At 66.7% G+C, this 41,537-nt stretch carries 37 protein-coding genes and 1 pseudogene; 34 read left to right on the top strand and 4 right to left on the bottom strand.

Going from position 1 to position 41,537, the window contains the following annotated elements; all coding sequences use genetic code 11:
• The 9 genes from ACPUER_RS26060 to ACPUER_RS26020 form a co-directional block, all read left to right on the top strand.
• A partial coding sequence (locus tag ACPUER_RS26060) for a DNA polymerase III subunit gamma/tau C-terminal domain-containing protein (protein ID WP_425132502.1) occupies positions 1 to 789 on the top strand: 789 nt, incomplete at its 5' end.
• Between the two features lie 98 nt (positions 790 to 887).
• The gene (locus ACPUER_RS26055) at positions 888 to 1,214 is read left to right on the top strand and encodes a YbaB/EbfC family nucleoid-associated protein (RefSeq protein WP_006482124.1); all 327 of its coding nucleotides are present in this window, start codon (positions 888 to 890) and stop codon (positions 1,212 to 1,214) included.
• A gap of 31 nt (positions 1,215 to 1,245) precedes the next feature.
• Positions 1,246 to 1,842 carry a recombination mediator RecR gene (recR, locus tag ACPUER_RS26050; protein WP_034181272.1) on the top strand — a complete coding sequence of 199 codons (597 nt, stop codon included), beginning with the start codon at positions 1,246 to 1,248 and terminating at the stop codon, positions 1,840 to 1,842.
• Positions 1,843 to 1,890: 48 nt separating this feature from the next.
• Positions 1,891 to 3,096, top strand: coding sequence for a CaiB/BaiF CoA transferase family protein (locus ACPUER_RS26045; protein WP_072437225.1), 1,206 nt, complete (start codon positions 1,891 to 1,893; stop codon positions 3,094 to 3,096).
• 106 nt (positions 3,097 to 3,202) lie between these two features.
• Positions 3,203 to 3,964, top strand: a complete 762-nt coding sequence (gene surE, locus ACPUER_RS26040; RefSeq protein ID WP_072437226.1) for a 5'/3'-nucleotidase SurE — start codon at positions 3,203 to 3,205, stop codon at positions 3,962 to 3,964.
• Entirely contained in the window at positions 3,961 to 4,893 is a 933-nt protein-coding gene (locus tag ACPUER_RS26035) for a protein-L-isoaspartate(D-aspartate) O-methyltransferase (RefSeq protein ID WP_175960909.1), read from the top strand. Before surE ends, ACPUER_RS26035 begins: the two co-directional genes overlap by 4 nt.
• 5 nt (positions 4,894 to 4,898) lie before the next feature.
• The gene (locus ACPUER_RS26030; protein ID WP_175960907.1) at positions 4,899 to 5,807 is read left to right on the top strand and encodes a peptidoglycan DD-metalloendopeptidase family protein; all 909 of its coding nucleotides are present in this window, start codon (positions 4,899 to 4,901) and stop codon (positions 5,805 to 5,807) included.
• A gap of 11 nt (positions 5,808 to 5,818) precedes the next feature.
• Positions 5,819 to 6,907 (top strand): RNA polymerase sigma factor RpoS, encoded by a 1,089-nt coding sequence (rpoS, locus tag ACPUER_RS26025; protein WP_034181276.1) that lies wholly within the window; start codon positions 5,819 to 5,821, stop codon positions 6,905 to 6,907.
• 3 nt (positions 6,908 to 6,910) lie between these two features.
• On the top strand, positions 6,911 to 7,687 hold the full coding sequence (locus tag ACPUER_RS26020) for a 3'-5' exonuclease (protein WP_034181277.1): 777 nt from the start codon (positions 6,911 to 6,913) through the stop codon (positions 7,685 to 7,687).
• A 15-nt stretch (positions 7,688 to 7,702) separates the two neighbouring features.
• Here ACPUER_RS26020 and ACPUER_RS26015 read toward each other — a convergent pair whose 3' ends face one another.
• Positions 7,703 to 8,557: an endonuclease/exonuclease/phosphatase family protein gene (locus ACPUER_RS26015; protein WP_425132501.1), complete on the bottom strand. Its 855-nt coding sequence runs from the start codon at positions 8,555 to 8,557 to the stop codon at positions 7,703 to 7,705.
• A gap of 218 nt (positions 8,558 to 8,775) precedes the next feature.
• On the opposite strand from ACPUER_RS26015, the gene rlmD reads away from it, so the two are divergent.
• The gene (gene rlmD, locus ACPUER_RS26010; RefSeq protein ID WP_175960905.1) at positions 8,776 to 10,173 is read left to right on the top strand and encodes a 23S rRNA (uracil(1939)-C(5))-methyltransferase RlmD; all 1,398 of its coding nucleotides are present in this window, start codon (positions 8,776 to 8,778) and stop codon (positions 10,171 to 10,173) included.
• Between the two features lie 63 nt (positions 10,174 to 10,236).
• On the opposite strand, the gene ACPUER_RS26005 is transcribed toward rlmD, so the two are convergent.
• Positions 10,237 to 10,935, bottom strand: coding sequence for a Bax inhibitor-1/YccA family protein (locus ACPUER_RS26005; RefSeq protein WP_006761414.1), 699 nt, complete (start codon positions 10,933 to 10,935; stop codon positions 10,237 to 10,239).
• Between the two features lie 249 nt (positions 10,936 to 11,184).
• Here ACPUER_RS26005 and ndk point away from each other — a divergent pair, with 249 nt between their 5' ends.
• From ndk to ACPUER_RS25920, 17 genes are all read left to right on the top strand, one after another.
• Positions 11,185 to 11,610, top strand: a complete 426-nt coding sequence (gene ndk / locus ACPUER_RS26000) for a nucleoside-diphosphate kinase (RefSeq protein WP_006478674.1) — start codon at positions 11,185 to 11,187, stop codon at positions 11,608 to 11,610.
• A 55-nt stretch (positions 11,611 to 11,665) separates the two neighbouring features.
• A complete protein-coding gene (gene rlmN, locus ACPUER_RS25995; protein ID WP_034181281.1) occupies positions 11,666 to 12,805 on the top strand; it encodes a 23S rRNA (adenine(2503)-C(2))-methyltransferase RlmN in 1,140 nt (379 codons plus the stop codon).
• A 193-nt stretch (positions 12,806 to 12,998) separates the two neighbouring features.
• Positions 12,999 to 14,015 carry a helix-turn-helix domain-containing protein gene (locus ACPUER_RS25990; protein WP_310141402.1) on the top strand — a complete coding sequence of 339 codons (1,017 nt, stop codon included), beginning with the start codon at positions 12,999 to 13,001 and terminating at the stop codon, positions 14,013 to 14,015.
• Positions 14,016 to 14,127: 112 nt separating this feature from the next.
• Complete coding sequence (gene ispG / locus ACPUER_RS25985) at positions 14,128 to 15,435, top strand: flavodoxin-dependent (E)-4-hydroxy-3-methylbut-2-enyl-diphosphate synthase (protein ID WP_425132500.1); 1,308 nt, start codon at positions 14,128 to 14,130, stop codon at positions 15,433 to 15,435.
• A gap of 16 nt (positions 15,436 to 15,451) precedes the next feature.
• Positions 15,452 to 16,792: a histidine--tRNA ligase gene (gene hisS / locus ACPUER_RS25980; protein ID WP_425132499.1), complete on the top strand. Its 1,341-nt coding sequence runs from the start codon at positions 15,452 to 15,454 to the stop codon at positions 16,790 to 16,792.
• A 55-nt stretch (positions 16,793 to 16,847) separates the two neighbouring features.
• Entirely contained in the window at positions 16,848 to 17,477 is a 630-nt protein-coding gene (locus ACPUER_RS25975) for a tetratricopeptide repeat protein (protein WP_152857461.1), read from the top strand.
• Positions 17,478 to 17,518: 41 nt separating this feature from the next.
• Complete coding sequence (gene bamB / locus ACPUER_RS25970) at positions 17,519 to 18,664, top strand: outer membrane protein assembly factor BamB (RefSeq protein ID WP_175960903.1); 1,146 nt, start codon at positions 17,519 to 17,521, stop codon at positions 18,662 to 18,664.
• Between the two features lie 247 nt (positions 18,665 to 18,911).
• Positions 18,912 to 20,249: a ribosome biogenesis GTPase Der gene (der, locus tag ACPUER_RS25965; protein ID WP_051983718.1), complete on the top strand. Its 1,338-nt coding sequence runs from the start codon at positions 18,912 to 18,914 to the stop codon at positions 20,247 to 20,249.
• Positions 20,250 to 20,391: 142 nt separating this feature from the next.
• Positions 20,392 to 20,631, top strand: a complete 240-nt coding sequence (hfq, locus tag ACPUER_RS25960) for an RNA chaperone Hfq (RefSeq protein ID WP_006399927.1) — start codon at positions 20,392 to 20,394, stop codon at positions 20,629 to 20,631.
• A 72-nt stretch (positions 20,632 to 20,703) separates the two neighbouring features.
• The gene (hflX, locus tag ACPUER_RS25955) at positions 20,704 to 21,879 is read left to right on the top strand and encodes a GTPase HflX (protein WP_175961293.1); all 1,176 of its coding nucleotides are present in this window, start codon (positions 20,704 to 20,706) and stop codon (positions 21,877 to 21,879) included.
• 47 nt (positions 21,880 to 21,926) lie between these two features.
• Positions 21,927 to 23,267, top strand: a complete 1,341-nt coding sequence (gene hflK, locus ACPUER_RS25950; RefSeq protein WP_425132498.1) for an FtsH protease activity modulator HflK — start codon at positions 21,927 to 21,929, stop codon at positions 23,265 to 23,267.
• Between the two features lie 14 nt (positions 23,268 to 23,281).
• Entirely contained in the window at positions 23,282 to 24,181 is a 900-nt protein-coding gene (hflC, locus tag ACPUER_RS25945) for a protease modulator HflC (protein WP_425132497.1), read from the top strand.
• 36 nt (positions 24,182 to 24,217) lie between these two features.
• A complete protein-coding gene (locus tag ACPUER_RS25940) occupies positions 24,218 to 24,409 on the top strand; it encodes a DUF2065 domain-containing protein (RefSeq protein ID WP_006478685.1) in 192 nt (63 codons plus the stop codon).
• A gap of 113 nt (positions 24,410 to 24,522) precedes the next feature.
• Entirely contained in the window at positions 24,523 to 25,671 is a 1,149-nt protein-coding gene (locus ACPUER_RS25935; RefSeq protein WP_175960900.1) for an ATP phosphoribosyltransferase regulatory subunit, read from the top strand.
• Between the two features lie 113 nt (positions 25,672 to 25,784).
• The gene (locus ACPUER_RS25930) at positions 25,785 to 27,131 is read left to right on the top strand and encodes an adenylosuccinate synthase (protein WP_072437237.1); all 1,347 of its coding nucleotides are present in this window, start codon (positions 25,785 to 25,787) and stop codon (positions 27,129 to 27,131) included.
• A gap of 6 nt (positions 27,132 to 27,137) precedes the next feature.
• Complete coding sequence (locus tag ACPUER_RS25925) at positions 27,138 to 27,734, top strand: phosphoribosyltransferase (RefSeq protein WP_175960899.1); 597 nt, start codon at positions 27,138 to 27,140, stop codon at positions 27,732 to 27,734.
• A 274-nt stretch (positions 27,735 to 28,008) separates the two neighbouring features.
• On the top strand, positions 28,009 to 29,925 hold the full coding sequence (locus ACPUER_RS25920) for a potassium transporter Kup (RefSeq protein ID WP_034181293.1): 1,917 nt from the start codon (positions 28,009 to 28,011) through the stop codon (positions 29,923 to 29,925).
• A 265-nt stretch (positions 29,926 to 30,190) separates the two neighbouring features.
• On the opposite strand, the gene ACPUER_RS25915 is transcribed toward ACPUER_RS25920, so the two are convergent.
• Positions 30,191 to 32,515, bottom strand: a complete 2,325-nt coding sequence (locus tag ACPUER_RS25915) for a Tex family protein (RefSeq protein WP_072437239.1) — start codon at positions 32,513 to 32,515, stop codon at positions 30,191 to 30,193.
• 160 nt (positions 32,516 to 32,675) lie between these two features.
• Here ACPUER_RS25915 and ACPUER_RS25910 point away from each other — a divergent pair, with 160 nt between their 5' ends.
• The 3 genes from ACPUER_RS25910 to ACPUER_RS25900 all read left to right on the top strand — a co-directional run bounded on the left by ACPUER_RS25910 (position 32,676) and on the right by ACPUER_RS25900 (position 36,025).
• Positions 32,676 to 33,428, top strand: coding sequence for a hypothetical protein (locus ACPUER_RS25910; protein ID WP_175960896.1), 753 nt, complete (start codon positions 32,676 to 32,678; stop codon positions 33,426 to 33,428).
• 76 nt (positions 33,429 to 33,504) lie between these two features.
• A complete protein-coding gene (locus ACPUER_RS25905; RefSeq protein ID WP_034181296.1) occupies positions 33,505 to 33,720 on the top strand; it encodes a YdcH family protein in 216 nt (71 codons plus the stop codon).
• A gap of 55 nt (positions 33,721 to 33,775) precedes the next feature.
• On the top strand, positions 33,776 to 36,025 hold the full coding sequence (locus ACPUER_RS25900) for an ATP-dependent DNA helicase (RefSeq protein ID WP_425132496.1): 2,250 nt from the start codon (positions 33,776 to 33,778) through the stop codon (positions 36,023 to 36,025).
• Between the two features lie 121 nt (positions 36,026 to 36,146).
• Here ACPUER_RS25900 and ACPUER_RS25895 read toward each other — a convergent pair whose 3' ends face one another.
• Positions 36,147 to 36,971: an outer membrane protein assembly factor BamD gene (locus tag ACPUER_RS25895; protein WP_021163132.1), complete on the bottom strand. Its 825-nt coding sequence runs from the start codon at positions 36,969 to 36,971 to the stop codon at positions 36,147 to 36,149.
• Positions 36,972 to 37,012: 41 nt separating this feature from the next.
• Between ACPUER_RS25895 and ACPUER_RS25890 the strand changes: the two genes are divergently transcribed.
• The 4 genes and pseudogenes from ACPUER_RS25890 to ACPUER_RS25875 form a co-directional block, all read left to right on the top strand.
• Complete coding sequence (locus ACPUER_RS25890) at positions 37,013 to 38,221, top strand: RluA family pseudouridine synthase (protein WP_425132495.1); 1,209 nt, start codon at positions 37,013 to 37,015, stop codon at positions 38,219 to 38,221.
• 6 nt (positions 38,222 to 38,227) lie between these two features.
• A complete protein-coding gene (gene pgeF / locus ACPUER_RS25885) occupies positions 38,228 to 39,067 on the top strand; it encodes a peptidoglycan editing factor PgeF (RefSeq protein WP_425132494.1) in 840 nt (279 codons plus the stop codon).
• A 359-nt stretch (positions 39,068 to 39,426) separates the two neighbouring features.
• Complete coding sequence (phaC, locus tag ACPUER_RS25880) at positions 39,427 to 41,292, top strand: class I poly(R)-hydroxyalkanoic acid synthase (RefSeq protein WP_425132493.1); 1,866 nt, start codon at positions 39,427 to 39,429, stop codon at positions 41,290 to 41,292.
• Positions 41,293 to 41,392: 100 nt separating this feature from the next.
• Positions 41,393 to 41,537, top strand: a pseudogene (locus tag ACPUER_RS25875) (acetyl-CoA C-acetyltransferase); the annotation flags it as partial.

Raw genomic sequence — 41,537 nt, 5'->3', positions numbered from 1 at the left:
GTGCTGCGCAACGCGGGGATGCGTGTGTCGTCCGACCGTGCGCGGGCGGGCGCCGCCCCGAAGCCGGCGGTCCAGCCGGCCGCCGAGAAGCCGGCCGCGCCGCGTCCTGCCGTGCAGGTGCCGACGCCGCGCGCTGCCGCCCGTGCGCCGCAGGCGGCCGATTCGCGCCAGGCTTCGCCGCCGTGGGAGGACATCCCGCCGGACGACTACGTGCCGCTCAGCGCCGACGAGATGTTCGGCGGGCCCGACGATGGCTTCGTCCCCGTGTTCGACAGCGGTCCCGACGATGTGCGCGTGGCGCCGCAACTGGCGGAAGCGCGTCCGGCCGCGCCGGTCGACACGCGTCCGTTGCCGCCCGCGATCGCGCTCGATCCGGTCGGTTTCGACGGCGAATGGCCGGCGCTGGCCGCGCGGCTGCCGCTCAAGGGCGTCGCATACCAACTCGCGTTCAACAGCGAACTGACGGCCGTCGATGCGACGACATTGAAACTTTCCGTGCCGGTGCCGCAGTACGCGGACGCCGCGCAGGTCGCGAAGCTGAAGGCCGCGCTGGCCGATGCGCTCGGCAAGCCGGTCGAAGTGGCGGTCGAGGTCGGGCCTGCACGACGCACGGCGGCGGCGCTCGACGCGGCCGCGCGCGCGGCTCGCCAGCGCGAGGCCGAGCAGGAGATTCATGGCGACCCGTTCGTCCAGCAGCTCGTGCGCGACTTCGGTGCGCGCATCGTCGAGGGCTCGGTGCGTCCGCTCGCCGATTCGGCGCCGGACGGCCCGCCGCCGACGCTGCATTGAACCGACCGCACCGCGACAGGCACAATCACGCCCGCACACACTGGCCGGCACGCTCGGCGTGCCGGTTTTCACACGATCAAGAAAGAAGGAGTATTCCCATGTTGAAAGGCAACCTCGCCGGACTGATGAAGCAAGCGCAGCAAATGCAGGAAAACATGAAGAAGATGCAGGAGCAGCTTGCGCTGATCGAAGTCGAAGGGCAGTCGGGGGCGGGCCTCGTCAAGGTGACGATGACGTGCCGCAACGAAGTGCGTCGCGTGTCGATCGACCCGAGCCTGCTCGCGGACGACAAGGACATGCTCGAGGATCTCGTCGCGGCTGCGTTCAACGACGCCGTGCGCAAGGCCGAAGCGACGTCGCAGGAAAAGATGAGCGGCATGACGTCGGGCCTGCCGCTGCCCCCGGGCTTCAAGCTGCCGTTCTGAGCGCGGCGTCCTTGCCATTGTTTGCCGCCGTATGAAACAGCCGTCCGCCCTGTCCGCTCTCGTCGAAGCACTACGCGTGCTGCCCGGCGTCGGGCCGAAATCCGCGCAGCGCATGGCGGTCCACCTGATGCAGCACGACCGCGAGGGCGCGGAGCGGCTCGGCCGGTCGCTGCTGTTCGCGACCGAGCACCTGCAGCACTGCGAGAAGTGCAACACGTTCACCGAAGCGCAGATCTGCGAGGTCTGCAGCGACGAAGAGCGTGATCCGACGCTGCTGTGTGTCGTCGAGACGCCTGCCGACCAGATCATGCTCGAGCAGACGATGACTTACCGCGGGCTGTATTTCGTGCTGATGGGGCGACTGAGCCCGCTCGACGGGATCGGTCCGAAGGAAATCCATTTCGACCGCCTCGTGCGGCGCGCGTCCGACGGAATCGTGAAGGAAGTCGTGCTCGCGACCAACTTCACGAACGAGGGCGAAGCTACCGCACACTACCTCGGCCAGACGCTGAAGGCGCGCGGCCTGGCGGTCACGCGCCTCGCGCGCGGCGTGCCGGTGGGTGGCGAGCTCGAATACGTCGACGCGGGCACCATCGCCCGCGCGATGCTCGACCGCCGCACGATGTAAGCCGGGCGCCGCCTGCCGGCGGCGCCGTTCCTCATGCCAGGGAGACACATGAGCACCAGCCAGGGCCCGCTCGCGGGCGTCAAAGTGCTCGAATTCGGAACGCTGATCGCGGGGCCGTTCGCGTCGCGGCTGTTCGCCGAATTCGGCGCGGAAGTGATCAAGATCGAGGATCCGAACGGCGGCGACCCGCTGCGCAAGTGGCGCAAGCTCCATCCGGAGCAGGGCGGCACGTCGCTGTGGTGGTCCGTCCAGGCGCGCAACAAGAAATCGGTCACGCTCAACCTGAAATCCGATGCCGGCAAGGCGATCGCGCGGCAGCTCGCGAGCGAGGCCGACATCGTGATCGAGAACTTCCGTCCGGGCCTGCTCGAAAAGCTCGGGCTCGGTTACGACGTGCTGTCGGCCGACAACCCGGGCCTCGTGATGGTGCGCCTGTCCGGCTACGGGCAGACGGGCCCGTACCGCGACCGGCCCGGCTTCGGCGCGATCGCCGAATCGATGGGCGGGCTGCGCCACATCACCGGCTATCCCGACCTGCCGCCGCCGCGCATCGGCATCTCGATCGGCGATTCGATCGCCGCGCTGCACGGCGTGATCGGAGCGCTGATGGCGCTCCATCACCGCAAGGTCAACGGCGGCGCGGGGCAGGTGGTCGACGTTGCACTGTATGAAGCCGTATTCAACATGATGGAAAGCGTCGTGCCCGAATACGGCGTGTACGGGATGGTGCGCGAGCGCACCGGCGCGTCGCTGCCGGGCATCGTTCCGTCTAATACCTATGCGTGCCGCGACGGCAGCATCGTGATCGGCGGCAACAGCGACCCGATCTTCAAGCGGCTGATGAAGGCGATCGAGCGCGACGACCTCGCCGACGATCCCGCGCTCGCGCGCAACGACGGGCGCGTGCCGCGCACGCAGGAAATCGACGACGCGATTGCCGAGTGGCTCGCGCCGCGCACGATCGACGATGCGCTCGTCGTGCTCAACGCGGCCGACGTGCCGGCCGGGCGCATCTACAGTGCCGCGGACATGTTCACCGATCCGCAGTTCGTCGCGCGGCAGATGATCCAGCGCTTCAAGCTCGCCGACGGCACCGATATTCCGCTGCCGAACATCACGCCGAAGCTGTCGGACACGCCGGGCGAAACGCGCTGGCTCGGGCCCGAGCTCGGCGAGCATACGGACGAGGTGCTGCGCGGTCTCGGCTACGACGCGCAGGCGATTGCCGCACTGCGCGACGCGGGCGCGATCTGAGCGCAGAACGCCGCCGCTCGATGCGGCGGCGCACCGTGCGCAATCGCCCGTCCGCGGCCGCCGGACTGTCGCTCTCGCGCCATCTTTCCTCGGTTACAATCGCCGGATGCGAATCCTACTCAGCAACGACGACGGCTATCTCGCCCCCGGTCTCGCCGCGCTCAGCGAAGCGCTGCAGCCGCTGGCCGAACTCACGGTGATCGCGCCCGAGCAGAACTGCAGCGGCGCATCGAATTCCCTCACGTTGTGGCGGCCGCTGTCGGTGCAGCGCGCGACGGGTACGGGTTTCTTCTACGTGAACGGCACGCCGACCGATTCGGTGCACGTCGCGTTGACGGGGATGGCCGACGCGAAGCCGGACCTCGTCGTGTCGGGGATCAACAATGGCCAGAACATGGGCGAAGACACGCTCTATTCGGGGACAGTTGCAGCGGCCACCGAAGGCATCATGTTCGGCGTTCCCGCCATCGCATTCTCGCTGGCCGACAAGGGCTGGACCCATCTGGCGGACGCCGCGCGTGTCGCCGCGGAAATCGTCGAGCACTTCCTCGCGAATCCGCTGCCGGGCCAGCCGCTGCTGAACGTCAATATTCCGAACCTGCCTTACGACGAACTGAAGGGCTGGAAGGTCACGCGCCTCGGCAAGCGTCATCCGTCGCAGCCGGTGATTCGCCAGACCGACCCGCGCGGCGAGCCGGTCTACTGGATCGGGGCGGCGGGCGCGGCGCTGGACGCGAGCGAGGGCACCGATTTCCACGCCGTCGCAAACGGTTTCGTTTCGATCACGCCGCTGCAGCTCGACCTCACGCATACGCAGATGCTGCCCGCGACGCGCGAATGGGCGCGCGCCGGAGGGCGGGCTTCATGAGCGGCGAGCGCGCGAAGCGGTTCCCGCTCGCGCTCGAAGATCTCAAGCGAGCGCCACGCAAATCGGAAGGTCGGGCCGGTGAACGCCATGCGGCGGTCGCGGCGCCGAAGGCCACCGACAAGCCCGCGGCCGTGCTGAAACCGGTTGCGGTAAAGCCGGCTGCCGGCCGGGCGCCGCTGTCCGGTTCCGCCGCCGCGAAGCCTGCGACCGCGCCGAAGCCGACCGCGTTGAAGCCCGCGCTGCCGAAGCCGGCCGCGCCGAGCGTCGCGCCGGCCGGCGCGTTCGCGCTCACGTCGGAACGTGTGCGCGAGCGGATGGTCGAACGGCTGCGCGCGAACGGCGTGACCGACGCGCGCGTGCTGGAAGCGATGGCCGCGGTGCCGCGCCACATGTTCGTGGATCCTGGGCTTGCGACGCAGGCCTATGAAGATTCGGCGTTGCCGATCGGCCATCAGCAAACAATTTCAAAGCCGTCGGTCGTCGCGCGCATGATCGAGCTCGCGATGGCCGGCCGCACGCTCGAGCGCGTCCTCGAGATCGGCACGGGCTGCGGCTACCAGGCAGCCGTGCTGAGCCACGTGGCACGCGACGTGTATTCGATTGAACGCATCAAGCCGCTCTACGAGCGCGCGAAGCTGAACCTGCGCCCGCTGCGCGTGCCGAACATCCGTCTGCACTACGGCGACGGGCGTGTCGGCCTGCCGTCCGCGGCCCCGTTCGACGCGATCGTGATCGCGGCGGCGGGGCTCGACGTGCCGCAGGCGCTGCTCGAGCAGCTTGCGATCGGCGGGCGGCTCGTCGCGCCGGTCGGCGCGCAGAGCGGGCAGCACCAGGTGCTCACGCTCGTCGAGCGCGTCGCGCACGCGCAATGGCGAGAGTCCCGGCTTGATCGCGTTTTCTTTGTCCCTTTAAAATCCGGAGTGATTTGAAACCGATGAGTATGTTGCGCGCGATGCAAAACAACCGATCCAGGGAACCGCTCACGTTCGCCCAGCGCGCGATCTGTGTGGCTGCGTTCTCCACGCTACTGGCCGCCTGTGCGACGCGGCTCGACAACGCGCCCGTCGTCGACCGCTCCGGGTCGCTCGGCACGACGGCCGCCGCGCAGCCCGCGGTGCCGCTCGGGCCGCCGCCGCCTGGTTACTACCGGGTGAAGCCGGGCGACACGCTGTACCGGATCGCGCTCGAGAACGGGCAGAACTATCGCGACATCGCGTCGTGGAACAACCTGACGAACCCGAACCAGATCGAAGTCGACCAGTTACTGCGCGTTGCGCCGCCGGGCGGCGCTGGCGCTGTGGGTGCGGGCGTACCGGCTGCGGGCGCACCGGCCGCCGCTCCGATCGCGGGCGCCGCCGTTGCGACTGCGCCGCTCAGCAGCGGTCCCGCGACGCCGGCCGCCGGCACGTCGTCCACGCTCGCAACGCCGCCGGCTGCGGCCACCGGGTCGAGCGACACGGCGGCGGCCCCGAGCGGCCCCGTGACGTTCGCGTGGCCCGCGCGCGGCCCGGTGCTGAACGGGTTCGACGACGCGAAGAACAAGGGTGTCAACATCGGCGGCACGGCCGGCGAGGCCGTGAAGGCGGCGGCCGACGGCCGCGTCGTCTATTCGGGCAACGGCCTGCGTGGCTACGGCAACCTCATTATCATCAAACACGATGCAACTTACCTCACGGCGTATGCACACAATCGCGCTTTGATGGTAAAAGAGGGGGACGCGGTAACGAAGGGGCAGAAGATCGCCGAGATGGGTAACAGCGATGCCGACCGCGTGATGCTGCATTTCGAGGTTCGCCGGCAGGGTAAGCCTGTCGATCCGCTGAAGTATTTGCCGCCTCAATAACCGAGACGACCATGCCGAAATCGAAGCGCCACGAGCCGCAAGCCGAGTCTGAGAAGATCAGTCGTGCCACGCAAGCATCGGCGGGGCGAGCTGGCGCTTCGACGGACGATGACGACGACGTCGCGGAAAACGAACGAGATCTCGAGGCACGCGACGCCGAGGCGGACGGTGGCGACGACGAGCGCGAAGGCCGCGCGGAAGCCGCGCCCGACGTCGACGATTTCCGCACGCTGCTGCAGGCCGAGCTCACGGCCGACACGATCCAGCATTACCTGAACCGCATCAGCGTGAAGCCGCTGCTGACCGTCGAGGAAGAGCAGCGCTATTCCCGGCTCGCCAAGGCTGGCGAATTCGAGGCGCGGCAGGTGATGATCGAGCGCAACCTGCGTCTCGTCGTCAGCATCGCCAAGGGGTATCTGAACCGCGGCGTGCCGCTGCTCGACCTGATCGAGGAGGGCAACCTCGGCCTGATGCACGCGATCGAGAAATTCGACCCGACGCGCGGTTTCCGCTTCTCGACCTATGCGACCTGGTGGATCCGGCAGAGCATCGAGCGGGCGATCATGAACCAGGCCCGCACGGTGCGCCTGCCCGTGCACGTGATCCGCGAACTGAACCAGGTGCTGCGCGCGAAGCGCCACCTCGAAAAGAATTCGATGTCGACGGGCGAGGCGGCCGAGCGCCGCGAAGCCAGCATCGACGACATCGCCTATCTCACTGGCAAGACCGCCGAGGAAGTCACCGACATCCTCGCGCTCAACGAGCACACGGCGTCGCTCGACGCACCGCTCGACCTCGATCCCGCGAGCAGCCTGCTCGACCTGCTGCCCGACGACCAGAGCCAGTCGCCCGACGCCGAGGTGCAGCACCGCGAGCTCGAGACGCTGACGCGCGCGTGGCTGTCGCGGCTGTCCGACAAGCATCGGCACGTGATCGAGCGCCGCTTCGGCCTGAACCACATCGAACCGGCGACGCTCGAAGAGCTCGCCGACGAGATGGGGCTCACGCGCGAGCGCGTGCGGCAGATCCAGCAGGAAGCGCTGGTGCGCCTCAAGCGGTTTTTCGCCTCCAACGGCGTGCGCAAGGACGCCGTTCTGTAACCGATGACTCCGATTCTTGTTTTTGACATCGAGACGATTCCCGATGTCGACGGCATTCGCCGTCTGGAAGACCTGCCCGCGACGCTCGACGACGCCGCGGTGGCCGAACATGCGTTCGCCGCACGGCGCGAGAAGACCGGCGGCGATTTCCTGCCGCATCACCTGCAGCGTATCGCGGCGATCTCGTGCGTGTTCCGCGACAACAACGGCTTTCGCGTCCGCTCGCTCGGCACGCCGCAGGACAACGAAGCGACGCTGATCCAGTCGTTTTACCGCGTGATCGAGAAATACACGCCGCAGCTCGTGTCGTGGAACGGCGGCGGCTTCGATCTTCCGGTGCTCCATTACCGCGCGCTCGTGCACGGTATCCCCGCGACCCGCTATTGGGATCTCGGCGAGGACGACCGCGAGTTCAAGTGGAACAACTACATCTCGCGCTATCACTCGCGGCATACCGACCTGATGGATGTGCTCGCGATGTATCAGGCGCGCGCGAACGCGCCGCTCGACGCGCTCGCGAAGATGTGCGGCTTTCCGGGCAAGCTCGGGATGGACGGCAGCCAGGTGTGGCCGGCGTTCCAGGACGGGCGGATCGAGGAAATTCGTAATTATTGCGAGACCGACGTCGTCAATACGTACCTGCTGTATTGCCGGTTCCAGTTGATGCGCGGCGGCCTGACGCAGAGCGAGTATGCGGACGAGATCCTGCTCGTGAAGAACGCGCTCGCGCAGGAACCGGCGTCGCACTGGGCCGAATACCTGGCCGGCTTCGCCGCGTAGCGCGGGCGGGCGCGATCAAGCGAGTTCGAGCAGCACCGGCTGGTGATCCGACGCGCGCACGTCGCCGTCGATCTCGCAGCGCATGACGCGCGGCAGCAGCGTATCCGTCACGAACACGAAGTCGCACGCGAGCGGCCCCTCCGACCATTGCACCGTATCGTAGACGCCGGCTGTCGGCGGCGGCGTGCTGCCGGGATGCCGCGCGACCCATGCGTCGACGAAGCGCGGGGCGTCGGCGATCGGCTCCAGGAAGCGCCGGTACGCATCGCTGCCGAACGCGCTGTTGAAATCGCCGCAGACGATCGCATTGCGCGGCTGGCCGGTCGCGCTGAACGGTCCCTCGGCAGTTTCGGCGGGCGCGGGCTGTTCCGCGTGCGCGCAGGCCTCGCGATGCCGGGCGCGCAGCGCGTCGACCTGCGCAAGCCGCTGGCGCGCCGAATAGTATTCGAGGTGCGTGGTAACCACGCGCAGCGGGCCGAACGGCGCGTGCAGCTCGACGTCGAGCGCGATGCGCGGCATCGACGGCGCGCCGGCGTCGGCCGGCCACGGCAGTAACTGGCGCAGCACGCGCCCGACCGGCAGCCGGGTCGCGATCGCATTGCCGAACTGGCGGCGCGGTACGCCCGGTTCGAGGGCCGGCAGGTCCGCGCCGATGGCTTCGACGATCGTATAGCCGGGCAGCAGTGCCGCGAGTTCGACGAACTGGTCGGGGCCGGGCCGGCCGGGCAGTGCGCCGAAGCCGCGCGTGACCTCCTGCAGGCACAGCACGTCGAAATCGCCGAGCCGGCGGATCGTCGCGACGGTGCGCGAAAGGTCGACAACGCCGTTGGCGTCCCGACCCCATTGGATGTTCCAGTCGATCAGTTGCATGGTCGAATCTCCTGTCGGGCGGATCTCTGGTTCCCGGCCTCTCCTGACTGGTTCGCATCCCGCCGGCTGCGGGCGTTCCCGAGCTATTCGCCTGGCCGTCCCGGCGCAATGCGTGGCCGTCTATGCTTAAGTGTCGGCGCTTGCCCGATGCAAAGCGGCCGATGCGGGCCTTCGTCGTCTACAATCTCGCCTTCTTCAACGTTTGTCAGGAAAAGCTGGTGTCCGAAGCCGTCCCCACTTCTGCGCGCAAATCGAAAAATGCGCCCGTCGCGCCCGGGATCGCCCCGGTTCTCGAGATCGAATCGCTCGACATGGAAGCGCGCGGTGTCGGCCGCACGATGACCGAGGGCGGCGAGCCGGGCAAGGTCATCTTCGTCGAGGGCGCGCTGCCCGGCGAGCGCGTGACCTATTCGAGCTACCGCCGCAAGCCGAGCTACGAGCAGGCGACGGTTGTCGATATTCTGCGCCCGAGCGTGATGCGCACGCAGCCGAAATGCAAGTTCTTCGGCACCTGCGGCGGTTGCTCGATGCAGCATCTCGACATGCGCGCGCAGGTGGCGGTCAAGCAGCGCGTGCTCGAAGACAACCTGTGGCACCTGGCGAAGCTGCGTGCGGAAACGATGTTCGCGCCGATCCACGGCCCGTCGTGGGGTTATCGCTACCGGGCGCGCCTGACCGTGCGCAACGTGGCGAAGAAGGGCGGCGTGCTGGTCGGGTTCCACGAGAAGAAGAGCAGCTATGTCGCCGACATGACGAGCTGCGAGGTGCTGCCGCCGCACGTGTCGGCGATGCTCGTGCCGCTGCGCCGGCTCGTCGAGGGGCTGTCGATCCGCGATCGGATGCCGCAGATCGAGCTCGCGGTCGGCTCGGAGGTCACGGCGCTCGTGCTGCGCGTGCTGGAGCCGATCAACGCGGACGACGAAGCGTTGCTGCGTGCGTTCGCGGACGAGCACAAGGTGCAGTTCTGGCTGCAGCCGAAGGGCCCCGACACGGTGACGCCGTTCTATCCGCTCGACGTGTCGCTCGACTACACGCTGCCGGAGTTCGGCATCCGCATGCCGTTCAAGCCGACCGACTTCACGCAGGTCAACCATCAGATCAACCGCGTGCTGGTGGGCCGCGCGCTGCGCCTGCTCGCGCCGTCGCGCGACGACCGCGTGCTCGATCTGTTCTGCGGGATCGGCAACTTCACGCTGCCGCTCGCGCGCCTGTCGCGCGAGGTGATGGGCATCGAGGGCAGCGAAACGCTGACGACGCGCGCGCTCGCGAATGCGCGCGAGAACGGTGTCGACGGCCATACGACGTTCGCGTGCCGGAACCTGTTCGAAGTGACGGGCGACGACATCCGCGCGCTCGGCGCATTCGACAAGTTCCTGATCGATCCGCCGCGCGAAGGCGCGCTCGCGGTGTCGAAGGCGCTGGCCGAGATTGCGCAAAGCGGCGAAGGCCCGCTGCCGAAGCGGATCGTCTACGTGTCGTGCAACCCGTCGACGCTTGCGCGCGACGCGGGCCTGCTCGTGCACGAGGCCGGCTACCGGCTGAAGGGCGCCGGTGTCGTGAACATGTTCCCGAATACGTCGCACGTCGAATCGATCGCGCTGTTCGAGCGCGACTGAGCCGGGCGGTGGACGTAAAAAAACCGGCCCTCGGGCCGGTTTTTTCATGGTGCGTGGCGAACGTCAGTTGCGGTTGCCGCCGAAGATGCCGAGCAGCGCGAGCAGATTCGTGAACACGTTGTACAGGTCGAGGTAGATCGCGAGCGTCGCCGAGATGTAGTTCGTCTCGCCGCCGTTCACGACGCGCTGGACGTCGAACAGCATGTACGCCGAGAAGATCGCGATCGCGAGCACCGACACGGTGAGCATCAGTGCCGGCAACTGCAGGAAGATGTTCGCGACCGACGCGAGCAGGATCACGATCACGCCCATGAACAGCCATTTGCCGAGCCCCGAGAAATCGCGCTTGCTGACGGTGGCGATCGTCGCCATCGCGGCGAAGATGATGCCGGTGCCGCCGAACGCAAGCATGATCAGCGACGGGCCGTTCGAGAAACCGAGGATGAAGCTCAACAGCCGCGACAGCATCAGGCCCATGAAGAACGTGAAGCCGAGCAGCACGAACACGCCGGCCGCGCTGTTCTTCGTCCGCTCGATCGCGAACATGAAGCCGAACGCGATCGCGAAGAACGCGAGCAGGCTCATCATCGGGCTCGTGGCCGCGAACAGCGAGAAGCCCGTCGCGACGCCGACCCAGGCGCCCAGCACGGTCGGCACCATCGATAGCGCGAGCAGCCAGTACGTGTTCCGCAGCACGCGGTTGCGAACCTCGGCGGTGCTGACGGAACCGCCGCGACCGAAATTGTACGGATAGTCGTTCATGGTTTCTCCTAACATGGAACGCGTGGGCGTCCGGGGCCGGTTCGGCGCGCGCGGTGTGCGGCGCAGCAAACCGGAGCAGCTATGGCTAAGATACGTTCCGCGCCGCGAGGTTTCAATGGCTGCGCGGCGCAAAACATATGGATTCGGAACCTTTCACGTGTGTAAGGGTTCAATCGCAATGATACACGGGATCGTGCTACAATAGCGGATTCATTTGAACCTGTAACTTCTTAATTTCTTGGAGTTTTTATGGCAATCGAGCGCACCCTGTCGATCATCAAGCCGGATGCGGTGGCAAAGAACGTGATCGGCCAGATCTACAGCCGTTTCGAAGGCGCCGGCCTGAAGATCGTCGCATCGCGCATGGCGCACCTGTCGCGTGCTGACGCAGAGAAGTTCTACGCGGTTCACGCAGCGCGTCCGTTCTTCAAGGATCTCGTCGATTTCATGATCTCGGGCCCGGTGATGATCCAGGTTCTGGAAGGTGAAGGCGCGATCCTGAAGAACCGCGACCTGATGGGCGCAACGGATCCGAAGAAGGCGGAAAAGGGCACGATCCGCGCCGACTTCGCCGACAGCATCGACGCGAACGCCGTGCACGGCTCGGACGCAGCTGAAACGGCTGCTGTCGAAATCGCGTTCTTCTTCCCGGAAATGAACGTTTACTCGCGTTAAGCTCTGGCTGGCAGCAGGTAGGCAGGATTCAGCGCACGCGGCAAGGCAGCACATCATGACGAGCGAAACTTCCGTCAATCTTCTCGACTTCGATGCCGAGGGTCTTGTCGCGTACTGCGGCAGCCTCGGCGAGAAGCCGTTCCGCGCCAAGCAGTTGCAGCGCTGGATCCATCAGTACAACGCCGGCGATTTCGACGGCATGACCGATCTCGCGAAGTCCCTGAGGGAGAAACTCAAGGGCCGCGCGTCGATCGTGATGCCGGATATCGCCAGCGATCACGTTTCCACCGACGGCACGCGCAAGTGGCTGATCGACGTCGGAAACGGCAATGCGGTCGAAACCGTGTTCATCCCGGAAGAGACGCGCGGCACGCTGTGCGTGTCGTCGCAGGCCGGGTGCGCGGTCAACTGCCGCTTCTGTTCGACGGGCAAGCAGGGCTTTTCCCGCAACCTGTCGACAGCCGAAATCATTGGCCAGCTGCGGATGGCCGAATTTGCATTGCGAGCGTCGCTGGGCCGCGCGCCCGGCCCGAACGGCAAGGCCGAACGGGTCGTCACCAACGTGGTGATGATGGGCATGGGCGAGCCGCTCCTGAATTACAGCGCGGTCGTGCCCGCGATGCGGCTGATGCTCGACGACAACGCGTACGGCCTGTCGCGCCGCCGCGTCACGCTGTCGACGTCCGGCGTGGTGCCGATGATGGACCGCCTCGGCGCCGAGCTGCCGGTCGCGCTGGCCGTTTCGCTGCACGCGCCGAACGATGCGCTGCGCGACGAGCTGGTGCCGCTCAACAAGAAGTATCCGCTTCGCGAGCTGATGGCCGCGTGCCAGCGTTATCTGAAAGTCGCGCCGCGCGATTTCATTACGTTCGAATACTGCATGCTCGACGGCGTCAACGACACCGAAGCGCATGCGCGCGAACTGCTGGCCGTCACGCGTGACGTGCCGTGCAAGTTCAATCTGATCCCGTTCAATCCGTTTCCGGAATCGGGCCTCATCCGCTCGAAGCCGGAGCAGATCAAGCGTTTTGCACAGGTCCTCATCGACGCGGGTGTCGTCACGACCGTGCGAAAGACGCGCGGCGACGATATCGATGCCGCGTGCGGCCAGCTGGCCGGCGCGGTGAAGGACCGCACGCGCCTCGCGGAACGAACGGGCGCAGCAGCAAAAATCATCGAAGTTCGGGCGGTTTGACGGGGGCGCCTAGCTGGGGGCGCCCAGCTGGGGGTGCCTAGCCGAGGATGCCCGAACCTCTTGGCGGTACAACACGCGAATAGCGATCGGTCGCGGCGCCACGGCGCCGCGCATGGTATGGACAGTTGCGGGTGCCGGCCGGCGGGGAGCCGGCGGCGGCCGCCAGTGAAGAAGAATCGACGCGAGGACAAGGATGAGTGAGCCGCAGCCGACTAACGGCGCAGAGACGAATGCCGCAAGACCGGCACCGGCGGGACTGGAATCGCTGTCGGCGGTCGGCAGCCGGCTGGCGCAGCTTCGGGAGACGAAGGGCTGGACGGTCGACGACGTATCGGCGCGGCTCAAGGTCGCACCGCAGAAGCTTCGGGCGCTCGAGGCCGGCGATATCAGTCATTTGCCTGGCGTGACGTTCGCGCTCGGTGTCGTGCGCAGCTACGCGAAGATGCTCGGCGTCGATCCGGAACCGTTCGCGCAGGCGCTGCGCCGCGAGCGCGGGGTGCCGGAAGTCGATCTGTCGATGCCCGCATCGTCGGGGACGGATCTGCCGCGCGGCCGAGTGTCGATTCCGCTGGGCGGCTCGTCGCACCACCACCCGTGGCTGTGGGGAACGGCGATTGTCGTCGTCGCAGTGGTTGCCGTACTGATGTGGCACACTGGCGGCGATTCGTCGAGCCTGCTCGCGCGCTTCAAGGGCGGCGACGCGGAACATGCGTCGGCTGCGAGCGCGTCGGCGGCATCGTCGTCTTCCGTTGAAGAGGCGGCTGCGAGCGGCGCGTCGGCCGTAGCCGCTAATGAGGTTCCGGCCCCGGCCGCTGCATCTGCCGCCCCGGCACAGGCGATTGCGTCTGCTGTCCCGGCGCCCGTGGCCCCGGTCGCGGCGGCTGCATCGCAGCCCGTCGTGGCAACGACGGCCGCGAGTGCCGCTACGCCGGCCGAGCCGGCGAGCGTCGTGATTGCGGCTGGCCAGTCGATGGTGGAACTGAAGGTCAAGCAGGATTGCTGGTTCAGCGTGCGCGACAAGAACGGCAAGGAGCTGTTCTCGGCACTGGTGCGGGCCGGCGAGACGAAGCAGGTCGCCGGCGACGGGCCGTTCAAGGTCACGATCGGCAACAAGGCAGGCCTCGACGCGGTTGCGTTCGACGGAAAACCTGTCGATCCGGCAAAATATTCGGCAGCGCGGGGTAATGTGGCGCGGTTCACGTTGCCCTGACGTCAAGCGCCGTGGCGAAGGCCTGTCGTCGATATCGGCAGGCCGTGAGGACACGGCGCTTTTTCAATTCATGCGCCGCGTTGCGGCGCATTCCGCGTAAATGGATCTATCGATGCAATCCGAAGCTCAATCCCCACGCAGCAGTCAGATTTGTTCAACCGAGCCGGTGTTCGGCGGGCATCAGCCGCGCCGCGTGTCGCATGCGGTGGATGTCCGCTGGGGCGGGCAGCTCGTGACGATCGGCGGCGCCGCGCCGGTGCGCGTGCAGTCGATGACGAATACCGACACGGCCGACGCGATCGGCACCGCGATCCAGATCAAGGAACTCGCGAACGCGGGCTCCGAGCTGGTGCGCATCACGGTGAACACGCCGGAGGCCGCGGCCGCCGTGCCGGCGATCCGCGAGCAGCTCGACCGGATGGGCGTGACCGTGCCGCTCGTCGGCGATTTCCACTACAACGGCCACCTGCTGCTGCGCGACTACCCGGGCTGCGCGGAGTCGCTGTCGAAGTACCGGATCAACCCCGGCAACGTCGGTCAGGGCGCGAAGCGCGATACGCAGTTCGCGCAGATGATCGAGGCTGCGGCCAAGTACGACAAGCCGGTGCGGATCGGCGTGAACTGGGGCAGTCTCGACCAGGACCTGCTCGCGCGCATGATGGACGAGAACGGCGCGCGTTCGCAGCCGTGGGACGCGCAAAGCGTGATGTACGAGGCGCTGATCCAGTCGGCGATCGGCTCGGCCGAGCGCGCAGCCGAGCTGGGTCTCGGCCGCGATCGCATCGTGCTGTCGTGCAAGGTCAGCGGCGTGCAGGATCTGATTGCCGTGTACCGCGAACTCGGCCGCCGCTGCGGCTTCGCGCTGCATCTCGGGCTGACCGAGGCAGGCATGGGCTCGAAGGGCATCGTCGCATCGACGGCCGCGCTCGGCGTGCTGCTGCAGGAAGGGATCGGCGACACGATCCGCATCTCGCTGACGCCGGAACCGGGCGCGTCGCGCACGGGCGAGGTGATCGTCGGCCAGGAAATCCTCCAGACGATGGGCCTGCGCTCGTTCGCGCCGATGGTGATCGCGTGCCCGGGCTGCGGCCGTACGACGAGCACGCTGTTCCAGGAACTCGCGATGCAGATCCAGACCTACCTGCGCGAGCAGATGCCGGTCTGGCGCAAGGAGTACCCGGGCGTCGAGAAGATGAACGTCGCGGTGATGGGCTGCATCGTCAACGGCCCGGGCGAATCGAAGCACGCGAACATCGGCATCAGCCTGCCGGGTTCGGGCGAAAACCCGGCCGCGCCCGTCTTCATCGACGGCGAGAAGGTCAAGACGCTGCGCGGCGAGCGGATCGCCGAGGAATTTCAGCAGATCGTCAGCGACTACGTCGCACGCAACTATGGCCGCGCCGACGCGGCAGTGAACTAATTCGTCAACACACACGATGACTGAACAGAAACGCAAGATCGAGAAACTCACCGGCGTCAAGGGCATGAACGACATCCTTCCGCAGGATGCCGGCCTGTGGGAATTCTTCGAAGCCACCGTGAAATCGCTGCTGCGCGCATACGGCTACCAGAACATCCGCACGCCGATCGTCGAACACACGCAGCTCTTCACGCGCGGCATCGGCGAAGTCACCGACATCGTCGAGAAGGAGATGTACAGCTTCACCGACGCGCTGAACGGCGAGAACCTGACGATGCGCCCGGAAAACACCGCGGCCGTCGTGCGCGCGTCGATCGAGCACAACATGCTGTACGACGGCCCGAAGCGCCTGTGGTACATCGGCCCGATGTTCCGTCACGAGCGTCCGCAGCGCGGCCGCTACCGCCAGTTCCACCAGGTCGGCGTCGAGGCGCTCGGCTTCGCGGGGCCCGATGCGGATGCCGAGATCATCATGATGTGCCAGCGCCTGTGGGACGACCTCGGCCTGACCGGCATCAAGCTCGAGATCAACTCGCTCGGCCTCGCCGAAGAGCGCGCCGCGCACCGCGTCGAACTGATCAAGTACCTCGAGCAGTTCGCCGACGTGCTCGACGAGGACGCGAAGCGCCGCCTGTATACGAACCCGCTGCGCGTGCTCGACACGAAGAATCCCGCGCTGCAGGAGATCGCGCAGAACGCGCCGAAGCTGATCGATTTTCTCGGCGACGAATCGCGCGCGCACTTCGAGGGGCTGCAGCGCCTGCTGCTCGCGAACAACATTCCGTTCAAGATCAACCCGCGTCTCGTGCGCGGCCTCGACTACTACAACCTGACCGTGTTCGAGTGGGTGACGGACAAGCTCGGCGCGCAGGGCACGGTCGCGGCCGGCGGCCGCTACGATCCGCTGATCGAGCAGCTCGGCGGCAAGCCGGCCGCCGCGTGCGGCTGGGCGATGGGCATCGAGCGCATCCTCGAACTGCTGAAGGAAGAGGATCTGGCGCCCGAGCAGGAAGGCGTCGACGTGTACGTCGTGCACCAGGGCGAGACCGCCCGCGAACAGGCGTTCATCGCGGCCGAGCGCCTGCGCGACACGGGCCTCGACGTGATCTTCCACTGCAGCGCCGACGGCGCGCCGGCGAGCTTCAAGTCGCAGATGAAGCGGGCCGATGCAAGCGGCGCGGCATTCGCGGTGATCTTCGGCGAAGAAGAGGTCGCGAACGGCACGGTGGGCGTGAAAGCGCTGCGCGGTGCAGGCGAAGACGGGGAAAAGAACGTTCAGCAGACCGTACCGGTCGAAAGCTTGACCGAATTCCTAATCAATGCGATGGTTGCATCCGCCGAAGACGGCGACGACTGATCGCGCTGGCAATCGCTCGACAAGAAAGGCCTGAACAGGAAGGAATCGCTCGCCGATGAGTTATCACGACGAACAAGAATCGATTGAAAGTGTCAAGGCGTGGTGGGCCCGCTGGGGCAACCTCACCACGTGGATCGTGCTGGCGGCGCTCGTCGTCGCGGCCGGTTTCAACGGCTGGAACTACTGGCAGCGCCGTCAGGCTGCCGAGGCGTCCGGGCTGTACGAGCAGGTCCAGAAGGCCGCCGCCGCGAACGACAAGGCGACGATGGCTCGCGCGGCCGCCGACATGGAAGACAAGTTCGGCAGCACGCCGTATGCGCAGATGACGGCGCTGGCGGCCGCGAAGGTGCTGTACGCGGCCGGCGACTCCGCAGGCGCGAAGACGCAGCTGCAATGGGCCGTCGATCACGCCAAGGACGACGAGTACAAGCAGATCGCGAAGCTGCGTCTCGCGTCGCTGCTGCTCGACGAGAAGGCGTACGACGCGGGCCTCGCGCTGCTGTCGGGTACGCCGCTCGATGCATTCAAGGGCCTCGTGGCCGATCGCCGCGGCGATCTGCTTGCCGCGCAAGGCAAGACCGACGATGCGCGCGCCGCTTACAAGCTGGCGCTCGACGGCCTGTCGAAGGACGACCAGTCCGCGCGCCAGCTCGTGCAGTTCAAGCTGGACGCGCTCGGCGGCTGAACTCCGGTCCCCTCAACCTCTTAACTCTGCTTCGCTAACCGATGAATTTGCTGAAACGTTACGCTGTGCCCGTTGCCTGCGCGGCGGCTGTCCTGGCATTGGCGGCCTGCTCGTCGTCGAAGGATGCGCGCCGCGTGCCGACGCCGCTCACCGAGTTCAAGCCCGTGATGGACGTGCAACAGGTCTGGAAGGCGAGCGTCGGCAAGGGCGGACGCTACCTGTTCTCGCCGGTGGCCGTGGGCGACGCCGTCTACGCGGCGGGCGAAAACGGTTCGGTCGAGAAGATCGACGCGAAGACGGGCCAGACGATCTGGCGCTCGAAGGTCGATTCGGACCTGTCGGCCGGCGTCGGCAGCGACGGCAACCTGACCGCGGTCGGTGCGCTGAAGGGCGGCGTGTTCGTGCTGGGCCCGGACGGCAAGCAACTGTGGAAGACCAGCGTGCAGGGCGAGATCTTCTCGCCGCCGCTCGTCGGCAATGGCCTCGTGGTCGTCCGCACGATCGACGGGCAGGTGATCGCCTTCAACGCGCAGACGGGCGAACAGAAGTGGAACTACCGCAACCGTGCGGTGCCGCTGAACCTGCGCGTGTCGGCCGGCATGACGTTCGCGGGCGACGCGGCGGTGCTGGCGGGCTTCCCCGGCGGCGGTCTCGTCGCGATCAACCTGCAGACGGGCGAGCCGTTCTGGCAGACGCCCGTGTCGTTCCCGAAGGGCGTGACCGAGGTCGAGCGCATCAACGACGTCAGCGGTCCGCCGACGCTCGTGGGTGCCGAAGCCTGCGCGGTGACGTTCCAGGGTCAGCTCGGCTGCTTCGATGCGAATTCGGGCCGCCCGCTGTGGGAAAAGCCGTTCTCGAGCCGCAGCGGCCTCGCACAGGACGATTCGGTGGTCGCCGGCGGCGACGACTGGTCGGTCGTGACGGCGTACGATGCGGCGTCGGGCAATCAGCTCTGGCGCAACGACAAGCTCAAGAGTCGCGACGTCGGTGTGCCGTACCTGCTCGGGCATGCGGTCGTGATGGGCGACTACCAGGGCGTCGTGCACTTCCTGTCGCGCGAAGACGGCAGCTTCATCGCGCGGATGAAGACCGATGGCAGCGCGATTACGGCCGCACCGGTCCTCGCGGGCAATACGCTCGTCGTGCAGACGAAGGACGGCGGCCTGTACGGGTTCCGTCCGCGCTGACGCGCAGGAAACATGCGCGGCCGCGGTGCGACGGGCTTGTCCCGCGCGCCTTGGCCGCGCGACATGAAGGCGGCCGGTGTTCCCGGCCGCTCGGTATTTGAAAGGCAGTTCGAGACGAAAGACGACGGCGCGCAACGCGCGCCTGGCGCGCGCATCGGGCGCGGCGCGAATTCGTGATATTTTCATTCAGCGCAGCCGCCCGCAGCAGCGGGCCTCCCGCTGCTGCGCTTCACCGTAGAAAACACAGATGAAACCGGTCATTGCCCTCGTTGGGCGCCCCAATGTGGGGAAATCCACGCTGTTCAACCGGCTCACGCGCTCGCGCGATGCGCTGGTTGCCGACCTGCCGGGCCTGACGCGCGATCGCCATTACGGCGAAGGGCGCGTCGGCGAACGGCCGTACCTGGTCGTCGATACGGGCGGCTTCGAGCCCGTCGCGAAGGACGGCATCCTGCACGAGATGGCGCGCCAGACGCGGCAGGCGGTTGAAGAGGCCGACGTCGTCGTGTTCATCGTCGACGGCCGCAACGGGCTCGCGCCGCAGGACAAGTCGATCGCCGACTACCTGCGCAAGACCGGCCGGCCGATCTTCCTCGTCGTCAACAAGGCCGAGGGGATGAAGTACACGGCGGTCGCGACCGACTTCTACGAGCTCGGGCTCGGCGACCCGCGCGCGATCTCGGCCGCGCACGGCGACGGCGTGACCGACATGATCAACGAGGCGCTGGAAGTCGCATACAGGGACCAGCCCGAAGAGGAAGACGAGAACGACCCGTCGCGCGGCATCAAGATCGCGATCGTCGGCCGGCCGAACGTCGGCAAGTCGACGCTCGTGAACGCGCTGATCGGCGAGGACCGCGTGATCGCGTTCGACATGCCGGGCACCACGCGCGATTCGATCTACGTCGACTTCGAGCGCAACGGCAAGAAATACACGCTGATCGACACGGCCGGCCTGCGGCGCCGCGGCAAGGTGTTCGAGGCGATCGAAAAGTTCTCGGTCGTGAAGACGCTGCAGTCGATTTCCGACGCAAATGTCGTCATTCTTCTGCTGGATGCGCAGCAGGACATTTCCGACCAGGACGCGCACATCGCCGGCTTCGTCGTCGAGCAGGGCCGCGCGCTCGTGATCGGCGTCAACAAGTGGGACGGGCTCGACGAGCACGCGCGCGATCGCGCGAAAGCGGATTTGACCCGCAAGCTGAAATTCCTCGACTTCGCGAAATCGCACTTCATTTCGGCCGCGAAGAAGACGGGCATCGGCACGCTGATGCGCTCGGTAGACGACGCATACGCGGCGGCGATGGCGAAGCTGCCGACGCCGAAGCTCACGCGCGCGCTGATCGAGGCCGTCGAGTTCCAGCAGCCGCGCCGTCGCGGTCCGGTGCGTCCGAAGCTGCGCTACGCGCACCAGGGCGGCCAGAATCCGCCGATCATCGTGATCCACGGCAACGCGCTCGACGCCGTGACGGAAACGTACAAGCGCTACCTGGAAAACCGGTTCCGCGAAACTTTCTCGCTGACCGGGACTCCATTGCGCATAGAGTTCCGTTCGTCGAACAATCCGTACGCGGACAAGGGCTGAAGCACGCCCCGCAAGGGATAGGCTGCAAGGCCTATGCCCCGGGCGGGGCAGGCAAAATCGGCTATAGTGTAGCGATTGGCGCCGGATCTCTTTTTCTTCCCCGCCAATCCAGATCAACCTGCAAAAAAAGATGGAGTACGCCATGAGCAACAAAGGGCAATTGTTACAAGACCCGTTTTTGAACGCACTGCGCAAAGAGCACGTTCCCGTTTCGATCTACCTCGTCAACGGCATCAAGCTCCAAGGGAACATTGAATCGTTCGACCAGTACGTCGTGTTGCTCCGTAATACGGTGACCCAGATGGTCTACAAGCACGCCATCTCGACGGTCGTGCCGGCGCGCCCGGTGAATTTCCACCCGGACGCGGAAGCTTCGTCCTAACCTATCGCAGCGGCCGGCATCCGGTCGCCGCGAGCGACCGATGCCAGCCGCCTTATCTTGACACCCGATAATTTGATCAACGCAGCGCTCGTCGGCATCGATTTCGGCAAGACCGATTTCGAAGCCAGTCTCGAAGAACTCAGTCTTCTCGCCTCCAGCGCGGGGGCCCGTCCCGCCGTCACCCTCACAGGTCGTCGCGCCAGTCCCGATGCCGCGATGTTCATCGGCAGCGGCAAAGCCGATGAACTGCGGCTTGCCTGCGACACGCACAACGTCGAAATCGTCATCTTCAACCACGCACTGGCGCCGGCCCAGCAACGCAATCTGGAGCGGGCACTTAACAGGCGGGTCGTCGATCGCACGAGCCTCATCCTCGATATCTTCGCGCAGCGCGCCCGCAGCCATGAAGGCAAGCTGCAGGTCGAGCTCGCGCAGCTTCAATACCTGTCGACGCGGCTCATTCGCGCATGGACCCACCTCGAACGGCAAAAGGGTGGTATCGGCCTGCGCGGCCCCGGCGAAACCCAGCTCGAAACCGACCGCCGGCTGATCGGCGAGCGCATCAAGATGCTGAAGTCGCGGCTCGACCGGCTGCGCCGGCAACACAGCACGCAACGCCGGCAGCGCGCGCGCAGCGGCACGATGTCGGTGTCGCTGGTCGGCTATACGAACGCGGGCAAGTCGACGCTGTTCAATGCGCTGACGAAGGCGCAGGCCTACGCGGCCGACCAGCTGTTCGCGACGCTCGATACGACGTCGCGGCGCGTGTACCTCGGCGACGAGGTCGGCCAGATCGTCGTGTCGGATACGGTCGGGTTCATCCGGGAGCTGCCTCACCAGCTCGTCGCGGCATTCCGCGCGACCCTCGAGGAAACGATCCACGCGGATCTGCTGCTGCACGTGGTCGATGCATCGAGTGCGGTCAGGCTCGAGCAGATCGAGCAGGTCAACGGCGTGCTGCACGAGATCGGCGCGGACACGATCCGGCAGGTGCTGGTGTTCAACAAGATCGACGCGGTGCCCGAACTGGCGGCCCGCGGCGACGCGGTCGAGCGGGACGAGTATGGTAATATTTCGCGCGTCTTTTTGAGCGCACGCACCGGTCAGGGGCTTGACGCGTTGCGTGCCGCCATCGCCGAGATTGCCTCCGCGGAACACCTTCCCAGCGCGATGTTACCCAACGGCGCACTCGACGGCGCGTCCGCTGAATCACACGAAGACCGCACGATTTCCGAACACGGGCGCTAACCGGTCCCGGCCGGTTCGCCGGCGTCTAATCTGGTGAACAAACTCTGGTGAACGAATACAACGAGCGGAGTACCTGGCGGCGGATGCGCGCCTTGCTGTCGATCAACGATCCCCGCTGGGGACGCGGCGAAGGCAATGGCAAAGACGGATCCCGTCCCCGTGCGAACGAATCGAAGCGTCCGCAAGGCGGCGACGGTGAAGGTCCGCCCGATCTCGACGAGATGTGGCGCAACTTCAACCGCCGCTTGAGCGGCCTTTTCGGCGGCAAGGGCGGCAACGGCTTCCGTCCCGACAACGGACGGGCCGCGCGGGTCGGCGTCGGCATCGTGATCGGCGTGCTGGTCGCGGTCTACGCGGGCAGCGGGCTGTTCGTCGTGCAGGACGGCCAGACGGGCGTCGTACTGCAGCTCGGCAAGCTGTCGGGCACGGTCGGCCAGGGCGTGCACTGGCGCGCGCCGTATCCGTTCGCGTCGCACGAGATCGTCGATACGTCGCAGGTCCGCTCGATCGAGATCGGCCGCAACAACGTCGTGCATCTCGCGAACGTGAAGGAAGCGGCGATGCTGACGCGCGATGCCGACATCGTCGACGTGCGCTTCATCGTCCAGTACCGGATTCGTTCGGCAACCGACTACCTGTTCCGCAGCGTCGATCCCGAGCGCAGCGTGTCGCAGGCCGCGCAGGCCGCGGTGCGTGCGATCGTCGGTACGCGCAGCGCGGCCGACGTGCTGAACCAGGACCGCGACGCGCTGCGCGAGCAGCTTTCCGCCGCGATCCAGCGCGACCTCGACCGCTACCAGTCGGGGCTCGAGGTGACGGCCGTCACGATGCAGAGCGTCGCCGCGCCCGAGCAGACGCAGGCCGCCTATGGTGAAGTCGCGAAGGCGCGCGACGAGCGCGAGGCCGCGAAGCGCGCCGCGCAGGCGTACGCAAACGACCTGCTGCCGAAGGCGCAGGGCGATGCCGCGAAGCTCGTCGACGAAGCGAAGGCGTATTCCGATCGCGTGGTCACGGAAGCCGAAGGCGATGCCGATCGCTTCAAGCAGGTCTACGCGCAGTACTCGAAGGCGCCGGCGGTGATCCGCGAGCGGATGTACCTCGAGACGATGCAGGAAATCTATTCGAACGCGACGAAGGTGTTCGTCGGCAACAAGGGCGGCAACAGCGTCGTGTATCTGCCGCTCGACAAGCTCGTCGAGCAGGGGCGGCAAAACGCCGCGACGTCCACCGGCGCAACCGCACCCGATGCGGCGTCTGCGCCGGCGGCTGTCGCGCCGTCGGCAGCCGTACCCGCGAGCGCGGCATCGGCCGCCGTGGCGTCGGGCGGCGACGTGCTGCGATCGCGCGAAGGTTTCCGCAGCCGGTCGCGTGAAGACGATCTGAAGTAACGGGAGCGCAGAACATGAACCGAATCATTGCGCTCGTCGTCGCAATCGTGATCGTTGCCTTCGCGGCCTCCTCGACGGTCCTGACCGTCGATCCGCGCCATACGGCCGTGCTGTCGGGCCGCGACGGCGCACAGCCCGAACTCGCCGGCCCCGGTATCCATTTCAAGCTGCCGCCGCCACTGCAGACGGCCACGCTGATCGACACGCGCCTGCAATCGCTCGAGTCGTCCGATCCGCTGCAACTGGCAACGGAAGACAAGCACGACCTGCTCGTCGCGTATGCAGTGAAGTACCGGATCAGCGATCCGCTGAAATATTTCACGGTGACGGGCGGCGATCCGGCGGCGGCTACCGAACGCCTGGCCGGTGTGCTGAAGAGCGCGCTCGGCGACGCGTTCGGCAAGCGTGCGCTCGACGACGCCCTCGGCGGCCAGCGCGCGATCGCCGACGCAGCCCGCGACGCGGCGAAGGCGAAAGCGTCCGGTTTCGGCGTCGACGTGGTCGACGTCCAGTTGACGCGCGTCGACTTGCCGGCTGCGCAGACGGATGCCGTCTATCAGCGGATGATCGGCGCGCTGCGCGATCAGGCGGCACAGGTGCGTGCGGAGGGCGCGTCCGACGTCGAGCAGATCAAGGCCGACGCTGAACGCGAACAGCAGGCCGTGCTCGCGAACGCGTACAAATCCGCACAGACGATCAAGGGCGAGGGCGACGCGAAGGCCGCGACGATTGCCGCCGATGCGTTCGGCCGCGATCCGCAGTTCTATCAGTTCTACGCGAGCCTGCAGGCCTACCGGAAGACGTTCAAGCGCAACGACATCATCGTCGTCGATCCCGACAGCGAGTTCTTCCGCTTCATGCGCAGCCCGACGGGCGGTGCCGCACCGTCGGCGCCTGCTCCCCGCAAACACTGACCTTGGGGCGCCGCGTCGAGCGGCGCCGTCGCTCGCATGGACCTGGCTGGCTCGTTGTTGCTCGCAGTAGCGCTGATGCTGATCATCGAGGGGGCGTTTCCCTTCGTGTTTCCCGTCGCCTGGCGCGACACGTTTCGTAGAATAGCTGAGCGGCCGCCGCATCATATCCGGATCGGCGGGCTGATCGTGATGGTGCTCGGGCTCGTGCTGCTGCTACTCGCCACCTGACCGGAGACCTGATCCGGACGGCGCATCCGCCGTTCGTTCCGCCCGATTCCGGATTTTCGATTCATATTGCGGCGCGCGTGTCGCGCGCTGTTTCCCGTCGTAGGACCGTACCGATGTCGACCTGGTTACTTCCCGAGAATATCGCCGACGTACTGCCGTCGGAAGCGCGCAAGATCGAGGAGCTGCGCCGCAGGCTGCTCGACCGTTTCCGTTCGTACGGCTACGAAATGGTGATGCCGCCGCTGCTCGAGTATCTCGAGTCGCTGCTGACGAGCGGCGGCGCCGATCTGCGCCTGCGCACCTTCAAGCTGGTCGACCAGCTGTCGGGCCGCACGCTCGGCCTGCGCGCGGACATCACGCCGCAGGTCGCGCGGATCGACGCGCACCTGTTGAACCGTCAGGGCGTGACGCGCCTCTGCTATGCGGGCCACGTGATGCATACGCGTCCGCGCGGCCTGCATGCGACGCGCGAGCAGATCCAGATCGGCGCCGAAATCTACGGGCATGCCGGGCTGGAAGCCGATCTCGAGATCCAGCAACTGATGCTCGACGCACTGCATCTCGCGGGCCTGTCGCGCATCCGTCTCGACCTCGGCCACGCGGGCGTGCTCGCGGCGCTGCTGGCGCGCGATGCGCAGGCCGCCGAGCGCGGCGAGTCCCTGTACGACGCGCTGTCGGGCAAGGACGTGCCGCTGCTGAACGAGCTCACCGACGATCTCGGTGCCGATACGCGGGCAGCGCTGCGCGCGCTGCCGAACCTTTACGGCGACGCGAACGTACTCGCCGAGGCGCGCGCACGGCTGCCGGTGCTGCCCGAAATCACGCGGGCGCTCGACGATCTGGCGCAGCTCGCCGCGCAGGCGAAGGGCGCCGAAGTGGCGATCGACCTCGCCGACCTGCGCGGCTACGCATACCACAGCGGCGCGATGTTCAGCGCGTACATCGACGGCGTGCCGAACGCGATCGCGCGCGGCGGCCGCTACGACCACGTGGGCCAGGCATATGGCCGTGCCCGTCCGGCCACGGGCTTCTCGCTCGACCTGCGCGAGCTCGCGCGGATTTCGCCGGTCGAGGCGCGCGGCACCGCGATTCTCGCGCCGTGGGCGCAGGACGACGCGCTGGGCGCGGCCGTCGCGGCGCTGCGCGATGCGGGCGAGGTCGTGATCCAGGCACTGCCGGGCCACGACCACGTGCTCGACGAGTTCGCCTGCGACCGTTCGCTCGTCGAGCGCAACGGCGCATGGGTGGTCGAACCCCGATAAACAGGCGTTCGCGGGCCGTGCTTCGGCGTGCATATCGTTGAAGCGAAACGGAAAAATTCGGAAACGCCCGCGAACATAGGTAGAATACGTTTTTAACCAGCTAACGAATCAACATGTCTGCCAGCGCAGTGAACGTGACTCCCGGGCGCAATGTCGTCGTTGTGGGAACTCAATGGGGTGATGAAGGCAAGGGCAAGATCGTCGACTGGCTGACGGACCACGCTCAGGGCGTCGTGCGTTTCCAGGGCGGCCACAACGCCGGCCACACCCTCATCATCGGCGGCAAGAAAACGATCTTGCGCCTCATTCCGTCGGGCATCATGCGTGAAGGCGTCGCCTGCTACATCGGCAACGGCGTCGTCCTGTCCCCCGAAGCACTGTTCAAGGAAATCGGCGAGCTCGAAGAAGCCGGCGTGAACGTGCGCGACCGTCTGTTCATTTCCGAAGCCACGACGCTGATCCTGCCGTACCACATCGCGATCGACCAGGCGCGCGAGGCGCGCAAGGGCGCGGGCAAGATCGGCACGACGGGCCGCGGCATCGGCCCCGCGTACGAAGACAAGGTCGGCCGTCGCGCGCTGCGCGTGCAGGACCTGTTCGACGCGAAGACTTTCGCCGACCGCCTGCGCGAAAACCTCGATTTCCACAACTTCGTGCTGACCCAGTACCTGGGTGGCGCGGCCGTCGACTTCCAGGCCACGCTCGACACGATGCTCGGCTATGCCGACCGCCTGAAGCCGATGGTGGCCGACGTGTCGCGCCGCCTGTACGACGCGAACAACGCGGGCCAGAACCTGCTGTTCGAAGGCGCGCAAGGCACGCTGCTCGACATCGATCACGGCACCTATCCGTTCGTCACGTCGAGCAACTGCGTCGCGGGTGCGGCGTCGGCCGGCGCGGGCGTCGGTCCGCAGAAGCTCAACTACATCCTCGGCATCACGAAGGCGTATTGCACGCGCGTCGGTTCGGGCCCGTTCCCGAGCGAACTGTACGATGCGGACAACCCGCAGCGCCAGGACCAGGTCGGCGTCACGCTCGCGAACGTCGGCAAGGAATTCGGTTCCGTCACCGGCCGTCCGCGCCGCACGGGCTGGCTCGATGCGGCCGCGCTGCGCCGCTCGATCCAGATCAACGGCGTGTCGGGCCTGTGCATGACGAAGCTCGATGTGCTCGACGGCCTCGACGAAGTCAAGCTGTGCGTCGGCTACAAGATCGACGGCAAGGATGTGGACATCCTGCCGCGCGGCGCGGCCGATGTGGCCCGTTGCGAGCCCGTGTACGAAACCTTCTCCGGCTGGAAGGAAAGCACGGTCGGCATCAAGACGTGGGAAGCACTGCCGGCGAACGCGCAGGCCTACCTGACCCGCGTCCAGGAAGTGGCTGGCGTGCCGGTCGACATGGTGTCGACGGGCCCGGACCGCGACGAAACGATCCTGCTCCGCCATCCGTTCAAGGTGTAACCTCAGATGACGCAGCAAATCACGATGACGGCGGCAGACTTGATGACCGATCCGCGCAACGACGACAAGAACCTGTGGGTAGGCTGGGACGAATATCATCGTTTGATCGAGTTGCTCGCGCTCGAGGTGCACGCATCGGGCTGGAAGTTCGACCAGATCCTGTGTCTCGCGCGCGGCGGCCTGCGCGTCGGCGATCAGCTGTCGCGCATCTACGACGTGCCGCTCGCGATCCTTGCGACGAGTTCGTACCGGGAAGCAGCCGGCACCGAGCAGGGCGACCTCGACATCGCGCAGTACATCACGATGACGCGCGGCAACCTCGCGGGCAACGTGCTGCTGGTCGACGATCTCGTCGATTCGGGCGTCACGCTCGCGCGCGTGCAGGAGCACCTGAAGGAGCGCTATCCGGCCGTGACGGCCGTGCGTTCGGCCGTGCTCTGGTACAAGGGTTGCTCGAAGGTCAAGCCCGACTATCACACGCAATATCTGCCGACGAATCCGTGGATTCATCAGCCGTTCGAGGAGTGGGACACGGTTCGCCCGCACAACCTCGCGGCATGGATCAAGCGCGGTCGCGCGCAGCGCGACGGTTCGGGCGCGTAAGCGGCCGGCCGATCGAAGGAAAGCCTTGTACGGCGCCGCTTGCGGCGCCGTTTTTCGTTGCGGCACCGTTTGCGCGCCGCGGCGTTCTCTGCGTATCCGGTAGGCAGACGGCGTCGCCCCGGCTATGATGGCAGCCCTGCCACAGCTCGCGCCGGATTGCATGCGCAGCGTGGATCACGTGGCTTCACGGCAACAGAGCAGGGCGGCGTTTCACGGGGGCGCGAGTAGAATAGCGCTCGTTTTGTCCGACCCGGACCCGATTATTACGCTTCATATGAACGACACGATCCACGCGACCGACGCAGCACACGCGCCGCACTCGACGCAACAACACTCGATGCGGGCGCTAGCGATAGCAGCCATCGGCGTCGTGTTCGGCGACATCGGCACCAGCCCGCTGTATTCGCTCAAGGAGGCGTTCAGCCCCGCGCATGGCATTCCGCTGACCGAAAGCTCGATTCTCGGCGTGATCTCGCTGCTGTTCTGGGCGATCATCCTGGTGGTCGGCGTCAAGTACCTGCTGTTCGTGATGCGGGCAGACAACAACGGCGAAGGCGGCGTGCTCGCGCTGATGGCGCTGTCGCTGCGGCCGCTCGACTCGAAAACCCGCGTCGCGGGGGCGCTGATGGCGCTCGGGATATTCGGCGCATGCATGTTCTACGGGGACGCGGTGATCACGCCGGCGATCTCGGTGATGTCGGCCGTCGAAGGTCTCGAAATCGCGACGCCGCACCTGTCGCACCTCGTGCTGCCGATCACGATCGTGATCCTGATCGCGCTGTTCTGGATCCAGCGCCACGGCACCGCGTTGGTCGGCAAGCTGTTCGGCCCGATCATGGTGCTGTGGTTCGTCGTGATCGCGGCGCTCGGCGTGTACCACATCGTGCGCGTGCCCGGCATCATCGCGGCAATCAATCCGTACTACGCAGCGTCGTTCATGGCCGATCACCTGCTGCAGGCCTACGTCGTGCTCGGCTCGGTCGTGCTGGTGCTGACCGGCGCGGAAGCGCTCTACGCGGACATGGGTCACTTCGGCGCGAAGCCGATTCGCCTCGCTGCATACGGGCTCGTGATGCCGTCGCTCGTGCTGAACTACTTCGGCCAGGGCGCGCTGCTGATCCAGAACCCGAAGGCGATCGAGAACCCGTTCTTCCTGCTGGCGCCCGAATGGGGGCTGCTGCCGCTCGTCGTGCTGTCGACGGTTGCGACCGTGATCGCGTCGCAGGCCGTGATCTCGGGTGCGTATTCGCTGACGTCGCAGGCGATCCAGCTCGGCTACGTGCCGCGCATGAAGGTGCTGCATACGTCGGAACTCGCGATCGGCCAGATCTACGTGCCGGTCGTGAACTGGCTGCTGCTGTTCGTGATCCTCTGCATCGTGGTCGGCTTCAAGAGCTCCGACAACCTCGCGGCTGCGTACGGCATTGCGGTGACGGCGACGATGGTGATCACGACCGTGCTCGCATGCGTCGTGATGGTGAAGGTGTGGAACTGGAACCGGTTGCTGGTCGGCGCGATCATCGCGGTGTTCCTCGCGATCGACCTCGGCTTTTTCGGCGCAAACCTGCTGAAGGTCGCGCAGGGCGGCTGGCTGCCGCTCGGCATCGGCGCGCTGCTGTTCTTCCTGCTGATGACCTGGTACAAGGGGCGCCACATCGTCAAGGAGCGCACGGCAGCCGACGGCATTCCGCTCGAGCCGTTCCTGCAAGGGCTGCTCGCGCATCCGCCGCATCGCGTGTCGGGCACCGCGATCTACCTGACCGGCAACGACAAGCTCGTGCCCGTCAGCCTGCTGCACAACCTGAAGCACAACAAGGTGCTGCACGAGCGAACCATTTTCCTGACGTTCGTCACGCGCGACTTTCCTTACGTGCGCGACGACAAGCGCCTGAGCTCGCGCGATGCGGGCGGCGGGCTGTACATCGTCAAGGCCGAGTACGGTTTCAACGAGACGCCGGACGTGAAGGCCGTGCTCGAGGAATTCGGCCGCGCGCACGACATGACGTTCGAGCTGATGGACACGTCGTTCTTCCTCGCGCGCGAAACGGTCGTGCCGACGCATCTGCCCGGGATGTCGATCTGGCGCGAGCGCGTGTTCGCGTGGATGCATCAGAATGCCGCGAAGCCGACCGACTTCTTCTCGATTCCGGCGAACCGCGTCGTCGAGCTCGGCACGAAGATCGAGATCTGACCAGGTGCGGCGCGCGGGCCTGACGGCCGCACGCCGCGTCTGTCGACCGCCCGGACTGGCCGCGATCGTTCGCATCGCCGGCCGTCACCGTGAGAGCCAACGCAGCCGCATCGCGCTGCGTGTTCCGCACTGGCCAAACCATCCAATCAGATAGCCGACTGCGTGCGCGCAGACGCCAGTGAGCGTCGAGCCGTGTGCGTTCGCGGCAGCAATAGAAAAGCCCGCCTTGCGGCGGGCTTTTCTCGCGTCGACGGCTTTCGCGTGCTCAGCGCTTCAGCTTCGCGAATGCCGCGGCCATCGCGCCGGCCGGTTCCGGCTCGCGCGAACGCGGCGGGCGGGCGGCGCCACGTCCCGCGTTGCCGCGATCCTGGCTGCCGCGCGACGACATGCCGGGGGCTGCCGCATCGTCGTCGAGGCGCATCGTCAGCGCAATGCGCTGGCGCTTCACGTCGACGTCGAGCACCTTCACCTTGACGACCTGGCCGGCCTTGACGACTTCGTGCGGGTCCTTGATGAATTTCGTCGACATCGCGGACACGTGGACGAGGCCGTCCTGATGGACGCCGATATCCACGAACGCGCCGAACGCGGCGACGTTCGTCACGACCCCTTCGAGCGTCATGCCCGGCACGAGATCCGACACCTTCTCGACGCCTTCGCGGAACGTCGCGGTCTTGAATTCCGGGCGCGGATCGCGGCCCGGCTTCTCCAGTTCGGACAGGATGTCGCGCACGGTCGGCAGGCCGAAACGTTCGTCGACAAATTCCGCAGGAGACAGGCCCGACAGCGCTTCGCGGTTGCCGAGCACGTCGTCGATGCGCTTGCTGATCTTCGCGAGCATCCGCTCGACGACCGGATAGGCTTCCGGGTGCACCGACGAGCGGTCGAGCGGATTTTCGCCGCCGTTGATGCGCAGGAAGCCGGCGGCCTGTTCGAACGTCTTGTCGCCGAGGCGCGGCACCTTGCGCAGGTGCTCGCGCGACGGGAACGGGCCGTTCGCATCGCGGTAGTCGACGATGTTGCGCGCGAGCGTCGCGTTCAGGCCCGACACGCGTGCGAGCAGCGGGGCCGATGCCGTGTTCGCGTCGACGCCGACCGCGTTCACGCAATCCTCGACGACCGCGTCGAGCGAGCGGGCGAGTTCACGCTGGTTCACGTCGTGCTGGTACTGGCCGACGCCGATCGCCTTCGGCTCGATCTTCACGAGTTCGGCGAGCGGATCCTGCAGGCGGCGCGCGATCGACACGGCGCCGCGCAGCGACACGTCGAGCTCCGGGAATTCCTTCGCCGCGAGCTCGGACGCCGAGTAGACCGACGCGCCGGCTTCCGACACGACGATCTTCTGCAGGCGCAGCTCGGGGTGTTTCGCGATCAGTTCGCTCGCGAGCTTGTCGGTTTCGCGCGACGCGGTGCCGTTGCCGATGCTGATCAGTTCGGCCTGCGTCTGCGCGGCGATGCGCGCGAGTTTCGCGATCGAGCCGTCCCAGTCGCGGCGCGGCTCGTGCGGGTAGATCGTGTCGGTCGCGAGTACCTTGCCGGTGCGGTCGACGACTGCGACCTTCACGCCGGTGCGCAGGCCGGGGTCGAGACCGATCACGGCCTTCGGGCCGGCCGGCGCCGCGAGCAGCAGGTCGTTCAGGTTGCGCGCGAACACACGGATCGCTTCGGTTTCGGCGGTTTCACGCAGTTGCGTGAGCAGCTCGTTCTCGATATGCGGCTGCACCTTCACGCGCCAGCACCAGCGGCATACGTCGGACAGCCATTTGTCGGCCGGGCGGTTCTGGTTCGCGATGCCGAAATGGCGCGCGATCATCGCCTCGCCGGGATGCGGCACCTGCGCGTCGAGCTCTTCGCCGAGGCCGAGCTTGACCGTCAGCACGCCCGCGTTGCGGCCGCGGAACAGCGCGAGTGCGCGGTGCGACGGCACGGTCTTGATCGTTTCCGCGTAGTCGTAATAGTCGCGGAATTTCTCGCCTTCCTCGTTTTCCTTGCCCTCGACGACAGCCGACGACACGACGCCCTGGTTGTGCAGGTAGTCGCGCAGCTTGCCGAGCAGCTCGGCCGTCTCGCCGAACTGTTCGGACAGGATGTCGCGCGCGCCGTCGAGCGCGGCCTTCACGTCGGCGACGCCCTTGTCGGCGTCGACATACGCGGCCGCCTCGGCCTGCGGGTCGAGCAGCGGGTTCGCGAGCAGCGCCTGCGCGAGCGGCTCGAGGCCGGCTTCGCGGGCGATTTGCGCGCGCGTGCGGCGCTTCGGCTTGTACGGCAGATAAAGGTCTTCGAGCACCTGCTTGCTGTCGGCCGCGTCGATCGCGGCGCGCAGTTCGTCGGTCAGCTTGCCCTGTTCGTCGATGCTCGACAGGATCGCCGCGCGGCGATCCTCGAGTTCGCGCAGATACAGGAGGCGTTCCTCGAGCTGGCGCAGCTGCGTGTCGTCCAGGTTGCCGGTCACTTCCTTGCGGTACCGGGCAATGAACGGAACGGTCGAGCCTTCGTCGAGGAGTTGCACGGCCGCCGCGACCTGGCGCGGCTGGACGGACAGTTCGGTGGCGATGCGCTGTACGATCTTGAGTGCTACGGTTTCCGTCATGTCGTGGATGATGTGCCTGCTGAAATCGCGGCGCGGGCCGGCAGGCCCGGCACGGCGGGCTGCATGGCGGGCCCGACGGGCCAGATGCCGCGGGTGGGTGAAGCGGGGCATTTTGCCATAAATGACGGAGCGTCCAGCCGGGGGTGATAGAATTTGACACATGTCCCGCAGCTTTCCTACGACGTTGCCAACTTCCCGCATTTCTCTCGTCGCGCTCGGCGCAGCGCTCGCCGCGGCTTTGTCTGCCGGGCCTTCCGGTGCGTTCGCGCAGGCTTCTGGCACAACCGCGCCGGCCGCCGCAGCAACCGCGCCCGTTACGTCCACGGCCGCACCGGATTTCGACGCCCGTCAAAAAGTGCTCAATCAACGCTCCGCGGAAAACGATTATCGTTATGCGGTGGCCGAGCACGATTGCTACAGCAAGTTCTTCGTCAATCACTGTCTCGGCAAGGCGCGCGACCAGATGCGCGACGAGCGCGCGAGCATCCGCCAGGAACAGCTCGCGCTCGACGACGAGCAGCGCGCGGTGCGCGCGCAGCAGCGCGACCAGCAACAGGCGCTAAAGCAGGCGCAGAACGCGGCGGAAGCGCCGCAGCGCGCGGCGAACGACGCGGCGAACGCGGCTGCGTTCCGCGACAAGCAGGAGCAGAATGCGCTGAAGCAGGCACAGCGCGGCGCGGAAGGGCCGCAGCGCGCGGCGAGCAAGCAGGCATACGACCAGAAGCAGGCCGACTTCCAGCGCAAGCTCGACCAGGCGCACCAGCAGGCGGCGCAGAAGGCGCAGGAGCGGGCGGACAACGCCGTGCGCTACGAGCAGAAGCAGAAGGAAGCCGCGCAGCACAAGGCCGATGTCGAGCGGCGTCAGCAGGAAGCGGCCGAGAAGGCCAAGCAGCAGCAACAGCAGGGGCAGTAACGTGTTGGATTGATCGGGATCAGTCTCGTGCGCGTTGGCACGCCAGCCGGCGCGCTGCTTCGATGAGGAGGCAAACATGCAAAACCGTCTCACGGAACAGCAGCAGGAATTGCACAACCGTTTGGCTGCATTGCAGGAGCAGCACCAGCAGCTCGCTCGGGAGATCGAGCTGAAGGAAGGGCACTCCGACATCGACGACATCACGCTGCACCGGCTGAAGAAGGAAAAGCTGGCAGCCAAGGACAAAATCATTTTGCTGCAATCGCAGCTGGAACCGGATAAGCGCGCCTGAGCGCGGCCTGGCAAGCGCCGGCGCCGCTCGGGCGCTGGACACAGGAACGCTTGCCTTGAATTCACCGCTTGAAGCCACCCCCGATGCCCGGCGAGACACATCGTCCGCCGGGCGCGTTCGTGCGCCCGAAGGCACCTTCGAGCTGAGCCGCAAACGCGTCGACGAACTCGACACGATCTTCGGCGTTGGCGGGTTGCTGGCGCGCGCGCTCGACGGCTATCGGCCGCGTACGTCGCAGATCGAGATGGCGCGTGCGGTTGCGTCCGCGATGGAAGCGTCCGCGCGCCGGATGCCCGAACCCGAGATCTTCGAAACCCGCAAGCGGCCGGCGCGCCGCCTTGGCGACGGCGACAAGACGGCCGGGCCGGCGGCGGACGATGCCGCGGCCGCCGAGTCCGATAACGACGCAGGCGACAACACGCTGATCGTCGAGGCCGGCACGGGTACCGGCAAGACCTATGCGTATCTCGTGCCCGCGATGCTGTGGGGCGGCAAGGTAATCGTGTCGACCGGCACGAAGCACCTGCAGGACCAGTTGTTCCAGCGCGACATCCCGACCGTGCGCAACGCGCTCGCGGTGCCGGTGACGGTCGCGATGCTCAAGGGCCGCGCAAACTACCTGTGCCACTACTACCTGCAACGCACGGCCGACAACGGCCGCCTGCCGTCGCGGCAGGACACGGCTTACCTGCAGGAAATCGTCCGCTTCGCGAAGCTCACGAAGAGTGGCGACAAGGCCGAACTCGCCAGCGTGCCGGAAACGGCACCCGTGTGGTCGATGGTCACGTCGACGCGCGACAACTGCCTCGGCCAGGAATGCCCGCACTACAAGGAATGCTTCGTGATGCAGGCGCGGCGCGAGGCACAGCAGGCTGACGTCGTCGTCGTCAACCACCACCTGTTCTTCGCGGACATCATGCTGCGCGACACGGGGATGGCCGAACTGCTGCCGAACGCGAACACGATCATCTTCGACGAAGCGCACCAGTTGCCGGAGACGGCGACGCTGTTTTTCGGCGAAACGCTGTCGACGACGCAGATCCTCGAGCTCGCGCGCGACACGGTGGCCGAAGGCCTGAGCCATGCGCGCGACGCGGTCGAGTGGGTGAAGCTCGGCGGCGATCTCGAACGCGCGGCGCGCGACTTGCGCCTCGCATTCGCGAACGACCAGATCGTCCGCATGTCGCTCGCCCAGCTTGGCGACGATCACCCGATGTTCGGTGCGCTCGACGCGCTCGAAGCGGCGCTCGACGCGCTCGCGTCGGCACTCGCGAGCCAGGCCGAGCGGGCGGAATCGCTCGGCGCATGCCTGCGGCGCGCTCGCGAATTGCAGGACCTGCTGGCCGGCTGGGTCGCGCCCGGCGCGGCGGAAGCGGCCGCGAAGGCCGATGAGGCAGCGGCCGGCGACAAGGCGGCGTCCGACGGCGATCCAAACGAGAAGGTTCGCTGGGTCGAGGTGTTCGCGCATACCGTCCAGTTGCACGAGACGCCGCTGTCGGTTGCGCCGATCTTTGCGAAGCAGCGCGCGGGCGTGCCGCGTGCATGGGTGTTCACGTCGGCCACGTTGTCGGTGCGCGGCGATTTCACGCACTACGCGGCGCAGATGGGCCTCAGCTCGCGTCGTTCGATGACGCTCGCGAGCCCGTTCGACTACCAGTCGCAGGGGCTGCTGTACGTGCCGCGCAACCTGCCGCAGCCGTCTTCGCCCGCATTTACCGATGCCGTCTTCGATGCCGCGCTGCCGGCGATCGAGGCGTCCGGCGGCGGCGTGTTCATGCTGTGTACGACGTTGCGCGCGGTCGACCGGATCGCGTCGAAGCTGCGCGACGTGATCGAGTCGCGCGGCTGGAATACGCCGCTGCTCGTGCAGGGCGATGCGAGCCGCACCGAGCTGCTCGATCGCTTCCGCGCGTACGGCAACGCGATCCTGGTCGGCAGCCAGAGTTTCTGGGAAGGCGTCGACGTGCGCGGCGACGCGCTGTCGCTCGTCGTGATCGACAAGCTGCCGTTCGCGCCGCCCGACGATCCGGTGCTGGCCGCGCGGCTCGACGCGCTGACGAAGAAGGGCTTGAGCCCGTTCGCCGTGCACCAGTTGCCGCAGGCCGTGATTACGCTGAAGCAGGGCGCGGGCCGGCTGATTCGTGCGGAGACGGATCGCGGCGTGCTGATGATCTGCGACACGCGGCTCGTCGACAAGCCTTACGGGCGCCGGATCTGGCAGAGCCTGCCGCCGTTCAAGCGGACTCGCGAGATCGCGGTCGTCCAGGACTTCTTCGACGAGCACCGCTCGGAAAAACGCACGTGACGGCACGCGCGGCGACCGCCGCGCGACCGCACCTGTGCCGCCGGAATGCGGCGCCAACAAAAAACCCGGCTCGATGGCCGGGTTTTTTGTTCGTGCAACTGGTGTTGCGTCGCGCAGCGCTTTAGAACTGCCACCACGACTTCTTCGCACCGGGGCGCGAATGGCCGGTCACGTACGGGCTGTCGGGGAACGTGCCCGCGAGCACGCGCTTCGTGTCCTCGGCGAGTTGCGGCTGGTTCAGCTTGCCGTACGACAGGATCATGATGTGCAGCGCGTCCTCGATCGCCGGTGCGCCCTTGTAGTCCTTGATCGCGAGCTGCGCGCGGTTGATTGCCGCGACATACGCGCCACGGCGGTAGTAGTAGTCGGCCGCGTGCACTTCGTGCGACGCGAGCGCGTTGACGATGTAGCGCATCCGTGCGGCTGCGTCGGGCGCGTACTTGCTCTTCGGGAAGCGGTCGACGACGACCTTGAACGCATCGTACGATTCGCGCAGCGCCTGCGGATCGCGTTCGCTCATGTCCTGGCCGGAGAAGCGGCCGAACAGGCCCAGATCGTCGTTGAAGTGGATCATCCCCTTCAGGTAGTACGCGTACGGGATATCCGGATGATCGGGGTGGAGCTGGATGAAGCGGTCGACGGCCTGGTCGGCGGCTGCCGCTTCGTTATCCTTCCAGTTGCAGTATGCAACGTTGATCTGTGCTTGCTGCGCGAAATGGCCGAACGGATCGCGACCTTGCAGCGATTCGAAATATTTCGCGCACTTGCCCCAGTCGCCGCCGGACAGTGCGTCCTGGGCCTCTGAGTATAATTTGTTGTTCGACCAGGTAGCCGTCTCGTCCTGCTTCTGCGGCAAGCCGTGGCAGCCGGCGATGAGGGCCGCGGCCGCTACCGCCGCAGCCCGGGCGGCGACGGTTCTGGCCGTACGTTTGGTCGAATTCATCATGCTCGCATGTCCTAGCTTCAAGTCTCGGTGACCCAGTCTAAATGACCCGTTCAAGTTCGCAGAATGCCCAGCCGGGCACACCAAATCGCGAAGATTATAGCCCAAGCGGTCGGCCCGCCGACGCTGCCTCGGGGGATTCCCTCGATGACGATCTGACCGGCGACGTATTGCAACCGCCCGTAGTGCCGTCAGCGGCGGGCGACGACGCGCCGCGCGTCGTCGAAGTGCCGCTGCCGCTCGCGGGCGAACGCCTCGACAAGGCGCTCGCCCAACTGTTCCCCGAATTCTCCCGCAGCCGCCTGCAGAGCTGGATCGAGGCGCAGCGCGTGCTGGTCGACGGCGCGCCCGCGAAGATCCGCCAGCCGGTGCCGCTCGGCGCGAAGATCGAGCTCGTGCCCGACCTGCTTCCCGAGCAGCTCGCGTTCACGCCGGAACCCGTGCCGCTCGACGTCATCTACGAGGACGACGCGCTCGTCGTCATCAACAAGCCGGCCGGCCTCGTCGTGCACCCGGCGGCCGGCAACTGGAGCGGCACGATCCTGAACGGCCTGCTGCATCGTTACGGCGAAGCGGCGGCCGGCCTGCCGCGCGCGGGGATCGTCCACCGGCTCGACAAGGAGACCTCCGGCCTGATGGTGGTGGCACGCACGCTGGCCGCGCAGACGGACCTCGTGCGCCAACTGCAGGCCCGCACGGTGAAGCGCCGCTATTTCGCGCTCGTGTGGGGCACGATGCCCGAGGAAGGTACGATCGACGCGCCGATCGGCCGCGATCCGCGCGAGCGCACGCGCATGGCCGTCGTCACGGGCGCGTCGGGCAAGCCCGCGCGCACGCATTTCCGCACGGTTGACACATGCGTGTGGCAACGTCAGCCGGTTTCGGCGATCCAGTGCGACCTCGAAACCGGCCGCACGCATCAGATCCGCGTGCACTGCGCGCATGCCGGGCACCCGCTGCTCGGCGACCCCGTCTACGGACGCGCGCGCGGCAAGCGCTCGGTCGCGCCGCTGCCGGACGGGTTCGCGCGACAGGCGCTGCATGCATGGCGGCTCGGCCTCGTGCATCCGGTCACGGGCAAGGCGATGCAGTGGCGCTGCCCGTTGCCGGACGATATGAACGCACTCGTCGCGGCGCTCGGCTTCGGGCAGGGCGACGAGGAATTCGACGACGACGACGGTGTCTACGACGATGACGATTTCGGCGGCGAGTATCACGACGATGAGCCGTACCTGGACGATGAGGAGGAGTGAGTGCCGATGACGAACCTGGCGCCGTTGACGTGGCAGGACTGCGTGCAGCCCGACTGGCAGGTGTCGCCGCGCGTGCGCGCGCTGATCACGACGCGCGACGGCGGCGTGAGCGAAGGCCCGTACGGGCGCTGGCAGGACGGCGCCGCGATGGCGGGCGGGATGAATCTCGGCCTGCATACCGGTGACGATCCGGCCCATGTCGCCGGGAATCGCGCGCGCTTGCTCGCGCTGGCAGGCCAGTCGAGCGCGGCATGGCTCGAGCAGGTTCACGGCGCGCAGATCGTGCGCGCCGACGAGGTGATCGCGGCGGCGCCCGCGGCTGCGGCGCCGGTGCAGGCCGACGCGAGCGTCACGGACCGGACGGGCGCCGTCTGCGTCGTGATGGTGGCCGACTGCCTGCCCGTGCTGCTGTGCGACGCGCAGGGCCGCGCGGTCGGCGCCGCGCATGCGGGCTGGCGCGGGCTCGCGGCCGGCATCGTCGAGCAGACCGCGGCGCGCGTCGCGGCACTCGCAGGCGGCGCGACGGACACGCTTCATGCGTACCTCGGGCCGGCGATCGGCCCGCAGGCGTTCGAGGTCGGCGCCGACGTGCGCGACGCGTTTCTCGACACGGCCCCGCAGTCGGAGCATGATGAAACCCGTCATGCGTTCGTCGCGATCGACGGCGCGCCCGGCAAGTTTCTCGCCGATCTCCATGCGCTCGCGCGCCTGCGCCTCGCGCGTGCGGGCGTGGCGCACGTGAGCGGCGGGACCGCCTGTACGGTCACCGAACGCGCGCGCTTCTATTCGTACCGTCGCGACCGCGTGACGGGCCGCATGGCGGCGGCGATCTGGCTGGCAGATTGACGCATGCGCATGCGCGCATGGTTTTGTTGCGTCGCGAAATCGGTTATCTCGCTATTTTGACGGCAATGCGGCGTAGCATGCGCAGTCGAATGAAAAATCCCGAAGTCAAGACGACCAAAATGGTTTATGTTTCGCCGAAACCCTTGTCCCGTCTGTTGCACACGGATTATCTCCGCGCGGAAATGTTCAGCGGTTTGACATGGCGCTTCACATGGGGAAAACGATAATGATAAAAATACCGCACTGCGGCAGAATCTGGAGATGCCTCTCCAGAGCATGACGGCCCGGCTCGCAGCCGGCACGCCGCGCGCGAGCAGGATTTCACGATAGACGCTCACGAATCACCGGTAAGGCAGGTAATGACAGCATCGAAAAATTCGTCGACGTCCGCTCAGGCGGGCACTTCCGCAGGCAGCGCCGGTTTCGATCCGGCCGCCCAGCCGATGCAGCAGATGTTCGAGTCGTGGTTGAGCGCGTGGCGCGGTTTTGCAGATCCGGCGCGCGCCGCGACTGCGTCGGCCACCGTCAATCCGTTCGCGACATTCCAGTTCCCGACTTCGTTTCCGTTCCAGGTGCCGTCGATGCCCGATCTGGGCAGCATGGCGTCGCCGTTCGCGGGGCTGAAGCTGCCGGTTGCGGCGATTCCGCCCGAACGGCTGCAGACGCTGCAGGCCGACTACGCGCGCGATTGCATGACGCTGATGCAGCAGGCGGCCGCCGCGAAGCTCGAATCGCCCGAACTGAAGGACCGCCGCTTCAGCGGCGATGCGTGGAAGGCGTCGCCGGCGCATGCGTTCGCGGCTGCCTGGTATCTGCTCAACGCGCGCTATCTGCAGGAACTGGCCGACGCGCTGCAGACCGATGCGAAGACGCGCGAGCGCATCCGGTTCACGGTCCAGCAATGGACGGCCGCCGCCGCGCCGAGCAACTTCCTCGCACTCAATCCCGACGCGCAGAAATCGATTCTCGAGACGCAGGGCGAAAGCCTGCGGCAGGGGATGATGAACCTGCTCGGCGACCTGCAGCGCGGCAAGATTTCGCAGACCGACGAATCGCAGTTCGTGGTCGGCAAGAACCTCGGGTGTACTGAAGGCTCCGTCGTCTACGAGAACGACCTGATCCAGTTGATCCAGTACGCGCCGAAGACGGACAAGGTGTTCGAGCGGCCGCTGCTGATCGTCCCGCCGTGCATCAACAAGTTCTACATCCTCGACCTGCAGCCCGAGAATTCGCTCGTCGCGCACGCGCTGTCGAGCGGCCATCAGGTGTTCCTCGTGTCGTGGCGCAATGCGGATGCATCGGTCGCGCACAAGACGTGGGACGACTACATGAACGAAGGGCTGCTCGCGGCGATCGATGCCGTGCAGCAGGTCAGCGGCCGCGAACAGATCAACACGCTCGGCTTCTGCGTCGGCGGCACGATGCTCGCGACCGCGCTGGCGGTGCTCGCCGCGCGCGGCGAACACCCGGCCGCGTCGATGACACTGCTCACCGCGATGCTCGACTTCACCGACACGGGCATTCTCGACGTGTTCGTCGACGAGGCGCACGTGCAGATGCGCGAGCAGACCATCGGCGGCAAGAACGGCACGCAACCGGGGCTGATGCGCGGCGTGGAGTTCGCGAACACGTTCTCGTTCCTGCGGCCGAACGATCTCGTGTGGAACTACGTCGTCGACAACTACCTGAAGGGCCGCACGCCCGCGCCGTTCGATCTGCTGTACTGGAACAGCGATTCGACGAGCCTGCCGGGCCCGATGTACGCGTGGTACCTGCGCAATACCTATCTCGAGAACAAGCTGCGCGAGCCGGGCGCGCTGACCGTGTGCGGCGAATCCGTCGACCTGTCGCTGATCGACGTGCCGACCTTCATCTATGGCTCGCGCGAGGATCACATCGTGCCGTGGCAGACGGCCTACGCGTCGACGTCGATCCTGTCGGGCCCGCTGAAGTTCGTGCTCGGCGCGTCGGGTCACATCGCGGGCGTGATCAATCCGCCGGCGAAGAAGAAACGCAGCTACTGGGTCAACGACAGCGACCTGCCCGAAGCCGCGGACGACTGGTTCGCCGGTGCGGCCGAGCAGCCGGGAAGCTGGTGGACGACCTGGGCCGAGTGGCTCGACCAGTACGGCGGCCGCAAGGTGGCGCCGCCCGCCAAGCCGGGTTCCGCCCAGTTCCCGGTGATCGAGCCGGCGCCGGGGCGCTACGTATTGCAGCGCGATTGACGAAAACCGGACAGCGGCGCACGCTGTCCGATGCACCGCAGTTTTTTTTAACAGGGCCGGTAACGATGCGCCGTGTCGTGCGGGCCTGGAGGAAAGGGAAATGACGGACGTAGTGATCGTATCGGCCGCGCGGACCGCGGTCGGCAAATTCGGCGGCTCGCTTGCGAAGATTGCGGCGCCCGAGCTGGGCGCGACGGTGATCCGCGCGGTGCTGGAGCGTGCGGGCGTGAAGCCCGAGCAGGTCA

This window comes from Burkholderia sp. DN3021, assembly GCF_049805555.1.
Taxonomy (GTDB): Bacteria; Pseudomonadota; Gammaproteobacteria; order Burkholderiales; family Burkholderiaceae; genus Burkholderia; species Burkholderia pyrrocinia_C.
This window is presented reverse-complemented; position numbering and strand designations above follow the sequence as displayed.

Coding starts and splice junctions, on each gene's coding strand:
- ACPUER_RS26055 (WP_006482124.1), top strand. CDS start 888: ATGTTGAAAGGCAACCTCGCCGGACTGATGAAGCAAGCGCAGCAAATG.
- recR (WP_034181272.1), top strand. CDS start 1,246: ATGAAACAGCCGTCCGCCCTGTCCGCTCTCGTCGAAGCACTACGCGTG.
- ACPUER_RS26045 (WP_072437225.1), top strand. CDS start 1,891: ATGAGCACCAGCCAGGGCCCGCTCGCGGGCGTCAAAGTGCTCGAATTC.
- surE (WP_072437226.1), top strand. CDS start 3,203: ATGCGAATCCTACTCAGCAACGACGACGGCTATCTCGCCCCCGGTCTC.
- ACPUER_RS26035 (WP_175960909.1), top strand. CDS start 3,961: ATGAGCGGCGAGCGCGCGAAGCGGTTCCCGCTCGCGCTCGAAGATCTC.
- ACPUER_RS26030 (WP_175960907.1), top strand. CDS start 4,899: ATGAGTATGTTGCGCGCGATGCAAAACAACCGATCCAGGGAACCGCTC.
- rpoS (WP_034181276.1), top strand. CDS start 5,819: ATGCCGAAATCGAAGCGCCACGAGCCGCAAGCCGAGTCTGAGAAGATC.
- ACPUER_RS26020 (WP_034181277.1), top strand. CDS start 6,911: ATGACTCCGATTCTTGTTTTTGACATCGAGACGATTCCCGATGTCGAC.
- ACPUER_RS26015 (WP_425132501.1), bottom strand. CDS start 8,557: ATGCAACTGATCGACTGGAACATCCAATGGGGTCGGGACGCCAACGGC.
- ACPUER_RS26005 (WP_006761414.1), bottom strand. CDS start 10,935: ATGAACGACTATCCGTACAATTTCGGTCGCGGCGGTTCCGTCAGCACC.
- ndk (WP_006478674.1), top strand. CDS start 11,185: ATGGCAATCGAGCGCACCCTGTCGATCATCAAGCCGGATGCGGTGGCA.
- rlmN (WP_034181281.1), top strand. CDS start 11,666: ATGACGAGCGAAACTTCCGTCAATCTTCTCGACTTCGATGCCGAGGGT.
- ACPUER_RS25990 (WP_310141402.1), top strand. CDS start 12,999: ATGAGTGAGCCGCAGCCGACTAACGGCGCAGAGACGAATGCCGCAAGA.
- ispG (WP_425132500.1), top strand. CDS start 14,128: ATGCAATCCGAAGCTCAATCCCCACGCAGCAGTCAGATTTGTTCAACC.
- hisS (WP_425132499.1), top strand. CDS start 15,452: ATGACTGAACAGAAACGCAAGATCGAGAAACTCACCGGCGTCAAGGGC.
- ACPUER_RS25975 (WP_152857461.1), top strand. CDS start 16,848: ATGAGTTATCACGACGAACAAGAATCGATTGAAAGTGTCAAGGCGTGG.
- bamB (WP_175960903.1), top strand. CDS start 17,519: ATGAATTTGCTGAAACGTTACGCTGTGCCCGTTGCCTGCGCGGCGGCT.
- der (WP_051983718.1), top strand. CDS start 18,912: ATGAAACCGGTCATTGCCCTCGTTGGGCGCCCCAATGTGGGGAAATCC.
- hfq (WP_006399927.1), top strand. CDS start 20,392: ATGAGCAACAAAGGGCAATTGTTACAAGACCCGTTTTTGAACGCACTG.
- hflC (WP_425132497.1), top strand. CDS start 23,282: ATGAACCGAATCATTGCGCTCGTCGTCGCAATCGTGATCGTTGCCTTC.
- ACPUER_RS25940 (WP_006478685.1), top strand. CDS start 24,218: ATGGACCTGGCTGGCTCGTTGTTGCTCGCAGTAGCGCTGATGCTGATC.
- ACPUER_RS25935 (WP_175960900.1), top strand. CDS start 24,523: ATGTCGACCTGGTTACTTCCCGAGAATATCGCCGACGTACTGCCGTCG.
- ACPUER_RS25930 (WP_072437237.1), top strand. CDS start 25,785: ATGTCTGCCAGCGCAGTGAACGTGACTCCCGGGCGCAATGTCGTCGTT.
- ACPUER_RS25925 (WP_175960899.1), top strand. CDS start 27,138: ATGACGCAGCAAATCACGATGACGGCGGCAGACTTGATGACCGATCCG.
- ACPUER_RS25920 (WP_034181293.1), top strand. CDS start 28,009: ATGAACGACACGATCCACGCGACCGACGCAGCACACGCGCCGCACTCG.
- ACPUER_RS25915 (WP_072437239.1), bottom strand. CDS start 32,515: ATGACGGAAACCGTAGCACTCAAGATCGTACAGCGCATCGCCACCGAA.
- ACPUER_RS25910 (WP_175960896.1), top strand. CDS start 32,676: ATGTCCCGCAGCTTTCCTACGACGTTGCCAACTTCCCGCATTTCTCTC.
- ACPUER_RS25905 (WP_034181296.1), top strand. CDS start 33,505: ATGCAAAACCGTCTCACGGAACAGCAGCAGGAATTGCACAACCGTTTG.
- ACPUER_RS25895 (WP_021163132.1), bottom strand. CDS start 36,971: ATGATGAATTCGACCAAACGTACGGCCAGAACCGTCGCCGCCCGGGCT.
- ACPUER_RS25890 (WP_425132495.1), top strand. CDS start 37,013: ATGACCCGTTCAAGTTCGCAGAATGCCCAGCCGGGCACACCAAATCGC.
- pgeF (WP_425132494.1), top strand. CDS start 38,228: ATGACGAACCTGGCGCCGTTGACGTGGCAGGACTGCGTGCAGCCCGAC.
- phaC (WP_425132493.1), top strand. CDS start 39,427: ATGACAGCATCGAAAAATTCGTCGACGTCCGCTCAGGCGGGCACTTCC.